43 protein-coding genes and 3 pseudogenes are annotated in these 45,647 nt (G+C 46.6%); 21 read left to right on the top strand and 25 right to left on the bottom strand.

Annotation, left to right across the window (positions count from 1 at the left end):
• Positions 1-60 precede the first annotated feature (60 nt).
• Positions 61-1,191: an RNA-guided endonuclease TnpB family protein gene (locus tag QT987_RS22330; protein WP_333244470.1), complete on the bottom strand. Its 1,131-nt coding sequence runs from the start codon at positions 1,189-1,191 to the stop codon at positions 61-63.
• 474 nt (positions 1,192-1,665) lie between these two features.
• On the opposite strand from QT987_RS22330, the gene QT987_RS22325 reads away from it, so the two are divergent.
• On the top strand, positions 1,666-2,616 hold the full coding sequence (locus QT987_RS22325) for a tyrosine-type recombinase/integrase (RefSeq protein WP_333244467.1): 951 nt from the start codon (positions 1,666-1,668) through the stop codon (positions 2,614-2,616).
• Between the two features lie 594 nt (positions 2,617-3,210).
• On the opposite strand, the gene QT987_RS22320 is transcribed toward QT987_RS22325, so the two are convergent.
• The 18 genes from QT987_RS22320 to QT987_RS22235 form a co-directional block, all read right to left on the bottom strand.
• A complete protein-coding gene (locus QT987_RS22320; RefSeq protein WP_333050349.1) occupies positions 3,211-3,645 on the bottom strand; it encodes a hypothetical protein in 435 nt (144 codons plus the stop codon).
• Positions 3,642-4,427 carry a ParA family protein gene (locus QT987_RS22315; RefSeq protein WP_106331468.1) on the bottom strand — a complete coding sequence of 262 codons (786 nt, stop codon included), beginning with the start codon at positions 4,425-4,427 and terminating at the stop codon, positions 3,642-3,644. Before QT987_RS22315 ends, QT987_RS22320 begins: the two co-directional genes overlap by 4 nt.
• A 243-nt stretch (positions 4,428-4,670) precedes the next feature.
• On the bottom strand, positions 4,671-4,856 hold the full coding sequence (locus tag QT987_RS22310; protein WP_445299660.1) for a zinc ribbon domain-containing protein: 186 nt from the start codon (positions 4,854-4,856) through the stop codon (positions 4,671-4,673).
• A 170-nt stretch (positions 4,857-5,026) separates the two neighbouring features.
• Entirely contained in the window at positions 5,027-6,673 is a 1,647-nt protein-coding gene (locus QT987_RS22305; protein ID WP_333244464.1) for an RNA-binding domain-containing protein, read from the bottom strand.
• Between the two features lie 91 nt (positions 6,674-6,764).
• A complete protein-coding gene (locus QT987_RS22300) occupies positions 6,765-7,373 on the bottom strand; it encodes a 3'-5' exonuclease (protein WP_333244461.1) in 609 nt (202 codons plus the stop codon).
• 168 nt (positions 7,374-7,541) lie between these two features.
• Positions 7,542-7,835: a hypothetical protein gene (locus QT987_RS22295; protein WP_333244457.1), complete on the bottom strand. Its 294-nt coding sequence runs from the start codon at positions 7,833-7,835 to the stop codon at positions 7,542-7,544.
• The gene (locus tag QT987_RS22290; protein WP_333244454.1) at positions 7,835-8,059 is read right to left on the bottom strand and encodes a hypothetical protein; all 225 of its coding nucleotides are present in this window, start codon (positions 8,057-8,059) and stop codon (positions 7,835-7,837) included. The genes QT987_RS22295 and QT987_RS22290 overlap by 1 nt, the downstream gene beginning before the upstream one ends.
• Positions 8,060-8,062: 3 nt before the next feature.
• Entirely contained in the window at positions 8,063-9,307 is a 1,245-nt protein-coding gene (locus QT987_RS22285; protein ID WP_333244453.1) for a hypothetical protein, read from the bottom strand.
• A 2-nt stretch (positions 9,308-9,309) separates the two neighbouring features.
• Positions 9,310-10,008: a hypothetical protein gene (locus QT987_RS22280; protein WP_333244450.1), complete on the bottom strand. Its 699-nt coding sequence runs from the start codon at positions 10,006-10,008 to the stop codon at positions 9,310-9,312.
• Entirely contained in the window at positions 9,930-10,406 is a 477-nt protein-coding gene (locus QT987_RS22275) for a hypothetical protein (RefSeq protein ID WP_333244447.1), read from the bottom strand. Before QT987_RS22275 ends, QT987_RS22280 begins: the two co-directional genes overlap by 79 nt.
• Positions 10,407-10,408: 2 nt before the next feature.
• Positions 10,409-11,206 (bottom strand): hypothetical protein, encoded by a 798-nt coding sequence (locus QT987_RS22270; RefSeq protein WP_333244444.1) that lies wholly within the window; start codon positions 11,204-11,206, stop codon positions 10,409-10,411.
• 45 nt (positions 11,207-11,251) lie between these two features.
• Positions 11,252-11,614, bottom strand: coding sequence for a hypothetical protein (locus tag QT987_RS22265; RefSeq protein WP_333244441.1), 363 nt, complete (start codon positions 11,612-11,614; stop codon positions 11,252-11,254).
• 45 nt (positions 11,615-11,659) lie between these two features.
• Positions 11,660-11,965 (bottom strand): hypothetical protein, encoded by a 306-nt coding sequence (locus QT987_RS22260; protein ID WP_333244438.1) that lies wholly within the window; start codon positions 11,963-11,965, stop codon positions 11,660-11,662.
• A gap of 6 nt (positions 11,966-11,971) precedes the next feature.
• Complete coding sequence (locus QT987_RS22255; protein ID WP_333244435.1) at positions 11,972-12,301, bottom strand: hypothetical protein; 330 nt, start codon at positions 12,299-12,301, stop codon at positions 11,972-11,974.
• A 532-nt stretch (positions 12,302-12,833) separates the two neighbouring features.
• Positions 12,834-13,430 (bottom strand): hypothetical protein, encoded by a 597-nt coding sequence (locus QT987_RS22250; RefSeq protein ID WP_333244432.1) that lies wholly within the window; start codon positions 13,428-13,430, stop codon positions 12,834-12,836.
• The gene (locus QT987_RS22245; RefSeq protein ID WP_333050759.1) at positions 13,408-13,746 is read right to left on the bottom strand and encodes a hypothetical protein; all 339 of its coding nucleotides are present in this window, start codon (positions 13,744-13,746) and stop codon (positions 13,408-13,410) included. Before QT987_RS22245 ends, QT987_RS22250 begins: the two co-directional genes overlap by 23 nt.
• A gap of 108 nt (positions 13,747-13,854) precedes the next feature.
• Positions 13,855-14,040: a hypothetical protein gene (locus QT987_RS22240; protein ID WP_333244429.1), complete on the bottom strand. Its 186-nt coding sequence runs from the start codon at positions 14,038-14,040 to the stop codon at positions 13,855-13,857.
• Entirely contained in the window at positions 14,037-14,624 is a 588-nt protein-coding gene (locus QT987_RS22235) for a hypothetical protein (protein ID WP_333244426.1), read from the bottom strand. The genes QT987_RS22240 and QT987_RS22235 overlap by 4 nt, the downstream gene beginning before the upstream one ends.
• 305 nt (positions 14,625-14,929) lie before the next feature.
• Between QT987_RS22235 and QT987_RS22230 the strand changes: the two genes are divergently transcribed.
• The 5 genes and pseudogenes from QT987_RS22230 (at position 14,930) to QT987_RS22210 (ending at position 21,601) form a co-directional block, all read left to right on the top strand.
• A complete protein-coding gene (locus tag QT987_RS22230; RefSeq protein ID WP_333244423.1) occupies positions 14,930-15,196 on the top strand; it encodes a hypothetical protein in 267 nt (88 codons plus the stop codon).
• A 530-nt stretch (positions 15,197-15,726) separates the two neighbouring features.
• Complete coding sequence (locus QT987_RS22225) at positions 15,727-15,891, top strand: hypothetical protein (protein ID WP_015179804.1); 165 nt, start codon at positions 15,727-15,729, stop codon at positions 15,889-15,891.
• A 514-nt stretch (positions 15,892-16,405) separates the two neighbouring features.
• Positions 16,406-17,060 (top strand): annotated as a pseudogene (locus tag QT987_RS22220) (Uma2 family endonuclease).
• Between the two features lie 317 nt (positions 17,061-17,377).
• Positions 17,378-17,695, top strand: coding sequence for a ribbon-helix-helix domain-containing protein (locus tag QT987_RS22215; protein WP_333244420.1), 318 nt, complete (start codon positions 17,378-17,380; stop codon positions 17,693-17,695).
• A 363-nt stretch (positions 17,696-18,058) separates the two neighbouring features.
• On the top strand, positions 18,059-21,601 hold the full coding sequence (locus tag QT987_RS22210; protein ID WP_333244417.1) for an AAA family ATPase: 3,543 nt from the start codon (positions 18,059-18,061) through the stop codon (positions 21,599-21,601).
• An 826-nt stretch (positions 21,602-22,427) separates the two neighbouring features.
• Here QT987_RS22210 and QT987_RS30025 read toward each other — a convergent pair.
• Positions 22,428-23,797 (bottom strand): annotated as a pseudogene (locus QT987_RS30025) (IS4 family transposase).
• A 1,076-nt stretch (positions 23,798-24,873) separates the two neighbouring features.
• Complete coding sequence (locus QT987_RS22195) at positions 24,874-25,059, bottom strand: hypothetical protein (RefSeq protein ID WP_333195883.1); 186 nt, start codon at positions 25,057-25,059, stop codon at positions 24,874-24,876.
• Positions 25,060-25,853: 794 nt separating this feature from the next.
• Here QT987_RS22195 and QT987_RS22190 point away from each other — a divergent pair.
• The 5 genes and pseudogenes from QT987_RS22190 to QT987_RS22170 all read left to right on the top strand — a co-directional run bounded on the left by QT987_RS22190 (position 25,854) and on the right by QT987_RS22170 (position 29,092).
• On the top strand, positions 25,854-25,994 hold the full coding sequence (locus QT987_RS22190; protein WP_333244409.1) for a hypothetical protein: 141 nt from the start codon (positions 25,854-25,856) through the stop codon (positions 25,992-25,994).
• Between the two features lie 408 nt (positions 25,995-26,402).
• Positions 26,403-26,804, top strand: a complete 402-nt coding sequence (locus QT987_RS22185; protein WP_333244406.1) for a plasmid mobilization protein — start codon at positions 26,403-26,405, stop codon at positions 26,802-26,804.
• Positions 26,805-26,854: 50 nt separating this feature from the next.
• Complete coding sequence (locus tag QT987_RS22180) at positions 26,855-28,405, top strand: relaxase/mobilization nuclease domain-containing protein (RefSeq protein ID WP_333244403.1); 1,551 nt, start codon at positions 26,855-26,857, stop codon at positions 28,403-28,405.
• Positions 28,406-28,497: 92 nt separating this feature from the next.
• Positions 28,498-28,853, top strand: a pseudogene (locus tag QT987_RS22175) (ISAs1 family transposase); the annotation flags it as partial.
• Positions 28,854-28,927: 74 nt separating this feature from the next.
• Complete coding sequence (locus QT987_RS22170) at positions 28,928-29,092, top strand: hypothetical protein (protein ID WP_333244400.1); 165 nt, start codon at positions 28,928-28,930, stop codon at positions 29,090-29,092.
• A 903-nt stretch (positions 29,093-29,995) separates the two neighbouring features.
• On the opposite strand, the gene QT987_RS22165 is transcribed toward QT987_RS22170, so the two are convergent.
• Complete coding sequence (locus QT987_RS22165) at positions 29,996-30,349, bottom strand: HNH endonuclease signature motif containing protein (RefSeq protein ID WP_333244473.1); 354 nt, start codon at positions 30,347-30,349, stop codon at positions 29,996-29,998.
• 205 nt (positions 30,350-30,554) lie between these two features.
• On the opposite strand from QT987_RS22165, the gene QT987_RS22160 reads away from it, so the two are divergent.
• The 3 genes from QT987_RS22160 to QT987_RS22150 all read left to right on the top strand — a co-directional run bounded on the left by QT987_RS22160 (position 30,555) and on the right by QT987_RS22150 (position 36,902).
• Complete coding sequence (locus QT987_RS22160) at positions 30,555-31,805, top strand: helix-turn-helix domain-containing protein (RefSeq protein ID WP_106334386.1); 1,251 nt, start codon at positions 30,555-30,557, stop codon at positions 31,803-31,805.
• 560 nt (positions 31,806-32,365) lie between these two features.
• Positions 32,366-36,526 (top strand): plasmid replication protein, CyRepA1 family, encoded by a 4,161-nt coding sequence (locus tag QT987_RS22155; protein ID WP_333244396.1) that lies wholly within the window; start codon positions 32,366-32,368, stop codon positions 36,524-36,526.
• A gap of 82 nt (positions 36,527-36,608) precedes the next feature.
• Entirely contained in the window at positions 36,609-36,902 is a 294-nt protein-coding gene (locus QT987_RS22150; RefSeq protein ID WP_333049072.1) for a hypothetical protein, read from the top strand.
• 10 nt (positions 36,903-36,912) lie between these two features.
• Here QT987_RS22150 and QT987_RS22145 read toward each other — a convergent pair whose 3' ends face one another.
• The 3 genes from QT987_RS22145 to QT987_RS22135 all read right to left on the bottom strand — a co-directional run bounded on the left by QT987_RS22145 (position 36,913) and on the right by QT987_RS22135 (position 38,963).
• A complete protein-coding gene (locus QT987_RS22145) occupies positions 36,913-37,899 on the bottom strand; it encodes a tyrosine-type recombinase/integrase (RefSeq protein ID WP_333244393.1) in 987 nt (328 codons plus the stop codon).
• Positions 37,900-38,006: 107 nt separating this feature from the next.
• Positions 38,007-38,345: a hypothetical protein gene (locus QT987_RS22140; RefSeq protein ID WP_333244390.1), complete on the bottom strand. Its 339-nt coding sequence runs from the start codon at positions 38,343-38,345 to the stop codon at positions 38,007-38,009.
• A 267-nt stretch (positions 38,346-38,612) separates the two neighbouring features.
• Entirely contained in the window at positions 38,613-38,963 is a 351-nt protein-coding gene (locus tag QT987_RS22135) for a transposase (RefSeq protein ID WP_071884064.1), read from the bottom strand.
• Positions 38,964-39,315: 352 nt separating this feature from the next.
• Here QT987_RS22135 and QT987_RS22130 point away from each other — a divergent pair, with 352 nt between their 5' ends.
• From QT987_RS22130 to QT987_RS22100, 7 genes are all read left to right on the top strand, one after another.
• On the top strand, positions 39,316-40,038 hold the full coding sequence (locus tag QT987_RS22130) for a ParA family protein (protein WP_015179842.1): 723 nt from the start codon (positions 39,316-39,318) through the stop codon (positions 40,036-40,038).
• The gene (locus QT987_RS22125) at positions 40,035-40,418 is read left to right on the top strand and encodes a hypothetical protein (RefSeq protein ID WP_333244387.1); all 384 of its coding nucleotides are present in this window, start codon (positions 40,035-40,037) and stop codon (positions 40,416-40,418) included. The genes QT987_RS22130 and QT987_RS22125 overlap by 4 nt, the downstream gene beginning before the upstream one ends.
• A gap of 475 nt (positions 40,419-40,893) precedes the next feature.
• Complete coding sequence (locus tag QT987_RS22120) at positions 40,894-41,073, top strand: DUF4007 family protein (protein WP_333244384.1); 180 nt, start codon at positions 40,894-40,896, stop codon at positions 41,071-41,073.
• Complete coding sequence (locus QT987_RS22115; protein ID WP_333244378.1) at positions 41,045-42,196, top strand: Fic family protein; 1,152 nt, start codon at positions 41,045-41,047, stop codon at positions 42,194-42,196. Before QT987_RS22120 ends, QT987_RS22115 begins: the two co-directional genes overlap by 29 nt.
• 205 nt (positions 42,197-42,401) lie before the next feature.
• Complete coding sequence (locus tag QT987_RS22110; RefSeq protein WP_333244375.1) at positions 42,402-42,818, top strand: XisH family protein; 417 nt, start codon at positions 42,402-42,404, stop codon at positions 42,816-42,818.
• Positions 42,806-43,135 carry a XisI protein gene (locus QT987_RS22105; protein ID WP_333244372.1) on the top strand — a complete coding sequence of 110 codons (330 nt, stop codon included), beginning with the start codon at positions 42,806-42,808 and terminating at the stop codon, positions 43,133-43,135. The genes QT987_RS22110 and QT987_RS22105 overlap by 13 nt, the downstream gene beginning before the upstream one ends.
• Before the next feature lie 984 nt (positions 43,136-44,119).
• On the top strand, positions 44,120-45,598 hold the full coding sequence (locus tag QT987_RS22100) for a hypothetical protein (RefSeq protein ID WP_333244369.1): 1,479 nt from the start codon (positions 44,120-44,122) through the stop codon (positions 45,596-45,598).
• Positions 45,599-45,647: the final 49 nt, after the last annotated feature.

Below are 45,647 nucleotides of genomic sequence, written 5' to 3'. Positions count from 1 at the left end.
TCCTTACTTTATTTAGGGTTGAAACCCAGGCGATGTAAGGACTCTAGGTTATTGATTCACCTAGAAACGAGTCGCACCCCGTTTAGAGTCGTGGCGATTCCCCATCCCGACTTTCTCTATATTTCTAGCAGCATTTTCATCTCTATCTTGCTCAGTGCCACAACTTAGACAAAGCACTGAGCGGATAGACAAATCAATCTTTCCCCATTTAAAACCACAGTCTGAACAGACTTGACTCGTTGGTTCCCATCGACTAATTACCTTAAATTCTCTGCCAAATTTCTCAGATTTAGCTTCACAAAGAGTTCTAAATTCTCTCCATCCTTGTTGGCTAATCGCCCTCGAAAGTTTCCGGTTCTTCACCATCCCGGATACATTCAAATCTTCCAAAACAATCACTTGGTTTTCGTTGACTATTTTAGTTGACAGTTTGTGGAGGAAATCTTTGCGAGTATCGGCAATTCGATTATGCAGCTTGGCGATCTTGATTCGAGTTACATTTCTTCTTTTGGAGTCTTTTGGTTGACGAGCTAATTTGCGTTGTAGCTTACGAACTTTTCGGTCTAACTTTTTATAGCTAGGGCTTTCGGCTTTTTCACCGTTGCTCATTACTGCCAAAGTTTTAATTCCCAAATCAATCCCGATACTTGGACTTTTGGCTTCGGATTGAATTGGTTCAACCTCTACAACAAAACTCAGAAAATAGCGGTTTGCACAGTCCTTGATTACCGTAACAGAGCTAGGTTCAGACGGAAGACTTCTAGACCATATTGGATTAACAATTCCAATCTTGGCTAAATAGACACCACCGTCCTCTTTCATGGAAAAACCGCGAAGAGTAAATCTGGCAGATTGATTGTTAGTCCTCTTCTTGAACTTGGGATACCCAGCTTTACGTCCTTTTCGCTTGCCTTTACAGGAGTCGAAAAAGTTCTTAAAAGCTGTCTCTAGATCAGCTACAGATTGTTGCAAAGGAACTACAGACACTTCACTTAACCAAGCTCTTTCTTCGGATTGCTTGGCTTGAGTAATTACTATTTTCTGGAGTTCTGCTGATTTAGGCTTTCTCTCTGATTGCTTGCAAAGTGCAAGAGCATCGTTCCAGGCTACTCGAACACAGCCAAACAATTGAGCTAAGCTCTGTCGTTGTTGGTCGGTTGGATATATCCTGTACTGATACCTTGCTTTCATTATTTTTTGCTATTTGACTTGCTTGATCATACCATGTATTATTGATATAATCGATAATATTGAAGAGAATTAAAGCCGTCCTAAAAGGACGAGGCTTCAGACCCAGTTTTTTGGTGAAAGATATCTTCTTCGGACATATCATACCCACGAAAATGCTTAACCGAGCAGTATTGATTGCCATTCCGCCATCATATCATTACAGCCATTGGCGATCGCACTCCCCAAAAATTCCCCCCACTTCGCATAACTCTCCCACCCACCAGCTATAAAGCAATATCAGGCGATTCCACAGCAAGTAGCCCAAAAAAACAGACTAAAGCTGCATAAAGGTGTTCTTCTTCTACGAACAGGAGCAAACACACGAGTCCGTTCCCAGACGGCGAGGGCTCTCCGAGGGAGGAGCCAAATCGATCGATATTTTGCGCCGTTAAAGGCGTAAAATTTAGTATTTATAATACCACTTTGAAAGAGTAAATGCTCAACCGAATTGGAGAGCAACAGCCGGAAACATTGAATCTGCCCTGTCCGGTACCCCTGACTCAGCACCCAGCAGCAGTGTACCTCGACAGTTTGGGGAGCGAGCGGTCAAAGGCAACCATGAGAGAAGGACTCAATATCATGGCCCGAATGCTGACAGGTGGGGAGTGTGACGCAATGACTTTGAATTGGGCGGCATTGCGCTACAGACATACGGCGGCTCTGCGCTCGGTCCTTGAGAAAAAGTACGCCCCCGCGACGGTGAACCAAATGCTGTGCGCCCTGCGGCGGGTGTTGAAGGAAGCTCTGCGGTTGGATTTAATCGACCCAATAGATTACAGTAAAGCGGTGGATGTCAGGAGTGTCAAGCAATCGGGAAAGGTTAGGGGGCGGGCGCTAACGCTCTGTGAGATTGCTGCATTGATGGAAAGTTGCTCTGGTAAGACCCCTATTGATGTTAGGGACTCGGCGCTGATTGCTATCTTGCGAGGGGGCGGCATCCGTCGCTCTGAAGCGGTCAATCTCTTGAAGCGAGATTTCAACCTATCCACGGGAGCGCTGTTCGTCCGGGAGGGTAAGGGCAAGAAAGACAGGACGGTTTATCTCCCGGAGTCTGCTTGCGTTTTGGTGTCCGAGTGGCTGGAGTTGAGGGGAGAGGCGACTGGGCCTCTGTTGTACCCGATTCGGAAGGGAGGAGAAATTCAGCGTCGGCGGATGACGGAGGATGGTGTGTTGAAGATTGTGCAGCGGCGGGCGTTTCTCGCTGGGGTGGAGTCTTTTAGTCCCCACGACTTCCGGCGCACGTTTTGCTCGGACCTCCTTGATGCTGGGGTGGATATTGTGACGGTGCAAAAGTTGGCGGGTCATGCTTCTCCGGTAACTACGGCAAAATATGACAGGCGTGGGGAGGAAACTAAGCGGCGGGCCGTGCAGCATTTGGAATTTTAGGGCTTGAGAGAACTACATAAGATTGATACAAAGTGGATAAGACAGACATCTAGGACTGCTATATCCTGAAAATACAACGGGGATTAAAATCCTCCGAGTCGGTTCCCTCTCAGCACGCTTTGTGTCTTCTGAGTTTCACGCATCCCGTGAGGTTTGGATGAAACTTATACAGCAGATTCCAGGCAAATAGAGTACACCTTAATCCCAAGCACTTACCAAAGGCACTTACCAAAATGGTTGACAAACCCTTGCAACCGTACTCCATAAACCTGGAAATTGCTGTGGCAATTTATTTAGGATTTAAGTAAGTCGGCGCTTTAAAACGCAACTATGTAAACGATGTAAAGTGTCCAAATGCTCTCTACTGGCTGACTTAAGCCTATTTACATACTGTTACATTATTCGGTTTAATCCCGCCTACCTACTTATGCAACTATCCCAGGAATAGGGGCAACACTCACCATCAAAAATTCGTTCTTTTAATGTTTGATTAGTTTTGATGGTAACACAACCGATGGAGCTCGTCACGCGAAGCAGTTACTCCCTAAAAGTCCTAAGTAGTCCAGAGAATCAGCGATTAAGATTTACTCCCTATCAGCGCCCGGATAGCATTGTAATCAGCCGCCTCAGCTTTCCAGCAAGTTTTCTTGAATCGTAGCGGCACTTAGCTTCTACCAAGATTTTTTCCATCAGCTCAGATGAAGCTACTGCTTGCAGCCATGCAGCTTCTAAAAATACTTCTACAGTCACTCCTTTTTCTTTGCAAAATCTCGTCAAATTAGCATCTATTTCGGCATCTAAAACAACAGCAGAATGGCGGCGAGTTGGCGGAATTTTCGCGAGTTCGGCTTTTAATTCCTCTAAGGTTGAATTGTCACCCGTGGTTTCTTTTGAAGGTTCGTTCGCCGGAGTTGACTGTTGGGTAATTTGTTCGCTCTCCTGTTTGGGGGCGATTAAAGTATCTTCTCGGCTTGGAACAACTGTTCGCTTGCGGTTGGAGCGAATTTGGTCGAGGATGCTGTCACTCATTGTACTTTTTGTTGTAAAAGAGACTCGATTTTGGCGAGCAGAATTTCAAAGGGATATTCTAAGTCGGGATGTCCTAATTCGCTGAGAGTTTGGCGTTTGTTAATGGCTTTTTTGTACTGTTCGGATTCTCGGATTGAAGGGAGAATTAATTCGTTTTCAACTTCGTCTTTCATTCCTTCTACGGCAAGGCGGCTTTCTAGGGTTTGAGTGTTGCCAATCCAGCGGTCGCGGAAGGGCAGCACTCCTAGTACGGTAGCGTTGGTTGCTTTGACATCTCTCATGGAGTTGAGCAAGTCGAGTGTCCGCACTAGGGAACCGTAGCCTTTGACGGAAGCTTCGGCGGGTACGATTACGGTGTCGGCGGCACCGATTGCGGTTAAGCAAATCTGCGAGCGCTGCGGGGGTGCGTCAATGATACAAAATTTGAAGGCTTCGGCAACAGGTTCGAGGCGGCGCAGCAATAGGGTAGCGCCGACACCGCTGCTGGATAGGTAGTCGGCGGCGGCGTCTAGTCCGTCGTCGGAGGGAATTAGAAACAAGTTGTCGCTACCTTCGACTGGATAGATGCCGTCTTCGATGGGCACGGATTTTTTGAGAACTTCCAGCAAGGTGGGCTGGTTGGGTTGCAGTTCTAGCCCCAGGTAGGTGGTCAGGTTGTGTTGGGGGTCGGCGTCGATAGCCAGTGTGGGATAGCCCCGGCTGGCTAGGAGGCGGCTCAGGAATAGAGATGCGGTTGTCTTGCCCTGCCCCCCGGACAGGGACGCGATGGCGACTGCGATCATGGCTTTAGGGACATGGGATGGGGTTTTCTATATATATCGTCATCTAAAAAACGAAAATAGTCAATATCTAAATTACTAAAAAGCTAATTTTATTATTTTACTAATTCAATCTTTACAATAAAGCTAATTTTATAAAATGACTAAAAGCTCACTTACTAAAATTAGCAAGTGAGCGCAGTCCTTACCATACCAGAGTTACCCCAAGTAGCGTAGAGGGGTAGCCACCGAGAGGTTCCAACTCAGTCAAGCGTTACTTCCGGTCTGCCCGACCGTAGTTGCTTTACGCAAAATGTTAATCGCCGCGTTTTCATTCTTGTCTGCTACGTATCCACAGTGAGAACATTTATGAGTTCTGGTACTCAATGTTTTTGCCACGTTATGCCCGCAATTTGAGCAGTTCTGGCTTGTGTCGCGCGTGGGAACGGTGATCGCTTGTTTTTGAAGAGGATTTTTTTGACTAAACTCATGTCATAGTAAGGCGTGGCGCGTGTTTAAAAGGCGCGGCGCGTGTTTAAAAGGCGCGGTGCGTGTTTAAAAGGCGCGGCGCGTGTTTAAAAAGGCGCGGCGCGTGTTTAAAAGGCGCGCCGCGTGTTTTCTCGCTATAAAACATAATATGACGCGCGGCCTTGACCCTCTAATTTCAACTGGTTGGCATCAGTCAACTTCCGCAGCAGGCGACTAGCTTGGTCTTCGCTGATACGACAAAGTTCCACAGCTTCTTTTCTGGTAATTCTGCCGTGAGTCCTTACATATTGAAGCACCATTTGCTCTTGCTGAATGGGTTCAAAGCCAGCTTGCCGAACGTAATCAGCGGATTGTCCCAGTTCTCGGTAAACTAAGGGGCTAAGGGTGTAGGTGCGTCCTTTTTTGACGCCACGCGCTTCTACCAAACCAGCTTCAACTAATCGTTCTAACACGCTGCGGGCGATCGCTTCATCTCGCTGAATGGCACGGGCGAGAGTAGCCGTGTCTAACCGTCTTTCTTGTCGCAATTGTCCGATCGCGATTAAAGAGTCAACGGGGAGTGGGCAATGACTGCGATTTTCCTCTTCAATCACTACGCGCAACAGTCCTAAGTCGGCTTCCCCCCCTGGCAGTCTGACGGCAACTGAATGAGAGTTTGTGCTTCGATAATCAGGGGCGGATCTTCCGTAGCGCAATAACCCCTGATAGATTAAATCTACACCGCGCCCAGTTCGTTCGGCGAGTCCGATGCGTTTAATGGCATCGGCTAGGAAGGGGTTTCTCGGTCGGGGTTCTACGACTAGCAAGTTATCTAAACTGACACCTTCAACAAAACCCCCTGGGTTGCTGATGGTAATTCCGTAATCTTCCCAGCGGATGTGAACGGCTCCCAATTTAGTGTAATCTCGGTGGATGAGGGCATTGACTGAGGCTTCGCGAAAGGCGCGGCGATCGTAGTTGGGAACGGGGACGCGAAATAAACCGATTTGCACTTCATCTTCTTCAACGCGCACCTCGAACTGTTCCATGACTCGCTCAAACAGTTTTAGTAGGGGGGTGCGGTAAAAATCATTGACTCGCACTTGGGTGCCTTCGAGGACTTGAAAGGCGACTTCGTGGGTGGGTAAGTGTTCGCGGAGGGCGCTTTCTCGTCCTAAAATCAGCAGTCCGGTGACGGTGGGGAAGCGAATTCCATCCGTAGAACGCACGAAACCTAAAGCGCCGTCTAGTTCTTCATCAGTTAAGGATAGCAGAGTGCGATCGCCCCCATATCGCTCTATTAATTGTCGCAGGCGTTCGCGTTCCAGGGGGTCGAAGTCGGCGACAGACGATCCGGTGATGGGTAATGAGGAGTAATCGAGAACGCCTAAGTCTGACTGGCGAGTGGCAAATTCGTAGGGATAAAAGGGAACGCATTGGGGTGTTCCGTCTACTTGCAGGCGGCGGCGTTGCAGGAGTCCGTCAGATGTGGCGACGATACGGGGTGATTTAGGGACTTCTATGCAGGCAATGGTTTGGCCTGCTTCTAGCAAGGCTGTAACGCGCACGCTGACTGGGGGGTTGGTGCGGTTGCCAATCATGGCTGCTAGGGTGGACAGGTTTTGGTGTTGGGGGTGCAAACCTGTTATTTGACCGTCATCTTCAACGCCGAGGTAAATGAAGCCGCCGTCGGTATTGGCAAGGCAGACGACGGTTTCAATTAGGTCTTTGTCTGGCAGGCGAGTGCGATCGCTCTTAAACTCGACGGTGAGGGATTCTTGTTCGGGAATCGTGCGATTCATTTAACAATATAAAATAGGGGCGACCAGACGGCATTTACAATTTTACGGCAAAATTGGGTCTAAAGCCCCGTCCTTATAGGACGGCTTCCTCCTAACTGTATAAAACAAATACAGTTAGAAACACAGGAAATACTCGTTTATATTTAAGGACTTCAACAATGCGGGGATAGACTTCGGGGAAACTCGGAGCATCGGCTACCATTGCATCGCTAATGCCGTGAAGATAGGCTGCTTCTGCGGGGATGGGAACTGTGGGTTTGATGAGCGTATTCAGCAACATTTCACCGAGATGATTGATAATTGCTATCTCTACAATCTCAGCACGCACGAGCCCCGTAGTTTCAGTATCCAGAATCACCCAATCGTTCTGGCTTAATTGTTCTCTTGCCCAAAGAACGGCATTCACCCTATCTCTTTCTATGAAACCTACTTCTCGATACCATTCCCGGTAATCCCGTTTGATTTTAGCTTTGAGGCGATTAGCGGCTAGAGTTTCTAATTGTTTGGGAGTGGGTTTTCTTTTGGGTCGGCAGCATTCAGGATTGTGGATATCGTAGAGGAACACGTCGTATTTTTGGGTCGGGATAACGCCTGAAGGTTTCAGAGGCGATAAACCCAATTCACCCAATTGCTTTTTAGTTTTTAGGTGTTCTGGTGGCTCGTTGGGATTGCCCCACCAACTGTATTTGGTTAGCTCCATATTTGCTGCTCGATTGATTCTTGTGTTGTAAGCTTGAGCTGTAAGATTAGCTTTTTAGAATCAGCTACAATGGGTAGTATCAGAAAAGTAGAAAACCCCCAGTTTCCTGGGAGATGAGCCATCCGCTGCAAAACTAAATGACGCATTAATTATCTCATGCCATGAGTATTATTGTCTACGAATTGCTAGCACTAATCCGGCTGCACTAGCACCCACTACGATGGCTGCTAAGTTAGGCTTAACGATGCTTCCAAAAGCACATCCAATGATTAACGCCACAACAATAGCCAGGGGAGCTTGCCTTTGCCGACTTTCCAATTGCACTATGCGTTCGTCAAGGGACTGAAAGAGTATCGCTACTTCTTCTTCATTGTGCCAATTAGTTCGGCTCTGTTTCCTAAGAACAGCTTCTCTGGCAGCACCGTAGAGGGGTTTTCCATTCTTTCCTGTAATCTTCATCATCAATTCTCCTTAGTTAACTTTTTAGCGGAACTGTACCCTGTGTGTTGTAAAGCTTGAAGTGCCAAATCTGCACCATCTCCACCACCTTTCCACCTCCTCGGTTTCAGGTGTCCGTAACAGCTAACATCACTCCAATTCGCGGGGTCTGCGTAAGCTGATAAGGCTTTGCGGTAGGTTTCGATAAGCTGGTCTTTGTGGTCTGGTTTTTGCCAAGGGAATTTCATAGGCTACTCCACTATTTTTCCAAATGTTGATTCAAGTAAACCGTACCAATCTTTCGCTTTCTGGAATCCTTTACCTCCTGTACCGCAGCCGAACACATCTCTACTCGTTGCAGTAACTCCTAACTTGAGGATTTTTAAGCTCAACCAAAGTGCTTTGTCGGGATGAGTGGGAATAAGGGCGATCGCTTCACTAACTTGCTCTACTTCACTGCTTCCCCGCTTGTTTAAAAGTGCCATCACCCTCGCCAACGCCTTCGAGCGCTCTGGTTCAGGAAGTAGGGAAGCAGTGCTAGAATCCTTATCCTGCAACACTTCACTCGCTTCATCTCCTACTTTGTCCGCTTCATGAGGAGGTGAAGTAGCAGTATCTTCCCGTGCCGTAACTTCATCACTTTGCCAAGATTCTAGGAGCCGCTTCTTGGCTAGTTCCCATAGTTCTTGAGAGTCTTCTGATTCTTGATTGGTAGCCAACTCAGTTGCTTGAGTTGTTTCAGTATTTGCGGAAGTTTCTGTTTTGGATGGCTGGTGAGGAAGTTCTCGTTTCCATTGACTCAAGTCGGGTACAACAGCGGGGAATTCTCCTAACTCGCAGCTAATCCACGCAGCCCGATTCCCCAGCGATTCCAAGTAATCTCGCACTTGTTGGTATTTGGCGTATTGCTCGGAATCCTTGGGGAATTTGTTGCGATAACTTTCACATTCTTCTACTGCGAACTTGCCCATGTAAATGCTACAGAAACACTCCGCTAAATCTGATTCTCCCTCCAATCCCCAAGTTACAACTTGCCTACCCTGCGCTAAAGCAAAGATGCGGATGTTGGTTTCCCTGGCTAAAGTAATCATTTCACCCATAATTTGCTTGGCGCTAAGAGCAATAATCTGTTTGGTTTTGCGATCGACAATCGCTCTCACATTACGCGAAATTGCTTTCCATTCATCCACAGCTACATTCCAAATGGGTGAATCAATCCCCTTTGCCATTAATGCTGTACGCCGCACTCTTTCACCTTGCAGTGCTTCCAAAGAGGAGCGGATAGCTTTGTAATTTTCAGGCACTCCGATTACATCCAAGCCAATCCATTGATGCGGCCACCGTTTGACCGTAATTACCGACTTCTTTTGGGATGGCATCACATCCATCAGCCAATCAAATAGCGTGGTTTTTCCGCATCGGGTAGCTGCAACTCCTCTAATGTGAGGAAACATCTCAGGAGTGTCCCTAAACTGCTTCCAATCAAAGAATTTCACTCCTAATTGGGAGTTATTGGCAGTTCTACGCCTAATAATTGATTGTTATTTGGTGCGGATGCTATCTTTGATGGAAGTTCCACATTTTCGACCTCCTGGGACTTTGATTCCATTGGGTTGGGCAAAGATTGGGGCAAAGATTGGGGAGTGGTGGTGGTTAGAGCATCCAGCAGTTCGGGATTCTTCTCTAAATAGATTGTGTTGTAGCCGTCGTAGAGTTCGCGTTTGAAGTCCTTCACTCTCAAGTCAGCAGCAATCGCTGTTTTTTGAATTTCTTCCTCATCCAAAATGTCGCTGGTAGTTGCCTCTAACTGTTTCTGTCGAGCTTCTTCCAGGGCAATGGATTCATCTATCTTTTGCTGCTTCATTGATGCTGCACCTGATGTGAAATAACCCGCGCCAAAGCTCATCGCACCAATTACACCAGATGCAGTACGCAGCAACCCCCAGCCTTGGTGTATACTCACAAACTTGGCATTGTTGGGATGCTGGGAACCCGTTACCACAACAGGCGTACAGGGGTTTGTAGCTTTATTGCAGTAGCTGACGTGTTTGTCGAAGTACCCGAACAAGCTCAACCCGCTACATCCAATACCCACAATCAAAAGAGCGATCGCGCTTTTCACCTCATCCACCTCCTCCCCAATGCGACCAACTTCATCAGCGCTACCGACAAACCGACAATCGCGCCAAGCTGCCACACTCTTGTTAACCCAAAGCCAAAGCCTACACTTAAAGGCGCATTTGCCAATAGCCACGCCGCATCCCAAAATGCAGCAATAGTGGCGACAACCACCACTAACCCGCTAATCCGCCTCATGGATAGTAAATAAGAGGTTGGGTTTTTTGGTTTTACTACAAACAGGAACCCGGCTACTAAAATCACTGCGACGAGCATTACAGGAGCACTGAGAATCCTCGAAACGTGAGCGATGGATAGCCCAACCGCAAACCAGAATCCTTGACCGCAGAAGCTGTTTAAGTTTTTGAGAAACCTCAATTGGTCTGATTCTTCTAAGTCGGGGAGTTGCGGTTGCTGTGAAGGTGGAGCAACAGGAGGATTTTGAGGTTTGGGGATGAGAAATGGTGGTAACTGCATGGCTACTTCCCAGAGAAAAAGTCAAAGGCTTTACCGCCCCATATTTTTAGCCAACCGCTTGCCTTGTTAGCGTTATTGGTAGCACTATTACTAGCGTTATTGGTAGCGTTATTGGTAGCGTTATTGGTAGCAGGACTTAATTGTTTGCTATTCGATGATGACAAACCGTATTTCCCACGAGTACCGTAAGCGAACAAGTCTTTTATCCTATTTCTCTCTTCGCTTTTTGCCTGTTGAGCTGCTTGTCGCTCCGCATAGTTTGTTGCTTCTGTGTCTGGTTTTTGGGATAGCGCTTCTTTTTGGCGGACTAATCTGTTAGCCACAATCTGAAGCGAAATCTGAAGGTCGTATTCCGCTAAATCACCGTAATCGATAACTTCTTGGTCGAGAAGTCTGACGCCAACATCCGAATCTTTGGCCAGTTTTTTAGTATTGGCCTGCCAACCTTTCCATGCCAAGAACACGTCGAGCGTGGCTCGATCGATCTTCTCCATGCCCTTAGCACCAGCTTTGACGCATCGGGCTACAAACTCGTTGTATTTGACAACGCCGTCAATATAGTCGTTGACGTGTTTTTCTAACTTGTCGAGGTTGTCAATGAGAAACTTGATTTCTTCAACTGAATCTACGAATGCTCCCAATTCTTCCTCGGACATCCCCGCAAACGCTGATGGGTCAAAACCGTAGTATCCCTGAAAGGAAGTCAACATTTCAGGCGCGCTATCAAATGCTTTGACTTTGCCGACTAGGGCTGGTGCTATGGCTCCACCGCCTGTATATTTAACAATTGCACTCATCATTTTCTCCTCGATATTTCATAGCCAATCACATATCATCACTTTCTCCTACTTGCGCCAATCTTTCTCGGTAATCGCTGCGATTGCTGCTGCACTCACCAACACCCAAAATATTCGGTTAACTGTTTTTTGGTTGCCTAAATTCATTGTGATGGCAGGTCGAGCAGTCGATACTTTGATGCCACCAATTACCCTGGGTAGCATCAAAGCAGTTGTGATTGAAGCAACAAGAAACAGCACAATTAGTTTGGTGGTATCTCCTAGTTGGGGTAGCGGTAATGGCAGTGGCACTTGTCCGTATTGCGGTGCTGGCGCTGGTGCTTTTGGTACTCGCGGTGTTGCTAGTTTCGACTTGATAAAAGCAAGCGTGTGAAGGATATTGTCAGTGATTTGGCTGCGGTTAATGGGCATGGGTCATTTCCGTCCTACAAAAACTTAAGTTTGGTGTTTGTATCGTTACCACAATCTCTTTAATCTCTCAATAAAACCAGTTCTGTTTGCTTTATCTCGCTCGTCACCCTCCTCATTTTCATCCTCATGTTCATCCTCATAGTGCATGAAGTAATCTTCATTTTCCGGTTCTGGAGGACTGTGCCAATTGCAGTTGGGTCTATCTATCCAGTAGGGATAAACGTAAACTGGTTTGCCATTCACCCGATCTACCAGGTTGATTCCATTGGTGTTGCATTCGGCGTAGAACTCATCTTCTTCGGTAAGAGTCGCTGGAGGCAGCAATCTTTGATAATCCTTGTATGCGTTCATATTTTCCTATCCTGCTGATTCATATCCATCACATTCATAATCTTGCTGATCTGTCTCGAAGCGGTAACAAACTCCGGGATAAGGGCATTCTCTGGGCCCTACACAATCAGGGGGAAAATATTTCTCTTTGGGCTGGCAAAGATTTTTATTTTCGTCTACCGCTTCTAAGTAAACATCGCTCTCAATAATGTTGTACAGCGCATCGCAGCGATTGCTATATAAGTCGAGGTCTTTGATTTGACAGAATGCCAGACATTTGTTGTCGGGAGCGTACACAAATACGTACTGCTCTTCGTGCCACAACAAAACCTCTTTTTTGCAGATGTGGACTAACATCGCTGTACTCCTTAGCTCTATGTTTGCGCCTTGCTCAATCCGGTAACAGAATCTCGTTATCTGTCTTGCTAAAGATGACATTTTTGCCATATTCCACACAGTACGGCTTCAGTAACTGGTACTTTTCATCCCGGTCAGTAAACAGGATGTGTACCAGTTTTTGTTCTTGCCATCCTGAATTACAGTGTTTAACTGTTGCCAAGACTTCTCTGATTTTCAAGCGCATCCTCCTACCAATACTGCTACTTCGCTCACTTGGCTAATTGTAGCCAGCTTAGACTTAACGACCCGCCACAATTTCAATCCAGGACACACTAAATACAACTCAATAAAACCGTAACTTTCCAGCATTAGACAAACCTCATTAGCACGATTGTTTCTTCAGCGTAATTGCGATTGGCAGGCAATATAATGCCAGGTTTTTTAGGTTGCCTCCCCCGTTGCAGGCTCAGGAAAAAAATGAGATTCAGGAGCACCTTTTCCCTTTGAGCCTGCCTTAAAGCTAGGGCTTCCCCCAAATCTCGGTAAGCGTTTACCAGAGTCCTGGTGAAATCCTCCGCTGCGGTACTGGCTTGGTTGGTAAAACAGGCTTTGGGGCGGGTAGATGGGCATCCCTCAAGTCCAAAGGGGCTGCCTTTACGGCATCGCTCAGGACGCCAAAATTACCTCGAATTTGGGATGCGAGCTCGGTCAATCCACCTGTCAGATGGGCGCTGAGAGAAATCTTAAAAGCATCTAGCATTTGGTCGCTAACGGCGACCGCAACATCGGCCATCCCCAAGGATGCTTCGCGAGTCATTCCCTCAATGGCTTGTATCGCTCCGCTTTTCTCTTCTTCAGCATCCCGCTTTTGGTCGCTGGCGATCGCTTCTGAGTCGATGTCATTGCAATATTCACCGCGTCCGTTCCGAGTTCCCACTACTTGTTTGAGTGCCAAAGGCGGTGCAATTCGCTGATTCAGTACCAACTCGAAATAAAGGTCGATTTCTGCGCTGTCATCAGGGTTCAAAAGAGAGTTTTGCCAATCGGGCTGTCCTAAAGCTTTGCGAGCGTTGGTTACGTCAGAAACTTTGTTGAGTCCCCATTTGGTTTTGATGTCGCGGCGGTCAATTGTCGGTTCGGTATTCATGGGTGGGTAATCCTTCTTGTGCTAATCGTTCTCGAACAGTGGCAATGCAGCGGTTGGCTTCAAGAATCCAAGTTTCTAGGGTTAGCAAGCAGTTCAAATGAAATTGAGAAAATGTTCGGCGGTAAGGTTGTCTCTGAAACTCAGGGCATTCTGCTTCTAAAAGGGCGAGTCTGGTTTTGAAAGTAGCTTCCGGCATCGGTTTTCCCCCTTTACCTAGAATTACCCTTACCTCTGCTCTGAAGTAATTGCGATGGTTCCATTGACCGCACCGGCTGTTAAAAACAGCTACGTCTACAGGCTTTTTAGGTGTTGGCATTTTCTGGCATTTGATTGGCTACTTGTTAGCTACATCACCCGAAATTCTGATTCTTTCGTTAGCTGTTTTCGGAGTCGCCCGAAGTAGCTAACGAAGAATCAAAAAAAATTATTTCCTTTCGGGCGTGCTAAATGATTTGGCATCCCAGATACCCCAGACTTCGCGTGCAGAAGATACGGCTCCTTGGAGTGCTTCTGCTGCCGATCGCCCGAACACTATAATCTGGCGGGGTGGATTGTACTTGCGGGTGACGGTAACGCTCCACTTGAATTGATGGCTTTTGAGTGCTTTCATCGCTCGTCCCTCCCGTCACCTGGAGAGGGTGCAGCTTCCGATGAAGCCAACAGGGAACCGGAGAGTAAGCGAATTAGGCGCAGCGCTTCGGGTTCGGAGAGCCAAACGTCCAAGTGTTCCAAGGAATCTTCAAACAAATCCGATAGTTCGCATTGAGAGAGCGCTTGGAGTACCGTCGATGAATAGTGTTGGGCGTAAGTTATCGCTTCAATCAGGGCAAGCTTTTGGATGCGGTTGCAAGTGCTCAGCAGCGATTGCCAACAGGTGTGGAGTTGGCGGCGGGAGAATTGGTCGGCTATTGCTTCTACTAAGGCGATGGCTTCGGATTCACTGGGCAAGAAATCAAAATCTTGCGGCCATTTATCGCCAAAACATTCAACAGTACCGCACTCTTTAATAGAGCGGGTGAGCGTGTCCCTTTGGCGCAGCGAATAAACGGCCGCTTCCATCAAAACCCAAAGAGCGGGTTCTGCCATCGCGTCCACGGATGCCAACAACGAAGGGTACAAAGAAGCGCTCGTCACCTTTGGCGTTACAGCAGCAGCGGACACCTCAACCGTTATCGGTATCGGTATTTGTGTCATGATTGAAAAACCTCATTAATGTGAGTGCCGTACCCCGCCCCAGAAGATTTCCAGTCATAGGGGGCGGGGTTTGGTTTGGTTTTTTTGTCGGCCCACGAACGCCAATCTGCGAAAGTGTTGCGGGCATTGGATTTAAGGCGCTTTTGAGTTAGTGCGCGGGCATTCCCTTGCCAGAGTTTACGGATGACCGTTTTACGCTCTTGGCTGGCTCTGCGTGCGTCTATGAGTGTTAGTATAATCTATAAGTTGCAAAGTAGCAACTTCGCACTACGAATAAGTTGCAACCCAAACCGCGTCGGAGCCTTATGAAACAATGGAGAGAGAAGTTGCGAAGTTTAGTTTTAGCTACCGTGCCAGCAAAAAAAGAAGACCCAGGTTACGCCGCCCTTCGGGGTCACATACCAAAAAGCCTATATAAACGGTTTAAAATGTTTTGCCTTGAACGTGGTGTGGACAACAGCCAAGGTCTAGAAGACTTGATAAATGAGTATTTTGAGTTGAAAGATCAGCAAGAACAGGAGGCTTCTATCCCAAAAACGGCAGAAAGCAATACGTTCAACGCTAGCGGCTGAGGAATTGCCTGTCGGAGTTTCCCCTCTTGGGCTACCAAAAGCAAGCAGGGCAAAGGAAGCAAAGAAGCTAGTTAATGTCTAGCGGATGTCTAGTAATGGAGAAACTTTGGCGCTACCGTCAAAACCAACAAATAAGCTAAAAGCTTTAGCTGACAAAGGTTTTAGGTACGACCCGGCGTTTCAAACTTTTTGGATTCAAAGACCCTCAAACGCTTACTGGGAGAGACTGAAGGCATTTCAAAATTGGAGCTACGAAAACGGTTGGTTTAACAGGTTGCACTAAGAATGCCCTCCATAGGCTATAAGCCTTGCAGCCCGGATGTTTAACAGGTTGCACAACCATCGGTAAGTAGGGTGGAAGACCAATGAAATAGACAACTGTCTAGTTAATGTCAAGCATTGGAGTAAAACTCAGTGACCGAATCATCAGTTAGAGCTGTCCGCGCCCTTGTGCAGATAGGCTCCCTCGCAGTCGATGGGTTCATGTTGCCGAATGGCTCCTATCGAATGAGCCAAACACAGGCGGCCGAATGTGTTGGCTTGAAAGTTCAGAACGTCTCAGATTTTTGCGCTCTAAGGCATTCAAAGCTTTAGCGGGCGACGGTTATACTCCTCAGATTTCTGAGATAGAACCAGCGGGAGAACAACTTAGAGGACAAGCAAGGATTAACGCGCTACCGTTAGCAGGAGAGTAAAACTTAGTGACTCAATCAGCTATAGCCATAAACACCACCATCCAGTTAAGCGACACCTTGTCAATTGACGTGTACATGATGCCAGATGGAGAAATTCGAGCTGAGATAGCCAGCGCGTTAGTGTTATTAGGCCACGCAAAACACTGGTTTAGCAGGTTACGTTCTGGGGCTTCACATAAGCTAAAAGCTCTACAAGACCTAGGTTTTACGGGTGACATTGTTGTCATCCCCAAAGAACCGGGGACTAGAGAGGCAAAAGCAGGTTCAAACTATCAACCTCAAAGACCTCACTGCACTAATAATGGTTGAGGCGGTGCAAGGTAACAAACGAGCGATCGTACTTCAAGAGACATTTGCCCAAAAAGGACTGGACTCTCGGTTCAGGGATGCTTTTGAAGTACAACAGCAGACATCAGATGAAAAGCGAGGGTTCTTTGGTCTGACTTATCGGGAGTCCCTTGAGGCCCTTGCGGAAAACTGGACTGAACTAGAAGACTTGAGGCACAGGAGAATCATGATCCAAACCCAAACAATCCCCCAAACAATCCCAAAAACAGTCACATTTGATGAGTTCGCAGCCTGGTATCCAGAGAACTCTATTCGCCGCTACGAACTACACCACGGAGTTATTGTTGAAATGCCTTTAGGAACCGGCAACCATTCCAACGTTACAGGCTTTATCTGGGGCGAAATCAATTTTGAAATCAGGCGACTGCAATTGCCTTACTCCATCCCCGGTGACTGCCTGCTCAAGCCCATCCGCAACGAAGCTGGCTACCAGCCAGATACCATCGTCCTAAACCAAACTGCATTTGCTTCCGAGCCCCGCTGGGAAAAAGAATCAATCATCACTCCGGGGGTCTTCGGTACGACTGGCTGTAGAGGTCGTCAGCACGAACTGGCGGGACGATTACCATCTCAAATTCGCTGACTATGAAGAGATGGGCATTCCTGAATACTGGATTGTGGACTATCTCGGATTGGGCGGTCGCAAGTTCATCGGCACTCCCAAACAACCCACACTCTCGGTTTGCCAGTTGGTAGATGGAGAGTACCAGGTCACACAGTTTAGGGGGGACGATCTGATTGAGTCGCTAGCTTTCCCAGAATTGAGGTTGACGGCTGAACAGATTTTTCGCGCCGGCGTGCCACCAGCCGAACTGAGCTAGAAAGACTGGGGCGATCGCGAAGAGGTGATGATTTTTGAGAAGAGGTTTAATTCTCAGATTTGGGAATGGTTGGTACAGAGGAGCGTTTACCGCTCAAGCGCGGGGGATGTTGAAAGCAATCAGCTTCTTAACTTTTTCACTATATTCTTACCAAATCTCAGAACTTACTGTAAACAAGTAATGCTTTAACTGCCAAATTCCAGCATTCGCTTGAACTTCCCGCGCGTGCTTTCGTTACTTCATACGATATATTGAGTAGCTGTAAGTTTTTCTTGAGTAGCTTTTAAGAATTCTTACAGAAACTTAGGAAAATTCGATTGCTATGCAGTCTTTTGAGAGAAGCCGATTCGATCGAGCTAGTTCCCTTTCGATCGCGCTGGCAAGGGTTACACGCTATAATCCGAGTAGTTGAAGTTGGGAAAAGTTTTATGTTGCCATCGTCTCAGAAATTGCGATGCTCTTTCGCTCTCTCGCCAGAGTTAATCCAAGCGCTAAACGAGTATTCTGCATCTCTTGAAGTGTCGCGCTCGGTGTTTGTTGAAGAGGCTTTATGGATTTACCTCGGTCATCTCGACCGACACTTAGAATCCGACGCCAAAAAGCAATTTCAACACGAAGAAGCGCTAGCAGCATAAGGCTTCCAGCGCTTCTTTTGTTATCTAAAATAGGCCACACTTTTGTCCATCGAACTTAGCAGGGAGATGACAAAAGTTAACCCCATATCAGATCGGCATCCTAATAAGAGCGCCGACTATTCCCATCATGCCACGCCTCCAAAAAAAAATAAAGCGCCTTTTTGGCATTACTTTGCCGATTGAGACTGTCTGTAGCGGTTCGATTGCACCTTCCCAGAATTCTGACACTACCCATAGAGTTAAAAAGTCTTCAAACAAGGGCTGTAACTCAATTTTACCCGACTTTTGCAAGTTTAGTCAATGCTTGACCAAGTTTAGTAAAGTTTTTGCACCTACCTTTGAAGCGATCGGGGGTGCAGCGTAATGGTTGCGAACTTCATCGGCTCAACTCAAAAACTCCTCAACAGCAGCAAGTCCAATCCTTGCCCGGTCTGTGGACGGACTAAAGACGGAGACTGCCGCATTAGCCACGACGGAAAGATGGTTTTGTGCCATCAAAACTTTGACCACATCAAGAGCAATCAGCCTGACGAGTGGCACTTTGACGGGTCAAGCTCTGACAATCGCTGTGGCATCTATATTTTCAAAGACAAAACTGCATCAGAAACCAATAAAAGTTACAGAAGGCAAGTTAGCGGTCGCCGTCCCACCAAGCGCATCAGCAAGCCAAAACCCGTCTCAATTCCCGCAGGATTGAAGCTGCTGCGACTGACAACACCGGTTTTGGACTGTCCGCAACCTCAGTCAATTTCTAATGAGTTGTGGCGGATAGTTCAAAGTAAGGTATCCGTCCCCCGCGAAATTGTTAACGAAACTGCCTATTCCTACGGCAATGGTAAAAAGGCATATCGGATTGAGTGGCCTGACGAAAATAACCCTAAAGGACACGACAAAACCTATCGGCAGAGCCACATCGATAGCGACGGCAAGGAACATTGGACTAAGGGCGATGCAGCTTGGTCGGCGTATCGAATTGACGAAGTGACAGAAACTCTGGAGGATTTGGGCGTTAACGAAGCTGTCGCAGTTTTGGAACTAGAAGGGGAGCCGAATGTTGAACTTGCCCGATTGCACGGCATCGTAGGCTTGACATTTCAGGGGAGCAACTGGACTGAAGCTCAGGTAGTGGCGGTAGTTGAAGCGCTACGGGCAACAGGCAAAAATGTCACGCTTGTCGTATTGAGAGACAACGATGTCCCGGGGATTAAAAAAGCAGAGTTAATTAAATCCGTGTGCGATCACCTGCAATTCCCCTGCATTGTAATTGACCCAGTTGCCATATACCCTGATATCCCAGATAAAGGGGATATTAAGGAAATTTTGGACAATATGGACGCAGACGAACTCATTCGGCGATTAGAAGAGGAAATTCACAGACAAGCGGCCGAGTCAGCGCGGGCGATCGAGCTAGACCACCTTGAGGATGATGACACCCCGGACATCAAAAAGATTTCACTCAAAGAAGCTGCGGCCCTGGCGCAAGAAATCCTCAAAGCCAACAGCACCGAATTAGCAGCCAATCTAGAGTTAGAAGAGTTGCGAGCAATCATAGGTATGAATTCTTATGATTGGGAACACAAAATCATCCGCCCTATCAAAAAAGATTTAGATTTGCAACGATACAAATCTGAATTGCTCTATATCATGGCGATTGCCGATCCTGTAGAACGGGACTGGAGAATAGCTCAGATTGCGCCTAAATACCAACTTCAACGGGCGGTGATCGAGCGGAATATAGTGCAGATGAAAGAACGCACTACCACACCAGAGTCCCGGCTATGGAGCTTAAGTGAGGTTTTTAACCTTCAGTCCGAAGGTTTGCAATGGGTTATCCCCGAGCTTCTGCCATGTGGGGAAACGGTGATTTTGAGCGCTTGTCCAAAAGCAGGGAAATCCTTGCTAGCAGTAGACCTTGCTTTTTGCACGGCTACTGGCGAAGAAAAATTCTTGGGACAAAATATCAAGGTGGGCAAAGTCCTGTTGGTGTCAGTCGATGAGTCGCTAAATAGCACACGGTCAAAGCTGCTAAAGCGGGGATTCCGACAGCAGGATAACGACAACATAAAAGTCTTGCCCCAATGGGATATCACCCAAACAGCAAAACTTGAGACTTTCTTGGAAGATTACCGCCCGGATGTAGTTATTATTGACAGCCTCAAGCGTATTTGCAAAGGTAGTGCCGTATCGGAAAATTCTGCTGAGTTTTCCGATAATATCTACGCCCTCAAAGAACTTTTTACTCGTTACGGTGCCGCTGGCGTTCTAATCCATCACAGTAACAAAAATGCCGATGCGCTAGGCGTTGACAGGTTGCGCGGTTCTAGTGCGATTGCTGGTAGCGTTTGGGGTGTTTGGCAAGTTGACCACATTCCAAAGAAAGACCCTAACAACTCAAAAAAACTGATCATCGACCCCAAAGACCCAAAGCGTATTTTCTCGTGCTTCCCAAGAGATGCAGAAGGTCAAACACTGGACATTGAGCTAAATCTCGAAAATAATTCTTGGATCTGTCACGGACTAGCAGGAGAGGAAGCCTCCGCAGCACAGCAAAGAGAGACGATCCGAGAACGAATCTTGCGAACCCTCGAAAAACATAACAAACCGTTACCTGGCCCAGAAATTATTGAGCTAACAGAACTAACGGAAAAGCGTGCTTCGGTTTACTCCGAACTTAACCGAATGGTTGGCAAAAAAGTTATTAGTGCGACACCAGCACCGCATAACAAACGATATACCCTATATTCTTTGCCCAATTGTCAGGTTGAATTTTCGAGTGTAAAAGCTCCTCCCCCCCCTCCCCCCCCTATCTCACTACCAATTGCTATCTATGAGTCTGAAAACCATATAGAGCAAGGTTTTCAGATAGATAGCAAGATAGATAGCAGATACATAGCAATAGATAGCACTGTGACAGTTGAATCTGAGATGCTATCTACTGCAAATGATTGTGAGGACAGGATTTCAGAGATAGATAGCTTCTTACCACTGTCACAAGGGAGGGGGGAGGTAAAATGCGTTTCCGTCTGTAACGAGCCTCAACCATCTGAGCAAGTTCTGATCGCCCCTCTAGAATCCAAACCAACAGAGCCAACCGAACCAACAGAGCCGCCGATCGCCCCGATGGTGAATTGGAATGTCGGCGAGCGAGTAAAGGTTTCGGTTCAGTATCCAACTCAAGAATATATAGACGAGCAGGCCACCGTAGTTAAGGTGTGGAGCGAGGGGCTGTGCCGGATTGAGCTTGACCGCGAGATTTCAGTCCTTGAAGGTAAACCTACCAAACAATTCAACCTTAACGGGCGTTACTTAGTTTCAGATTTGAAAGTCGAACCAACAGAACCAATAGCACAGCCAGTCCCGCCGATCGCGCCTACCGAACCGGAAGCCGAGCTGAACGAAGACGAGCTCAATCTGGTGGAGATGATTCGGATAGCAACAGCAGAACCTGATGCTGAAATTGCACGGCAAACGGTCGCCGACATTGTGCCAGTCCTTAGAAAAGTTTGTGGCAGCGGAGCTGCAAACCGTGAAAAAGTTTGGGTCGCTTTGACCAAATCGGAGCGAGCGATATTCTCCGAACTGACGGTGAAGCCGATTGTACTTTCCGACAACTCACAGGAACCAGAACCCCCACAGCCCGCGCCAGATCCAGAAATTATCGCCCCCGCCGATGCCGAAAAGTTGCGAGAAATTGCATCAATTTGGTGGGATGAATTTTATTCGGGTCAGCTTCAAAATTTGATAAGTCAGATGTTTGGCTGGAAAGCACCGGGGACTAAATACAGCCGAGAGGTGATCGGGCGATGGCTTGAGGGTGAGGATTCTGTTGTGGGCGTGAGGCTTGATGAATTGTGGCGCATGAAGCACGGGGAGGGCTTGATAGATTCTCCTGACTGCGGTTTTTAGTTAGTGCTGACCATACCCCTCACCGATTCACCCAAAATACTTGAGTTACTCCCATGAAAACTTTTTCGGAATTCCACCGGACTTATTTTTTCGCCAGCCGCACCATCGATCGAACTCGCCACCAAAAAAGTAGCTAATTTTTGTGTGCCCTCAAGTCAGGCATTTGCAGTATAAAGTCAGGCATTTGCAGTATAAAATCAGGCGGAAAGCAGGTATTTGCAGGGGCTGCACTTTACCTGTATTTACCGGAAAATATCCTGCTTTCCGTCTGACTTTTTCGGTCAAATTACTGCTTTTTTGTGCTGTTCGTGCCTTTGCTTGTTGAGGCTGGTTATGGCTGTTTAGTTTTGCTAGCAAGCAATATTTTTGTGATCACAAACCATGACTACTGCGTGCAGAGAAAAATAATCCACCCCCATCAATATTGAGCATAGTGCTTACCCGACTTTCAAACTCGCTCGGACAACAACTGTTTAGCCGATTGCAAAGCGCGAGTCCGACAACAGCAATTTATGCGACTGTCAAGGCTGACATAACGGCTGCTACGCTGCCAAATTTTTCGCACTTGCTCAAATTGATTTTTTATTCAATTTAGATAACGGCTACTGTGTTGCCAAATTTTTCGCACTTGCTTAAATTGATTTTTAATTCAACTTAGGTATCGTAACTTGACTATTAAATCAATTCGGATTTTGTTAAAAACGGTAAAAAATTAGCTAATTGTTGCGTCAGCTAAAGTCAGGGATTTGCAGTATAAAGTCAGGCGTTTGCAGTATAAAGTCAGGCAAGTGCAGTATAAAGTCCAATGGCACTGAAAAAGGCTTAATCACGCCCTCCGTTTAGCTTTCAAGACAGAGCGAGGTTCCTGCATTCGAGGATACGGTTTCGGCCTGCGTTTCAAAACTCTAGGTTCAGAACGCTCAGGTCGAATCGTGAGTAAATTAGTTGCCACCTGTTCCAAAAGTAATTGACGCCATTGTCGCTGTTGGCGTTTTCCTGTAGTTGCCAACAGCGTCAATAACAGATTAAACTGCTGCCTAGTTGATTGGAATGAGAGTTGAAAAACTGTATTTTTTGACGAAGATACAGCCTGCCACATAATGGTACGTAGTAAAGTGTAGGCTAATAAGTGTGTCCAGATTTCTTTTCTCACCATCACCGGAGTTTTAGCTGTTAACATCTCCATTTTTAACGTGGTTTTGAGATAGCGTAAATTGACTTCGGCTGCCGACCAACGTAATCCATATAAAGAAGTCAATTTTTCAACAGTGTACCGCTTGGCATCTACCAATGTTGTCACTACAATGATACGCTCATCTCTGAAGCCGCGGCGTTTAATTCGTAAGCATACTTCCCGGACGATGAAACTAGACGGCAATGCCTCGAATTCCTCAAGAGTCATGTGGTTGGGACACTGTTGTGGCTTATTCCACACGACTTTGTGGTCGCCAATTCCCAACTTTTTTCCCCGTCTAAAGTCAGTTTTACGGAGATGATTTTTACGGAAAACAGCATCTGCTCCTTGCTGTTTCACTAAAACTAAATCAACATAATTACCATAAGCTCGATCTGCCAATATCACATCGTCGGGGACTAAATTTGCATAAATCAAACGGCTCATCACAATCTCACTGCTCCCTTTCGGAAGCTATGCCAGCGGATACCACAGCCCCTGTTAGTAATGAAAAGAGTACCACTATTTTAGCGATGGTTCATCCACACCCAGCTTTTTGATTACTGTGTTGCGGATACTCGGCTTGATTAGCAGCAGTATCATTCATCAACACTGTTGTCCCATCTAGTACCCGCACCCGTCGTCCACACCATTGTTGTTAAGCGAGGAACTTCCTTTTCTAGGGCTTCTGCGACTATTGGTACTAACTGTTGAACGAGTTTTTCTGGTAGTCGCGAACTCGCTTTACTATATGCCCCGGTATCAGAAGAAGGAGACTTGACTCCTGCCGCACTCAACCACGTACTCATCGGCTTCACGGCTTGACTCAAACTTTTGTCGGGATCTAGTACCTGGGATATCATCGCCCACAAGGTGACTATCGGTGTGTAGATGCTTTGGTAGTAGGTGATCTTCTCATTCGCTAGAAGCGAATGGACTAACTCTTCTGGCAGCAGCTTCTCCCAAGGTGAGGCAACGCTCTGCAAAAATTGTTGTTTGAGAATGCACGCACGATTTGGCATTGCCGGGAGAGAGATATTTTGGTTTGTAAGGCAATTATCTATGTATATCTTGCCTTACAGATTTTTTTTTGCTCACTTTTTCAGTGCCATTGGTATAAAGTCAGGTATTTGCAGGGGGTGCACTTTACCTGCATTTACCTGAAAATATCCTGCAAACGCCTGACTTTTTCTGTCAAATTACTGCTTTTTTGTGTCGAGCGTGCATTTGCCTGTTGAGGCAAGTTATGGCTGTTCTCTGTCAGTAGCAAGCAATGTTTTTGTGATCACAAACCATGACTAATGTGTGCAGAGAAAAAATAATACACCCTCATGAATATTGAGCGTACTGCTTACCCGCAGTTTAAACCTTATTGATATGGAATAAGGAACGACTCGCGAGTCGCTACTGAAGCGTCCATGCCTCAATAAGAGCAGTAAGGTATGGGACAGGGACTACGAATTATGTTTTTGTTGGAATATATCAGCGATCGCTCTTTACGCCTAGAGATTGCTGCCTGTATTAATAAGGTGATGAATTATAACCGCCATTAATAGGTGGAAGTCGAGCGACTACTGTAAACCGAGTCAGGCGGTAAATTTTTATCCGACTTTCAAACTCGCTCGGACAACAACTGTTTAGCCGATTGCAAAGCGCGAGTCCGACAACAGCAATTTATGCGACTGTCAAGGCTGACATAACGGCTGCTGTGTTGCCAATTTTCTCATACTCCTTATTTGATTTTTTATTCAATTGCGATGCCACAACTTGACTATTAAGTCAATCCACTTGTTGTTAAAAACGCTAAAAAATTAGCTAATTGTTGCGTCAGCTAAAGTCAGGCAAGTGCAGTATAAAGTCAGGCAAGTGCAGTATAAAGTCAGGCGGAAAGCAGGTATTTGCAGGGGGTGCACTTTACCTGTATTTACCTGAAAATATCCTGCAAATACCTGAATTTTTCGGTCAAATTACTGCTTTTTTGTGCTGTTCGTGCCTTTGCTTGTTGAGGTCGGTTTTGGCTGTTCTCTCTCGGTAGCAAGCAATGGTTTTGCGATCGCAAACCCTGAGTAATTCGTGCAGAAAGAAAAACAATGCACCCTCATGAATGCGGTAATCCTAAGTGCAAGGCGATCGCGTCGATGCTCGCTGTCGGACGAACGATAATCACAGCGAGCATCGACTTGATAGGGTCAATGGTGAGCCAGTGGTAGCGACAATCCGGCAGATTCGGATATTCGAGTAAGGGCAGCGGAGTCGAGTCGCGAGTTGTAGTTTTTAAAGTCAAAATAATTCAAATCACCACAAAGGTTTGGCTTTGAATCGTGAGCCGTGCAGCTATCGCCACAACTACCTAAAAACTAGGGCTGGGGTGTCAAGGGGCTTAATTTTACCCGCTCTTCAACTGTGCCTCCCAATCAATACCACTGATGCGATGTTAGCCAAGTGTGTCACAAGACTTAATTTTTACCCGCTCTTCAACTGTGCCGATTGCTCATACTATTGTGGCGACTTTTCTGGCAACACTGGCATCAATTGCCCCGTCACACCTGGGTAGCATGGGTGGCGATCGCTTCCCTGAGTTCTCAAGTTAACCAATCATGCTGGTTCAACGTTATGTAATGCCGCGTGAAAACTCATATCGCTAGGGCCTGGGTGCTTAGAGGGGCTCAGGCGAGCGCACTCTCTCTGAAATCAAGTACAACCGTGCGGTAGCACTGCCTTCAATAAAGCCAAACAAACTGAACTGCAACTCAAAAAGAGAAAAACGCTACCGCCATTGTTCCGATACATTAATATGCAATAGCTGAATGGCTAATAACGAGGCCGCTATTTTTTAGGCAACCTTAACAGCTTTCAATTAGTTCGGCTTGCTCATTATTGAAAGTACAGCTTGCTATAAATGCTACAGTTAGTAGCTTGCCTCTGCTACAATCACTTAAATTGGGGAGTGCAGAGTTTGCTGTTAAATTATTAAATTGATATTAAGTGTACCGTCACGGTAAAAAACCTCAAAATTAACTTTTTGAGACTGGCTTTTCATGAGTTTTTTTGCATAAATTTGAGTTTTTGTGAGTTTTCATGAGTAAAACTATGCAAGCTCAGCTTGAACTATTAGCTGAAGTCGAAGCAGTATTTGCAGCAAAAAACTCACAAAAACTCACAAAAACTCAAATTTATGCAAGCTCGGAAACTAAGGAAAAAAGCAGAGATGAGCGATAGCAAGCAATGTTTTTGTGATCACAAACCAGACTTTTACGTGCAGGAAGAGAAATAATGCACCCTCCTTTTACGGAAGCCTAACCGTAAGGTCGGGTTTAATACTTTCTTTAGCTTTAATGACAACTGTAACTATTTGTACTACGATTTAAGCTGAATATTATATAGCTCTAAGAAATTAGAGGGAGAAAATGCTTCAAAAGCAATTCAACAAGCTCATCACTTATTCAAGTGCGATCGCACCTAAATCCACTATTCTCTCCAAATAAAGAAAATTATAGTCAGTCTCTACTTTGATAAACTGTCTAAACAGCCCTCTCCAATTGGGGGGGATAAAATCACCTGAATAGCGCTTGTCGATTACAGTTGTTAACTTGTATCTTGGTAAGAGGTTTTTACTGATTAAAAACTATGAAGACTTTACCGGAAGCCAAACCTAGAGAGCTGCTATCAAACCATATTCACATTCGCCTCACTGACTCTGACTACAATCAAATTAAAGCCAGAGCAGAGCAAGTCAATTTGAGCATGAGCGACTTCATACGCCGTGCAGCTTTGAGGAGAACCATGCCACGCCCTCTAGCTGCATTTGACTTGAAAGCCTATCAAGTTTTGTGCAAGATTGATGCCCAATTGAGAATTGCAGGAAACAACCTCAATCAGATTGCTAAAGCTTGCAATAGTGCTGTGGTATTGGGAGAACCCGTTATTGTCAATAGAGGACTCTTAGAAAGCGTACAGCACCTCATTCAACAAAACCAAACTGCTATTAAAACAATAGTTGCAAACCTTACCAATTCTACAGTTCGCTAATTTTTAACAAGCCTGAGCAATCGATGCAATAAACCTACTGCAAAACGGTTATGATTGGCAAACAAATCAAAGGTACAGGCTGGAGGGGCTGTCTGAACTATGTACTCGGCAAAAAAGGTGCTTACTTAATTGGCGGTACTATGTGCGGACAAACTCCTGAAGAACTCGCTGCTGAATTTGCGATCGCCCGACAACTAAGACCTAACCTGAAAGTAGCAGTTTTTCACGCCACTTTATCAGTCGCAAGCACCCAGAAACTAGAAGATTCTGTTGAAAATGACCAGCGCTGGCTGGCAATCGCAGCCGACTACATGAAAGCGATGGAATTTGACAACAACCAGTACGCAGTTGTCAAGCACAGCGATACAGAACACGACCACATTCACATCGTCGCCAGTCGCATTCGCCTAGATGGAGGTGTTGTTGACGATAGCTGGGATTACTACAAAAGCCAAGAAACTATTCGCCAACTCGAACGGAACTACAACCTGGAAACTGTTACACCCAGTTGGGAAACAGACAAGCGAGCTCAGACTACAGGAGAACGCAGGCAATTAAAAAGCAAGGGAAACAAGAGCGTCAGGGTGCAATTGCAAGACCTAATTGATGAAGTCACCCAAGACAACCCAAGTATGCCAGAATTCGTTGAGCGGTTGCAGCAACAAGCCGTAGAGGTGCAAGTCGGATTGACTCGAACTCGAACTGGCTTCAGTAAAGGCATTTCTTACAATTTAGATGGAGTCGCTTTAAGCGGCACTCAGTTGGGTAAAGCCTACACTTTTTGTGGATTGCAAAAGCATCGAGGCGTTAGCTATGACAAAGGGCGAGATAACGCCCTAATTGATGCTTTAATGCAACCACAACATATCTTAGCGAACGCCCCTGGCGAGGCAGAGGAAAATGAGTTAGAGTCGTCACAATCCGAGCTAGCAGCAACCGCACCTGCAACTCCTGCAACACCAAATGAGTTAGAGTTACAACTGTCAATCCTGCCTGAACCTGATGAAACTCAGTGGCCAAAAGTGCGCTCGCATCTCGCAGTCGAGTACAGTTTACCTTTAGAATTGCTTGAAAAATTGCACTCTCATTCTTGGTTGTATGCCGGCTCAGAAAAGGCTGTATTTACGGCACGGACGCTTGAGGGGGAAGCCCGGTTTGCTTTTGTTCTCGATGAAAGAGGTAACTTTACTACAACCCATCCCCTGTCATCTGAAGCTGCTTTCTGGGTAGCCACTACCGGAGAAATTGAGCGAGCTGTGATTGCCTGTAACCCAATCGAAGCCCTTTCAATTTTGCTTATTGAACAGGAAAATAACCAGGATAACTCTACAACACCACCACCCACAATTTACCTAGGAATTGAACGAGCTTCACAACTGCCTATAGAATTCTTACAAGAACTCGATAGCGTTATTATAGCGATGGCAGAAGATTATATGCTCGCTCGAAATGCAAGCGAGCTGCTACCGAATGCAGAACTTGTTAATCCACAGTCAAATTGGAATGACATTTGGATACAATTAATTGAGCAAGAACAGCAAACTCACAAACAAAATAACCAACAGTATAAACAGCGCATCCAAGATATCGAACTGGATTAGCTTTTACAGCTTAAAAAATTGATACGACTTACGCAACTGAGGAATTTTTAGACTATCTGTGGCGTAAGGTGCACCCGGAGCGATCGCCCTTAAGAGTTCGTCATCTGTGGAACAAAACCACTCACTCCTGTGCAGTTTTACCTAAGTTCTTTACCAGTAGATGCTAAAGCGGAATGGTCGTGCTATTCGTCAACATTGGGGCATTGAAAACCAAGTGCATTGGACGTTAGATGTTACTTTTAATGAAGACCAGTGCCGCATTCGGTCGTTCAACAGTCCTCAAAATTTGGCTTTTCTAAGACGAATGGCACTTAATGCCATCAATCAAGAAACGCCTCTCCGACGTAGTTTGCGACAAAAAAAGAACCGAGCCGCGATGAATGATGACTATATGATGCAGATTCAAAGAGTGCTTGTGTCAAGCCTGATTGAGATGCTCTTACCCTAGACTCACTTGCTCACGCTTGTGCTCTGTTGAAATCTAAACTGCCAATATCCAACTTTCGACTCCTGGCTATCTTTGTGACTGATAAAGCTATGGTCGATGTTGGATTTGCTGGCATCAACCCGACCTACGAGCAAAAGCGATCGGCTCTCATGGCGAGTTCAGTCCAAGCTCGATGCTCGCTGTCGGACGAACGATCGTCCAACAGCGAGCATCAACATCTTTACTGGCTGCGAGATTAAAAACAGGAGGGCAAGGCGCGATCGCGTTGGGCGTTACCAGCCAATACCCAACTGCACCAACGGGCTTGCGTCGTGCCCGGCGATGCTCCATCGTAACCAAGGCTTTCCTGTACACCAACTGGCTCGCTCTTGGCTTCAATATCGACTCAAAGAGCGAGCGTACAGCGGGCGTCAAAATCCAAACAGCGAGCAAGTCAAACTTTCTCCTCTTAGCTGCCCAGAGTGAGCGTGAGCTAACTCCAAATTGCAGCTATTCTCATAGCAGTCTTGCAAAAACCATAAAAACCATAAATTGATCATTTTTACCCCCTTCTTACGTCTATTTGACATGGCTTGCTATGCGACTACCGTACTTATTACGAGGATTTAGCAGGATTCAAGAGGTGTCGGAGTACAGAAAATCACGCCAAAAGCAACAATTCTTTACAAAAACTCATAAGCATTTATACTTAAAATGAGGCTAAAAGTACGAAATAGGAGGTGTAATGAGTAAAAAATGTGCTGTTTTTTCCTCTTTTTTCCTCCCAATTTTTAGCTAATTTTTTTGGCTCAGTTATATCGATTTTCCTGCATTAGTTTGGTCAAAGTGCACTCGGATTGATAGAGTCAATGGGGAGCTTGCGTCAAAGCGGCTTGCAGGTTTATTCGGACATTCGATTGACATCCTCCCACCACTGATTCGGAATACTGAGTCCATGCTGCATCACCGATCGATTTGCAAGAGTGTCTATTCTTGACCATATTACGAACCATCAAGTCCTCATACGCCACCAAATCGGTTAGGGTCGAGGGGAGTATTACTACTCCACCCCTCCCATCCGAAACCGTGCTTGCGACTGTCGGGCAAGAGAGCATACGTCACCGTATCTCCTCCCCTCAGAACCGTACTTGCTACTCGTCGCATCATACGGCCGGGGCCTTTGCCTTCACAGAACGTTTACCACTATGTACCGTCTTATGGCAAATTTTATGTAGGTGTTGAAGATTGTCGATTTCATCTGTTCCACTTTTTACCAGAGGTACTATGTGGTGTGTTTCTAGAGCTTCTCCATTGTGTAGATTTTCCCCACAGATTGGACACAACCAGTTCTGGTTTTGGGCTATTTTGTAATATTTAGACCCAGGCTCCCAAATGGTTTTACCCACAGAAGAGCGATTTACTTCGTAATGCGACGATAAAACTTTGTAATTAGCAAACCCATCAACCTGACAAGCACGATGGACCGACCATAACAGGTGGAGACAGATCACCCCCATGTCTGGCAAGAAAATCTGCGATAATCAAAACCTTGAGGTTAATATAGACTCTAATAACCTTAGCAACAGCTCCTACGCGGAGCCAAAGCAATCGCAACGGTCACATAAGTCATCTACAGAACCCCGGCTATGCCAAAGAAAATTCTACGAAGAATGCCCCAGTAGTGCAATCACAGATACGATCTATACGGCTGGAGTCACTGGTATGGATTTCTGGGAAATAAGCGAAACCAGTTTGAATGGCGGCAAAGATTTTTCCAAAGGTCGAGTTGAACTGCAAATCCGAGATCGCTTTGACCTAACAGACTTTGCTGAAATTGCCTATCAAGCCAAGGAAGTCATTGCCCAGAAATTCGGAGAAGAAATCCTCAAACTGCACTACGCACTGGCAATAATTGCCTTCCGCAAACCCGAAGCTTGGAGAGAAGAAATTACAGTATCAGCCTCTAAACTTCTAGATGACTTTGGTGAAGCTCAGAAAAGAAATCACTACATCCGCAAAGCCAACAGAAGTCAAGACAGCAAGCCTACCCAATACCTTTCCAAAACAGAAAAACTTCAGCAGATCAGCCATCAAGCGCAACTGCTCAGACGGATAGAAGTTTGTGTAAGAGAATGGCGATACAAGGAAAAAAACATCTTGTCAGTAAGAATGTCGCATCTGTGGGACATCTTTGAGATTCACGAGATTGTCCAGCCATCTTTGGACGGTAAAGACACCTTTATTGACGTTGAAATCACCTTCCGCCCTGGCTTATGGTTTAACAAGTTTGCTAATCACGCTTATTTGCGGGAATTTGGTTACATCACCAGCGAAGCATTAAAACTAGACCCCTACCGGGAAAAACTGGCGCTCAGGCTAGCTTACTTTACCGTATTTGCCCTGCAACAGCACAAAAGCGGTCGGTATCAAATAGAGACACTACTGACGCGCATCGGGTATGGCAAGGAGATAGTGGCAGCCAAGACAGACCGAGTTGCAGCCTTACACCTCAAACGCAGCTTTGATCGAGGACTGAAAACACTGGGGAACTTTGAATCCCCATACCGTTTTGACTACGATCCTGATGTTCCAGACTGGGTGCATCCAGATCGCAAAGTCAAAAAGCCCAATCACTGGTTTGAAACCTGGCTGCAACTTAACGGGACTTTACGCCAGCCAGAAGCGCTGCCTAAACGCCTGAAACCAGAACCAGAACAACCGCAACAGGCAAAAAAAACTCGTTGCAAGCGGAAGTCAGCTCAACCAACACCCAATTTGGCCGAACCTATAGCTTTTGGTCAACAGGTAAGGGAAGCTCGGAAAGCTATGGGAGAAAGCTTAAGAGTGATGGCAAAGAGGGTAGAGATTTCACCATCCCAACTATCCCAGATAGAAAACGGGTGCTATCCGCGTACCCTCAAACCTAGCTTGAAGACCAAGATATTGGAGCATCTGGGCTTAACTGACGAGTAACTAGCCACTCACAAAAATCTCGCATCTCACAAAACCTCCTCGAAATACAGGGGGTTTTGTTTTCATGCCCTACCTCAGACCAACCCCAGACTGTTCACGAACTTGTAAACAGCAAAAATTTTGCCAAAATTGGCTTCAAATCAATATATGATAAGGCTTACAGCGCGTAAACATTTCGTGTTCATTCGGGATCGTTTCGTGTTCATTCGGGATCGTTTCGTGTTCATTCGGGATCGTTTAAATTTTAAAAGCCTTACCCCGTATGGCTTTCATCCTCGAAAATTGTCCTGATTAGTTTGAGTAGTTTGAGAGAGCATCACGAACCACAGCAGCCGAGTCTGACAGGCTAAGGATTGGTCTAAATCCTGCAAAACGCAAAACGTGACACGAGAAAATTGTCAGAGGCGCTGGAACGCTCGCCGTCAAACCAAGCGCACGGGAAGTGTCCATAGCTTCACTGAAATCAAAGAAGCACCCCTGTGCAGACGAAAAGCCCACTCAACTCCACCTAGCCGACAAAGGCTCACACCCCTACCTTCCACCAACACCGGGGGTGTCCAATGACATCACCCATCTCCCCCCTGTCCGAATGGCTGGCTTCAGGCGTAGACCCCGACCTCTTCGCCCTCAACGTCCAAACCCTCTCAGGCGACACCCCCTACCCGTACCTCCTGTACGAAATCAACGCCGCCTCCGGCAGAGTCCACCCCGACGCACAATGGCGGTGGGCCAGAAAACACTACAGCCACATCGAAGCTGGCGGCTGGTGGTGCTCAGGCCTTGACCCCCTCAACAACTGGCAACCCATGTATTGGGGCTGCTTCAAACCCCACCACCCCCGAAACGCCTTTGACCCCAAAGGCAAAATCAAACCCGTCAAATACGAACACCCCCCCAAAACCCCCACCAGAGCCTTCTTCCTGCAAGTTCCAGACCACATCTGGGCAAAAGTCGCAGAACGCTACGGTGTCCCCATCGACAGCTCAGACAGACAACTTGGCTTCTGGCAATGGGTATGGGACAACAACATCCCCGTCATCATCGTCGAAGGCGCAAAAAAAGCCGGATGCCTACTCACACTGGGCTACGCCGCCATCGCCCTCCCCGGTGTCACTGGCGGTGTCAGAACCAAAACCCCGCAAGGCGAAAAATGCGACCCCTACCTCATCCCCGAACTGCAACACTTCGCCACAGAGGAACGTGAAATCTACATCTGCTTCGACTGCGACAGCAAACGCCAAACCATCCAGAACGTCAACCGGGAAATTGGCAAACTCGGTCGCCTGTTCACAGCCGCTAATTGCCCCGTCAAAGTCATCAACCTGCCAGGGCCAGAAAAAGGCGTTGACGATTTCGTGGTATCGAAGGGCTCAGATGCCTTCAGCGCCCTCAAAAATGAAGCGCAAGGCTTCCAATTCTGGCTTGATAGGGAATCATGGCTTTTAACCTATCCCGCCTCTTTAAAGCTAAATTCTCGCTATCTGGGAAAACTCCCCTATCCAGAGTCCGGGTTAGCCTGCATCAAAGCCCCCAAAGGCACCGGCAAAACCCAAGCCCTCACCAACTTAGTCTCACAATCCCTTTCCACAGGCGATCGCCGCGTGCTGATAATTACCCATAGGATTCAACTGGGCAGGGCTATCTGTGCCAGCTTAGGAATCAACTACATCGACGAAACCAGAGACTCAGCCGAGGGTAAACTGTTCGGATACGGCTTGTGCATAGACAGCCTCCACCCCCTCTCTCAAGCAAAATTCAATCCTGAAGATTGGTTCGGCGCGATCGTCATCATCGACGAGTGCGAACAAGTCATCTGGCACGCCTTAAACAGTTCAACTTGCCGCGAAAACCGAGTCACCATCTTGCAAACTCTGCAAGAACTCATCCACAACGTCTTGACAAGTGGCGGCTTAGTTGTTGCCCAAGATGCCGACTTATCCGATTACAGCATCGACTACTTAATAGCCATAGCAGGTATCCCTATTTCCCCTTGGGTTGTTGTTAACGAGTGGAAACCAAAACGAGGGAGAGATGTGACGTTTTTTGCCACTTCTAACCCGGCTCCGCTGTATGTGCAAATGGAGCAAATTCTGTCTCAAGAAGTCACTTGTTGTGACATTGAAAGCCGTGCCGAATGCTCTCCTATAACCTGTACTAAATATGGCTCTAAAAGCCCTACTGAATATTGTCAGAAAACCTCAGATCAATATCCTGTAAAATGCGCTAAATATGACTCTAAATGCTTTGCTAAATATGTTTCGGAAAATCCTAGTGAATATGACTGTAAAAACCCTGCTAAATGTGATTGTGAAACAACCGCAAAATGTAGCGCAATAAACTTTTCTGAATGTCACTCAAAAAAACCTACTGAATCTCACCCTATAGAGCGATATCGACCGCGCATTATGGTTGTAGAAGACTCACAAAAAGTTACAGGAAATTGGTCTTGTCGCAACCTCGAAACGCAACTGCAAAAACGCTTTCCTCATCAGCTAATTCTCAGGATTGATAGCGAATCAGTATCAGACCCAAATCATCCCGCTTACGGTTGCATTGACCAACTAAATACACTCATACAAAACTATGATATCATCATCGCCAGTCCCACAATTGGCACAGGAGTTAGCATTGACCTTCGCCATCATTTTACAGCCGTTTTCGGCATTTTTAAAGGAGCAATTGCTGTCAATGACGCTTTGCAAGCACTAGCGCGAGTTCGAGATGAAACTGTGCCTTGGTTTGTCTGGACTGCGCCCTTTGGTGTGGGTAAAATTGGCAATGGCAGTTCGAGTTACCAAGCAATTCTCAAATCTCAAAAAAAAGTCATCACAACCAATCTCAAATTGTTGCAAGGCGTGGATTTTGACATTGATGAAGCTTACGACCCAATTCACTTGCGGACTTGGGCTAAAATGGGGGCGAGAATTAATGCTGGGATGTGGAACTACAGGGAGGCAATTTGGGAAGCTTTAAAAGCTGAAGGGCATTCTGTTTCGCTATGTCGAGAGAATCAATTACAACAAGAACTCAAAGTTTTGCGGTTACGACAGCTTGCAGCAAACAATGCTCAAAATTGGGATTTATTGGAAGAACTAGAGTCGCAAGACCGCAAATTAAAGTCGGAGTTAGATAGCCGGGAAACGGTAGCAGCTTGCATCCGTGCAGAAGCGACATCTATCAAGGAAGAGAATAAATTGTTAGAAGCGCAGGCTGTTAATAATGCTTCTGACATTACTCTTTCTAAATACTTAGAATTGAAGGACAAACGGGCTAAGACTCGTGATGAACTAAACCAGCAGCGCAAGTATCAATTACAAGAGACTTATGGAGTGCCCATCACGCCTGAACTTAAGTTGAAGGATGATGCTGGCTGGCTGCCTCAAATTCGCTTACATTACTATTTAATTTATGACCCGGAGTTGGTCAGATTTCGAGATAAAAATCACTTGGCGGGGCATCTGGAAAGGGGGCAAGGAAAGGTGTGTCCTCAAGATTTGCGTTTGCTGACGGCAAGTGTGGAAGCTTTGAAGGCGTTGGGAATAAAGTCATTGTTTAATGTTAATCGAGAGTACCGGGGGACTGACGCGGATGTGATAGCTTTTGCGGAACAAGTGAAGCAGTGCAGTGTTGATATTAAGGATTTTCTGGGTATTAGTATCCATCCTGATGCTAAGCCGATGGAGGTGGTGCAGTATATTTTAAGGGGTAAGCTGGGCTTTACTTTGCGACGGGTTCGCCAAGAAAGGTCGGAGGAACGAGATGCTTTAGGTAGGCAGAAACGTATTAGGGTTTACCAGTTTGAGTTTCCCCAGGATGGCAGGGAGGCGATTTTTGAGGTTTGGCAGCAGCGGGATAAAGAGGCAGTGTCGGCGGAAGGTGCACGAGAGTGTTTAGGAGAGGTTTCTAGTGGCACAGGGTCGGATAATAATATAAAGATGTCAGCGGGTGTGCCTCCCCTTGGTTTATCTCAACAGATTAATGAGGTGGGAACTGCTGGCACAGGGTCGGATAATAATATAAAGATGTCATCGGGTGTGCCTCCCCTTGATTTTCCTCAACAAAATAATGAGGTGGGAACTGTTGGCACAGGGTCGGATAATAATATAGAGATATCAGAGGGTGTGCCGCCTCTTGGTTTATCTCAACAAAATAATGAGGTGGGAACTGTTGGCACAGGGTCGGATAATAATATAGAGATATCTGAGGTTGTGCCGCCTCTTGGTTTTCCTCAACAAAATAATGAGGTGGGAACTGTCGGCACAGGGTCGGATAATAATATAGGGATGTCAGAGGGTGTGTTTTCTCAGGATTTCCCTCAACAAAATAATGAGGTGGGAACTGTTGGCACAGGGTCGGATAATAATATAGAGATATCTGAGGGTGTGTCGCCTCTGGATGAGGAATGGGCTCACACTACTCAAGTGTTTGGAGTGGAAGCTGCACCTGGGGAGACATTAACAACTGAAGAGATGGGAGTTGCAGCTTCATATCAGGCGATAGAACCCGAAACTCATGCTATTCCCACTTATGAGGCAAAAGTACCCCAAATGGCACCGTCTGAGCTGAAAGTTGGCTCGGTGGTGAGGTTCTGCGGTGAGGTTCAGAAATATGTCGTTAGAGCTGTTTCTGGGGCTCAGGTAATGGTGAAATCCCTGTTTTCGGGGCAATTCGTCAACACTTACGCACACCGCTTAGAGCTTGCAGAAGGGGGGACAGGTTGACACTCTACTGACTTTTGATATACAAATCTCTTAATTCTTTAAAAGATTTGAATGCTTCTAAGCTGCTGATGTAATAGGCGACTTGAAAACTGTTGGTCAAAGATTAAAAGTATTTTACGTCAAATCAGTGCCAGAACTTATCCTGATGCGAGTTAAAGCTCTTGAATTTGCATTGGCTCAAGTCTCTAAAAATGAGATTAGGAACTGGTTTACTCATTGCTGTTATTGTACCTCACGCTTACTAGGAAACGCTATAGTAGCAGGAACGTTTAAGGGAAAATCCTTTGGCGGTGTTTACCGATATACACGCACGTATCTGAAAGAGAATGGACAGTGGCGAATTATTGCAGCCCAAGCAATGGCGATCGCTTCATAGATGTAGCGACCTACAGTGGCCCAATCGTAATCCCTAACTTTAGAGCCGGATTATTGGCCCATCGCTCTGCTACGTGAGTATAAATAGAAGTCGTCCTGGGGTCTTTATGCCCCAACAAGTCCTGCACTTGTCGCAGTTCGGCCCCTGCTCGCAGCGCCAGCGTTCCCGCCGTATGTCTCAAACTGTGGGTCGATATTGTGCGCCCGGGCGAATGTTTCAGCCCTGCTTCCTTTAAATAGCCGTCCACAACTTTCCGTATCCCCCGGCGGCTGATCCTCTGCCCACCTGCCCGGTATCCCACAGCTACAAACAGCGGGCTAGAGGGCGCAAGCACTTCAATCGCTTTTCTCGCTTCCAAGTAATTCATCAGAGCGATCGCAATGTCCGGCGTTAGCGGCACAATCCTAATGCTTCCCTTCCCCTCCACCCGAATCCCCAAATTATTGCCCTGCTGTACCAAATCAGCAATATTAGCCCGGTGCATCTCCACCGTGCGCGGCCCCTCCAGAGCCATAATCGCCAGCAGCGCCTTGTCCCGCAGCGCCTTCACGCTGCCGTCGCTCTTAATCGCCGCCAGCAACTTCTCGACTTCCGACTTTTCTAGGTAAGTCACCTTCTCAGCAGCATCTCGCTTTTCCCTCGGTGGTTTGATGCTGAGGGCAGGGTTGGTCAAAATTAGCCCCTTCTCCACGGCTGCATCATAGAAGCGCCTGACTACCGATAATTTTAGGGCTACTGTTGCCGGCTTCAATTTCCGATCATCCACTAAAAAGCGACGGTAGCGCTTGATATCTTCTTTGGTTGCACTGGTCGGGTTGATTTGGGGGCTGGCGCAATCGCACCAGGATAGGAACAGTCGCAACTGGCGACGGTAGGTATCGGCGGTATCCTGTGCTGCGTCCCCCGCAGCGACATCAAGAGCGAGGAATTCGGTCCAGGTCTCCAGGAGGCTAGAAACCGTAACCAAGGAGTTGAGGCTGGAGGGATGGGCGAGCATAGCGAATTTAATTCATCGCGCAATTAACCCATTAAACCCTGAATAGTTCCCGAAATTACAATTATGGGAATTATTACCACGCAACAGCGATCGCTGTTGCCCTAACTTCACTGTTCGGTCGTGGGCTGATAAATTTGACGCAACTCTACCCAGCCGTAGATAGACGGGAAAAGGTGGCGGTCAGCCTCGTCGTCAATATCAGAATGGTGGGGGAAATTCTCAGGGTGTCCGTGAATTTTGAGAATTCCCATGCGGCGCTTGGCAGCTTCACAGAGGAATGGTATGAGGATATTAGTTGACCACCTCACTTGGTCAGGAGTACGAAGGGAACAGTATTCGTAAGGTACTGGCACAATTTTGTGGATTAACAAGCGATGGGTGCCATTTCCAGCAACGCGACCGCAAAGTGCAATAGCAACAGCTTCTTGACCGTCGCCAGGGAACAAATGCGCTTTTAGTTACTCTAATTGGGCGGCTGTCAAATTTAGAGATGTTTTCATGATTTAGCCCTTGGTCATACCAAATCCGGGTTAGTTACCCCCTTTATCGTCGGGAGTAAAGAAACTTGCGCTCGCGATCGTCCAATAAAAAGAACTTTTATAGTTGAAAGGAAGAAGAGAAAATTGTCTAAAATTCAATAAAGCTTGCTAATTGACGAGCAGCAAAAAAGTTCCTCTGTCCACTTGCGAGCGTGTGAAATGAATAGATAGCAATTATGAAGTTAGTAGAAGAGGAAAATTATCAGTTATCCTGTGGCTAAAATTTCTGGCTCTGACCACCAATGATAAAAGGTAAGATTTTTGATTCTCTCTGTCATGGTCGTCGCTAAAATTTGATAGCGCGAGGCGAGCACTTCTTCTCGCATCATCAAGGCTGTCAAAACTTTTATTAACTTTCAGTTCATCGGCAAGACACCACAGCCTTTCTGCTGGCTGAAGTTCAGGAGAATAAGGCGGCAAATACTCAAGAAAGATTCCTTCTGGAACAACCACTTTTTCACTCGTATGCCAGCGCGCCCTGTCAACTACTAAGCTGCGTAGCAGCTTATCAGCATACGGCAGCACTGCGATCGCGGTGGAACGCTATGCCAAGCGCGACATTGCTTCAGTTGCCTCACTCGCCAGCTATGGGAGACACTTACTCTAAAGACTTAAAGGTATAATACGTTTAAGTGTTTAACCAATAACCGCAAGCCTTGCCGACGAGCACTCGTTACTCAAAAGAGCAATCGCCCCGGTTGATCGTTGGGTCTAACCAGCCAGACAAAATACCTCAGACTTTAACTGCCAATCTGCGGCTGACCTCAGAATTATCCATAAACGGTTAAACATATTAGACGTTTAATATATTAGAACTTTAACATTTAAGCTCATAAAAGTGTTAAGCTAAACAATGATTAGACCTTAATAGGATTTTATGTTGAAGGTCGCTATTTTCAATTTCAAGGGCGGTACGGGGAAAAGTACCACAGTTTTAAACTTAGGAGCTTGCCTCGCCGCAAGTAAGTGCCGCGTCCTGCTGCTCGACTTGGATGGGCAGCGCACCCTTAGTTTTGGGTTAGGTCAAGACGGTCAGCAGCCGACAGCTTTAGATTGGCTTCAGGGAGATAACGTAGAGCCATTAAATACAGAGGTAAAAAATCTGTGGCTGATTCCGGGGGATTTGGGACTGTTCCAGTTGCAGTCACCTCATGATTTATTCACCCCAGCCCTCTCTAAGCTTAAGGGGTTTGATGTGTGCCTGATGGACTGTTCGCCAGGGCTCTCCTCCGTTTCGGTACAGGCTCTGTTGGCGTGCGATCGCGTGTTGATTCCGACTTTGTGCGAACCGGCTGCCCTCAAAGGGTTGTCGGAAGCGGTGGAATTAATTCGAGGGGAGCAAACAGGAGTGCCAATTGAGGTGTTACGGACTCGCTATAAGTCGCGCTTGCTGTTAACCCAGGAAGCTGACAGTTTGCTGGTTGAGGCTTCTGTGGAACTCGACTATCGGCTGCTGCATACGGTGATTCCTGACAACATTGCTGTGGCAGAATCCATTGCTCAGCAAAAGCCTGTCACCGCCTATGCTGCCAAGTCCTCCGGTGCTTCATCTTATCGGTTTTTAGCTAAAGAATGCAAAAAATTGTGGAGGTTGTCGTGAACAAACCTAAAAGTAAGATGGGGGGGATTGGAAAGCTGAGCCAGTTTTCGGGAATTAAGCAGTCACCGGCACCAGTAGATATGGAAGCTGATAGGGTACCGGCTCTTGACCCTCCGGTTGAAGCTGCGACTCTGGCTAATTCCAAGGAGAAACTGGTTGCGGTCAATTTCAAAATTACTCGCAACCAGCAGGAATGGTTAGCAGATACAGCCAGACTTGTTAGGGACAACAACGCCCAAGCTGTGCCACCAGCAGAACGAGTGTATCCTCAGCATTTGATGGGTGTGGCGATTTCTCTGTTACAACAGGCTGATGTGGACTGGAGCCAAATCAAGAATGTTGAGCAGTTGCGTAAACAGTTAAACCTATTAAACCTTTAGACAATAAAGTGTATAAAGTATTAGTGAAGTGTGAGCTCTGGTAGTGCTGCCTGTTGCATAACTCCTGTCGTAGTGGGAAATATATTTTGGTGAAAGGAGACAACCTCTTGCGCTTTACTGTCCTTTTCTTCTCCCGTCTGAATCTAGGCGAGGGCTTTTTATTTGAGAGTTTTTGTCTCACAGGATGTCTAGTCAACATACCTTTGAAGTTGGTTTAAGCTGTGATGACTAGACATCCTCTAGATCACCCGCAAGGGAATGCCAGGGTTACTTATCAGTGTCAGGGCCGTTAGCCGGAAGCTGTGGGTGAAAACGCCCTTGATGTCGATGAGATCGTAGGCTGTCCTCAAAATTTTATCGGCTGAGTCAGGGTGAATGCGTTTCCCGTCTGAATTTGGTGTATGTTTTAGCCTATACCTACAACAAAACTGGTGCTTGAGAACGCTCGCGAGTACCAACCCAAGCAGAAGCCACAGTGAAACAGCCCGACCAAGACATATTTAGTACCCTAAATCCAGCGTATAGTGGGAATCTGGTCTTTGCCAGACACGAGACTTTTCATCCCCAGTTTGGCTGGCTCAAAAAGGGTTTTGATGCAGCCACACAAGATCCAGAAGTATTAGTCCATGAGTTTTATTCCCCGCTTCTCATATAGTCACGATCTGGTGAGGCATTTGGGAGTCATCGAGGGTGCGCGGGCTGTCATCGAGGTGTTACCGCTGCCACCCGATACCACTCTACGCCTGCGCCACGATGCTTTGCAAAGAAGTACGCGCAGCTCGACTCAAATTGAGGGTAATCCCTTGGATGAAGCGGCGGTGCGACGGGCGATAGCGAGGAGCGATCGCACGGGAAGTGATGCCGAACAAGAAGTCCGCAATTATTGGCGGGCGCTTGACCGCGTTGAGGAATTTGCCGAAGCACAAACCCCGATTACAGAAGCATTTATCAAAGAACTACACCGCATTGTCATCGTGCGCGGTCGCGGACGGCGGGGTAGCAAAAGCGAGTATCGCATCACAGAATGTCCGGTGGTGGATACAGTCACGCGGGCGATCGATTACGGGCCACCTGAACCGGGGGACGTACCTGTGCTGATGGGGGAATTAGTCGATTGGCTATCTTCAACAGCCGCCGCCGAATTGTCAGCCCCTATCCGTGCGGCTATCCTCACCCACCGCTTTCTCAGCATCCACCCATTTAATGACGGGAACGGTCGCACGGGACGGCTGTTGGCTACTGCTGAACTGTGGCGTTCCGGCTACCGAATGCGGGGGTTTTTCTCGTTTGACGAGTATTTTAATGCCGATCGCGATCGCTATTACCGTTCGTTGCAGATGGGGCTGCCGGTGAACTTCTACGAAGGTCGTCACGACCCTGACCACACGCCCTGGTTGCTTTATTTTGTTGAGACGATGGCCCGTGCGGCCGATGAACTGCAACTCAAAGCCAAATCTCTCTATCAAGGTGCTGCTCCTGACGCACCCCCCTGGGAAGAACTGTCGCGTCGCTCTCAACAGCTCCTCACCCGACTTTTGGCAAGGGTTTTGGATGGAGTGGAAAATCCCTTTGCGATCGGCGTTTCAGATATTGCATCTTGGTTTGGGATTTCGGACAAGACTGCCCGCGAATGGCTGCAAGAGTGGACTGAAGGTGGTTTGATCTATCCGGTTTTGGTGGGTTCTGGGGCAAGAGTCCGCAGTTACGCACTAGCTGAGGAGTGGATCTCTGCTTGCTTCAAAATAAGGGAATCGCTTTCGGAAAATAGCGGAAGTTAATTTGGGCATTTTGCCCCTAATTCCAGGTAGTCGTTACGAATTTGCAAGGGTTTTAGCTGTTATGACCCAAAAAATAACGGAAGTAGGTTCGGAAAAATAACGCCTATTTAACCGGTGGTCGGCGGTGCGATCGCCAATGGCTGTAATGATATGATGGCGGAATGGCAATCAATACTGCTCGGTTAAGCAATTTCGTGGGTATGATATGTCCGCTAAAGATATCTTTCACAATGCTGTTCGTTCAGCTTTAGAAAAAGAGGGATGGATCATCACTCACGATCCTCTTTTTATCAAGGTAGAGGAACTTGATTTTTTTATCGACTTAGCAGGGGAGAAAATTTTAGCAGCAGAGAAAGATGGCTTCAAGATTGCTGTAGAGATTAAATCTTTTATCGGTGCATCTGATTTAGCCAGCTTTTATATAGCTTTGGGTCAATTTCTCAGCTATCGTTCTGCCCTGAGAAAAAAGCAACAAAACAGAATTTTGTATTTAGCAATAAACCAAGATGTGTATAATGATTTTTTTAGCAATCGTTTTATTCAAGAATTAATCGCTGAGCATCAGCTCAAATTACTCATTTTTGATGCTATTCAAGAGGGGATACTTTTATGGAAAGAGTAAACTACAGAGAATTAATCCAAACAATTCTGTCTCAACACTCAAGGAATGACTTGGATACTGAAACCGAAGTTCAATTACTTTTTGATACCGAACGGGAGCATTATCATGTGGTTCATTTGGGCTGGAACGAGCAAAAACGGGTTTACGGCTGTGTAATTCACGTTGATATAAAAGATGGTAAATTTTGGATTCAGAGGGATAGAACGGAAGCAGGAATAGCGAATGAGTTAGTAGCCGCCGGAGTTCCCAAGGAAGATATTGTTTTAGCTTTTAAAGCCCCTTACGTGCGTCAATTTACTGAGTTTGCAGTGGGGTAATTGGATACGGAGGATTTACATTTTCATCAAAATTAAAGTATTTAGTTTGGTCACGCGATCGGAACTTACGCTTATAGAACCCATTTGAGATCTATTGCTGTAAGCGTAAGCCCTGTGCGATATCAATTTGGGATCTTTTGCCACCATTGCCCCATGATTTCTCGTCTTGTGGCTATTGAGTTATGTGAGACGACTTGTTTGTCTGCCTTATTTTTTAAGAAAAGATGTCAAATGGGTTCTATAATACTTCCTCTCCCCTGCCTTTGTAAGTCGGAAAAGTCGGATCGTAAAGTCGGAAAAGTCGGATCTTGCATAATCTATCGATCGCATCTCCTACAACTTCAGGGAACTGTGTCGAAAGAGGTGGCTCAGTTGCCAGTAAGTTACAACCCCAGAACGGTGAATACGGTGAAGGAAGTGTAACAAATCTATCAGGAAACCACTCGCTGGCGTCAAAAAACGGCACGTCGCCCAGTCGCAAAAAAACGCGATCGCCCGATCGACTCAGCAGTCTGCTCCCTTATCAAATAGCACTCAAGCATATAAGATAGAGATTGACTGGCCGACAATGTGATTCAGGGTGAATAATTCGCTAATTGAGACCAGCCCGCGTGGCTGGGGGTGATAGAAGTCCCTGAAACGCTGGAAATTACCGCTTCGCTTCGGGCGCTCGTTAAATGTTCTTCTTTGAAGAGACGATCGCCAACGCGATTGATGAGGCAAATCAGTCGATCGCACTCAGCCAGCCCGCTGGCAATAAGAGACCTATCTTATTTTAACACAACGGGGTTAACCCTAGATTCTATCTAGGTTAGGCATCACGCACTCATACAAAAAAGAAAAGGCTTTCAGGAGGATTTCAGGCTCCTCACACCTCGCAGAGAAAGGCTCAAATCCTTAAAAATGGGTTTCGGCGCATAAGAGCAATTGGTTTGATGCGCGGTTATCACGCAGCGTGAATAATTTTTATTTCCAAAAAACCTAATGTCACAAGTAACAACTCCCAACAATTCGACTGCGCCCTCTTCCCCAATCCTGCCCTCTCCCCCCGTTGCTGCGGGCGGTATGGATATCCAAGGCGTCGAAACACCGCCATCATCGAGCGGTGATGGTACTTCTACACCGCCATCATCGAGCGGTGATGGTACTTCTACACCGCCATCATCGAGCGGTGATGGTACTTCTACACCGCCATCATCGAGCGGTGATGGTACTTCTACACCCCCATCATCAAGTGGTGATGGTGGTTCTACAACGCCATCATCCCCAGCAACAACTCCCAACAACTCAACAGCGCCTTCTTCTCCAATCTTGCCACCCTCCCCAAGTAATGGTTCTTCTACTGAGTCAATACCACCAGTAACAACCCCCAACAACTCAACAGCGACTGCTTCTCCAATCCTGTCACCATCTCCAAGTTCAAGCCCAACTCTCATTACCACCCAAGTCAGCTTACTCAATTTAGACGCAGAGTGTCCAGAACTCCCTGAACCGCCAACAGTTATATTTCAGCCACCAGTGCAACCGCCAAAAGTTACTAGCGACGGGCGCATCACGATTATTGGCGATAATGGTCGCAGTTTTCCCAACAGTGGGGTGAACGATGACATTTTAATCTTTGATGGAGGAAGCAACGATCTTATTTTCGGCGGCAACGGCAATAACTTAATCTGGGGTGAGTTCGGTGCAAATACCTTAATTGGTGGCAGTGGCGATGACACGATCTATGGTGGTGTCATAGATTTATTGAAGCGTAATCAGAATCAACCTTTGTCTGCCCAAATGCAGAATCAACCTGCATTAATCTTTGGTGGTAGTGGCAACGATCTACTGTTTGGGATGGAACAAAACGATACCATCATTGGCGGTAATGGCAACGATCTCGCTTATGGGGGTAAAGGAGATGACTTGATCTATGGCGAAAAAGGGCCTGATACTCTTTATGGCGGTCAAGGTCAAGATACGATTATTGGTGATTACGGCGATCCAAATACTACGGATACAAATGATCGGGGAGATTTGCTCTTTGGCAATCGTGGGGATGATGCGATCGCGGGTGGCATTAGCAACGATACTATTTATGCCGGAAAGGGTAATGATATCGTTTTGGGTGGCAAAGATAATGACTTGATCTGGGGTCAACTTGGCAATGATACCCTCGTAGGCGGTGAGGGCAATGATACTTTATACGGCGGTACAGGAGAGGCAAACAATCTAGATTCTCAAGGGCGTGACTTGCTATTTGGAGGGTCTGGAAATGACTTGCTTTTTGGCAATGAAGGTGAGGATTCGCTTTCTGGAGGTGAAGGTAATGATACATTATACGGGGGTAAGGGTAATGATATCGTTGACGGCGGCAGGGGAGATGATTTGCTGTTTGGCGATGAGGGCAACGATACAAGTTGCGGTGGTGATGGCAATGATACTATTTATGGCAGGGTAAACGCATCTAAATTAATTTGACAAACACCTAAATTTGTGCATTACTAAATAACTAAAAAAAACTTTTAAA

It is taken from the genome of Microcoleus sp. SVA1B4 (genome assembly GCF_036700545.1).
Classification (GTDB): domain Bacteria; phylum Cyanobacteriota; class Cyanobacteriia; order Cyanobacteriales; family Microcoleaceae; genus Microcoleus.
The sequence above is the reverse complement of the archived record's forward strand: the minus strand, read 5'-3'. Positions and strand labels throughout refer to the sequence as shown.

Coding starts and splice junctions, on each gene's coding strand:
- QT987_RS22245 (WP_333050759.1), bottom strand. CDS start 13,746: ATGCCAACACCTAAAAAGCCTGTAGACGTAGCTGTTTTTAACAGCCGG.
- QT987_RS22110 (WP_333244375.1), top strand. CDS start 42,402: ATGTCCGCTAAAGATATCTTTCACAATGCTGTTCGTTCAGCTTTAGAA.
- QT987_RS22265 (WP_333244441.1), bottom strand. CDS start 11,614: ATGCCCATTAACCGCAGCCAAATCACTGACAATATCCTTCACACGCTT.
- QT987_RS22295 (WP_333244457.1), bottom strand. CDS start 7,835: ATGATGAAGATTACAGGAAAGAATGGAAAACCCCTCTACGGTGCTGCC.
- QT987_RS22235 (WP_333244426.1), bottom strand. CDS start 14,624: ATGACACAAATACCGATACCGATAACGGTTGAGGTGTCCGCTGCTGCT.
- QT987_RS22180 (WP_333244403.1), top strand. CDS start 26,855: ATGATTGGCAAACAAATCAAAGGTACAGGCTGGAGGGGCTGTCTGAAC.
- QT987_RS22225 (WP_015179804.1), top strand. CDS start 15,727: ATGTGTTGGCTTGAAAGTTCAGAACGTCTCAGATTTTTGCGCTCTAAG.
- QT987_RS22320 (WP_333050349.1), bottom strand. CDS start 3,645: ATGAGTGACAGCATCCTCGACCAAATTCGCTCCAACCGCAAGCGAACA.
- QT987_RS22240 (WP_333244429.1), bottom strand. CDS start 14,040: ATGAAAGCACTCAAAAGCCATCAATTCAAGTGGAGCGTTACCGTCACC.
- QT987_RS22115 (WP_333244378.1), top strand. CDS start 41,045: ATGAGTTTTATTCCCCGCTTCTCATATAGTCACGATCTGGTGAGGCAT.
- QT987_RS22105 (WP_333244372.1), top strand. CDS start 42,806: ATGGAAAGAGTAAACTACAGAGAATTAATCCAAACAATTCTGTCTCAA.
- QT987_RS22270 (WP_333244444.1), bottom strand. CDS start 11,206: ATGATGAGTGCAATTGTTAAATATACAGGCGGTGGAGCCATAGCACCA.
- QT987_RS22185 (WP_333244406.1), top strand. CDS start 26,403: ATGAAGACTTTACCGGAAGCCAAACCTAGAGAGCTGCTATCAAACCAT.
- QT987_RS22155 (WP_333244396.1), top strand. CDS start 32,366: ATGACATCACCCATCTCCCCCCTGTCCGAATGGCTGGCTTCAGGCGTA.
- QT987_RS22250 (WP_333244432.1), bottom strand. CDS start 13,430: ATGAATACCGAACCGACAATTGACCGCCGCGACATCAAAACCAAATGG.
- QT987_RS22315 (WP_106331468.1), bottom strand. CDS start 4,427: ATGATCGCAGTCGCCATCGCGTCCCTGTCCGGGGGGCAGGGCAAGACA.
- QT987_RS22305 (WP_333244464.1), bottom strand. CDS start 6,673: ATGAATCGCACGATTCCCGAACAAGAATCCCTCACCGTCGAGTTTAAG.
- QT987_RS22300 (WP_333244461.1), bottom strand. CDS start 7,373: ATGGAGCTAACCAAATACAGTTGGTGGGGCAATCCCAACGAGCCACCA.
- QT987_RS22325 (WP_333244467.1), top strand. CDS start 1,666: ATGCTCAACCGAATTGGAGAGCAACAGCCGGAAACATTGAATCTGCCC.
- QT987_RS22145 (WP_333244393.1), bottom strand. CDS start 37,899: ATGCTCGCCCATCCCTCCAGCCTCAACTCCTTGGTTACGGTTTCTAGC.
- QT987_RS22190 (WP_333244409.1), top strand. CDS start 25,854: ATGAGTAAAACTATGCAAGCTCAGCTTGAACTATTAGCTGAAGTCGAA.
- QT987_RS22160 (WP_106334386.1), top strand. CDS start 30,555: ATGGATTTCTGGGAAATAAGCGAAACCAGTTTGAATGGCGGCAAAGAT.
- QT987_RS22290 (WP_333244454.1), bottom strand. CDS start 8,059: ATGAAATTCCCTTGGCAAAAACCAGACCACAAAGACCAGCTTATCGAA.
- QT987_RS22100 (WP_333244369.1), top strand. CDS start 44,120: ATGTCACAAGTAACAACTCCCAACAATTCGACTGCGCCCTCTTCCCCA.
- QT987_RS22255 (WP_333244435.1), bottom strand. CDS start 12,301: ATGTTAGTCCACATCTGCAAAAAAGAGGTTTTGTTGTGGCACGAAGAG.
- QT987_RS22230 (WP_333244423.1), top strand. CDS start 14,930: ATGAAACAATGGAGAGAGAAGTTGCGAAGTTTAGTTTTAGCTACCGTG.
- QT987_RS22130 (WP_015179842.1), top strand. CDS start 39,316: ATGTTGAAGGTCGCTATTTTCAATTTCAAGGGCGGTACGGGGAAAAGT.
- QT987_RS22260 (WP_333244438.1), bottom strand. CDS start 11,965: ATGAACGCATACAAGGATTATCAAAGATTGCTGCCTCCAGCGACTCTT.
- QT987_RS22275 (WP_333244447.1), bottom strand. CDS start 10,406: ATGCAGTTACCACCATTTCTCATCCCCAAACCTCAAAATCCTCCTGTT.
- QT987_RS22165 (WP_333244473.1), bottom strand. CDS start 30,349: ATGGGGGTGATCTGTCTCCACCTGTTATGGTCGGTCCATCGTGCTTGT.
- QT987_RS22330 (WP_333244470.1), bottom strand. CDS start 1,191: ATGAAAGCAAGGTATCAGTACAGGATATATCCAACCGACCAACAACGA.
- QT987_RS22210 (WP_333244417.1), top strand. CDS start 18,059: ATGGTTGCGAACTTCATCGGCTCAACTCAAAAACTCCTCAACAGCAGC.